The organism is Micromonospora saelicesensis (assembly GCF_900091575.1).
GTDB lineage: Bacteria > Actinomycetota > Actinomycetes > Mycobacteriales > Micromonosporaceae > Micromonospora > Micromonospora saelicesensis.
In genome coordinates, this window is the sequence record NZ_FMCR01000005.1 from 112683 (window position 1) to 170353 (window position 57671).

Here is a 57671-nt window from a genome sequence, read left to right on the forward strand (position 1 = left end):
GGTTCGCTCGACCTGGAGCGGGCGCTGACCAGCCGGGACGAGATCAACCGGCACCTCTCGGGTGTGCTGGACGAGACCACCGGCCGCTGGGGCATCAAGGTGACCCGGGTCGAGATCAAGGCGATCGAGCCGCCGGCCAGCATCCGCGACTCGATGGAGAAGCAGATGCGCGCCGAGCGGGACCGTCGTGCGGCGATCCTGACCGCCGAGGGGCACAAGCAGTCTGTGATCCTCACCGCCGAGGGTGACAAGCAGTCGGCGGTGCTGCGGGCCGACGGTGACCGGCAGGCCCGGATCCTGCAGGCCGAGGGTCAGGCGAAGGCGATCCGGACGGTCTTCGACGCGATCCACCAGGCCAACCCGAGCCAGAAGGTGCTCGCCTACCAGTACCTGCAGGCTCTGCCGCAGATCGCCCAGGGCAGCGCCAACAAGGTCTGGATCATCCCGGCCGAGTTGACCAAGGCCCTGGAGGGGATGGGTGGCGCGCTCGGTGGGCTGAGCCAGATGGTGGGGGATCTGCCCGCACCGGAGGCCGCGGACCAGGCGAGCCAGGTCGAGCGCGAGGCCGCGGAGGCGGCGCAGGCCGCGGCGGACGCCGCCCAGCAGATCCACGACGAGGTACGCGTCGCCGAGGCGCAGGCCACCGGCAGCAAGGGGCCGAAGGGGCTGCCCGCACCGGAGCCGGTGTCGCCGACCAGCCTCGTCGAGGACCCGGCCGACCAGCGCGAGCGCGGCTGATCCTGTACGCCGGCCGCCCGGTCGGCTAAATACGAGAAAGACTCATGGGGCGCTCCGACGCCTGCCACGATCGGTCCTAGGACGGGTGGTGACCAGGCAATCGGGGCGCCCCGGCGCGTCGGTGCACCGCTCGACGACGAGCGAGGTGACGCATGAAGGATCCGGCGAATCGGATGTGGTCCTCGGCCCCGGTGCCCGGCGCGCACGACCCGGTCGCCCCGCTGGGCTCCCGGCGCAGCGGTGGCGGGTTCGGCGTACTGCCCTTCGTCGGCGAGCCGACCCCGGGCGCCCCCGCCACGAACGCCAGTTGGGCCTGGTCGGTACGTCGGTTCGCGCGCGCGGCGGTCTGGCTGCTGCCCGCGTACGCCATCCTCTACGGCGCGGTGGCGATGGCCAGCGACGGAGGGGTGGGCAACGACCCCTACCCGGCCGATGGTCAGGCGGTGTACCTGGTCGGTTGGGTGGCCGCGGTCTGGCTCGGCCTGCTCGCGTTGCTGGCCCTCACCGGGCTGCTGGCCGCGACCCGCAGCCGCCGGGTGGCCGCCGCCGGGCTGCTGGTCAGCATCGCCGGCACCGTGCTGATGCTGCCGTTCGCCGGGTTCGAGGAGCAGACGCCGGTCTTCGGCACCACCGCGCGGTCGCTGGTCCTGCTCGGCGCGACGTTCTACAGCGCGGGCTGGTTCCTCACCGGGTGGGCGGTGGCCCGCTCGGGCACCTTCAGCCTCGGCGACGGCGTCATGCTGATCATCGCCGCGCCGCTGCTCGGCCTCGGCGGTGCCCTGATCGGCTCGTTGCAGACCTTCGGCGCGATCTTCGTCCTGATCGCCGGCATCGGCATCGGCTACCGCTCCGGCCGCCTGATGCCCCGCGAAACCGCCAGAGACGCCGCCACCGCCAGCCTAAGCACCCCAAACCCCTAACCCACCCACCCACCCACCCATCCCACCGGTCAAGCCCTCGCCTATCGGCCGGTGATCAAGAGGTTTGCGTCAGCCGAAGGCCCTTTCCTGACGCAAACCTCTTGATCACCGGGGGCAGAGGGTGCAGGGGGCGGGGGCGGGGGCGGGGGCGGTGGGTGGGTGGGAGTTGGCTGGTGGGTGGGCGTGAAGTTGCTGACAATCGCGGCGTGGGGGTGGTCGGTTGGCGGCTTTCATGGCAATCCTGGGGAGCATGGCCGCCCCCCGCTCGCCGCTGTCGCGGCTGTTCACCGTGCTGCTCGCCGGCGTGTTGGCCGGGCTTGTCCTGGCCGTCGCCGCGCTGCCGGGCAACCTGCTGCTCGGGCTCACCGCCCGCTCCGCGCTCGGGTCGTACGCCGCGTTGCCGGCCTCGCTGAAGACCCCGGCCACGCCGCAGCGTTCGTACCTCTACGCCAACGACGGCAAGACGCTGATCACCACGTTCTACGACGTGAACCGCACCGACGTCCCCCTGTCGGAGATCGCCCCGGTCATGCGGCAGGCGATCGTGGCGGCCGAGGACCGGCGCTTCTACGACCACGGTGGCGCGGACCTGCGCGGCCTGGCCCGGGCCCTGGTGGCCAACGTCAAGGGTGGCGGCACAGAGCAGGGCGGCTCGACGCTGACCATGCAGTACGTCCGTAACGTGCTCAAGACCGACCCCACCCGCACCGCCGAGGAGCGCGCCGCCGCCACCGATCCCACCGTGGGCCGCAAGATCCAGGAGATCCGGTACGCGAGCGCGCTGGACAAGAGCCTCGGCAAGGACGAGATCCTCGACCGGTACCTGAACATCGCCTACTTCGGGTCCGGCGCGTACGGGATCGCGGCGGCCAGCCAGCGGTACTTCGGCAAGCCTCCGGCGCAGTTGACCCTCGCCGAGTCGGCCCTGCTGGCCGGTCTGGTGCAGTCCCCGGACGCGTACAGCCCGATCAGCGGCGACAAGGACGAGGCGCTGGCCCGCCGGTCGTACGTGTTGGACTCCATGGTCGCCACCAACGCGATCACCGCCGCGCAGGCCGCCCAGGCCAAGGCGGAACCGCTGGCCCTGCACCCCACCGCCCAGCCCAACGGCTGCACCGCCGTCTCCCAGGGCCACGACGACTGGGGTTTCTTCTGTGACTACCTGCGCCAGTGGTGGCTGACCCAGCCGGCCTTCGGGGCGACCGTGGCGGAGCGCGAGCAGGCACTGCGATCGGGCGGCTACACCGTGGTCACCTCGCTGGACCCGAAGATCCAGGCCACCGCGCAGCAGCAGGCCACCAAGGTCTACGGGTACGACAACAAGCGCGCCCTGCCGATCGCGGCGGTCCAGCCGGGCACCGGGCGGGTGCTGGCGATGGCGGTCAACCGGCACTACAGCCTCGCCGACAACCCGGGCGGGCAGGCGAACCATCCGAACACCGTCAACCCGCTGATCTCCGGCGGAGCCAGCGTCGACGGGTACCAGGCGGGTTCCACGTTCAAGCTGTTCACGATGCTCGCCGCGCTGGAGTCGGGCCGTACCCTGTCCACCGGTTTCGACGCGCCCGCCAAGCTACCCACCCGGTACGCCGCCGAGGGGCCGGGCAGCTGTGACGGCCACTGGTGCCCGGCGAACGCCAACCCGGACTGGATGGACGGGTACCGGATGATGTGGGACGGCTTCGGCCGCTCGGTGAACACCTACTTCGTCTGGCTGGCCGAGCAGGTCGGCCAGGACAAGGTGGTCCAGATGGCGCAGCGGCTCGGCATCACGTTCCGCGCCGACTCGGACGCCAACTTCGCCAAGAACAACGCCGCGAACTGGGGTTCGTTCACCCTCGGCGTGGCGGCCACCACTCCGCTGGACCTGGCCAACGCGTACGCGACGGTGGCCGCCGAGGGCACCTACTGCACGCCGGTGCCGGTGGTCTCGGTGACCGGCGTGGACGGCACGAAGGTGCCGGTGGGGCAGCCCTCCTGCAAGCGGGTGCTCGACGCCGACGTGGCCCGTGCCGCGACCGACGCGGCGCGCTGCCCGGTGGGTCAGCAGTCGGCGTTCGGGCAGTGCAACGGTGGCACCGCCACCGGTGTGAACGACATCCTCGACGGCCGACCGGTGGCTGGTAAGACGGGTAGCTCGGAGGAGAACTCCACCGAGACGTTCGTCGGCTTCACCCCGCAGGTCGCGGTGGCCGGTATCGCCGCCAACCCGGACGACCCGGCCGACTCGGTGGGGTCGGCGGTGCAGACCAAGGTGATCGACGCGGTGGCCCGGGTCATCGCCACCGCCGTGAAGGGCCAACCGGAGAAGGCTTTCGCCGCACCGAGCCGTGAGCTTGCCGGCGACGCGCGCCGCCCGGTGGAGCGCCCAACGGTCCCGGAACGCCGGCAGGACCCCACCACCGACGACCCCCGATCAGCCCTCCAACGCTGGCTAGACCGCCGAGGCTGACGGTCTCAGCGGTCTCGGCGGCGGGGGCGGTAGCTCGCGAGCGTCGACGGGAGGCCGCGGCGGATGATTCCGGCCCAGTCGGTGTCGCCGCGTAGCACCGCCGCGGCGGTCTTGCGGGCCTGCTCGACGGTGAAGTGCGGTGGCAGCATCAGCTCCGCCGGGTCGACCAGGGCGTTGATCACCACCGGCCGGTCGGCGGTGAGCGCCCGGTCCCAGACGTCGCGCACCTGATCTGGTGAGTCGATCAACTCGCCCTGCAGGCCGAGCACCTCCGCCCACTGGTGGTAGGCGATGTCCGGCAACTGCTGGCTGTCCGGGAACATCGGCGTCCCCTCGGTGGAGCGCTGTTCCCAGCTGACGAACGCCAGATCCCGGTTGTTGAGCACCAGCACCACGAAGCGCGGGTCGGCCCAGCTGCGCCAGTACTTCGCCACGGTGATCAGCTCGTTGACGCCGTTCATCTGCATGGCGCCGTCGCCGATCAGTGCGACCAGCGGCCGGTCCGGGTGGGCGAACTTGGCGCTCAACGCGTACGGCATGGCGCCGCCCATGGACAGCAGCGTGCCGGAGAGGCTGGCCAGCATGCTGGGGCGTACCTGGATGTGTCGGGCGTACCAGGCGGTGGTGGTGCCGCAGTCGACAGCGAGCAGCACGTCGTCGGGCAGGCGTTCGTTCAGCGTGTGGAAGAGCAACTGCGGGTTGACCGGGTCGGCGGCCTGCTCGGCCAGGTCGTGCTGCACCCGACGCCACGCCGAGGTGGCCTCGGCGACCTCTGCCCGCCAGGCGGTCGGCCCGGGGCCGGGGCCCAGCTCGTTCAGCAACGCCCGCAGCGTGGGGCGGGCGTCGCCGGTCAGGTTCACCTCGGTCGGGTACCGCAGCCCGAGCTGGGTGCCGTCCAGGTCGATCTGCACCGCGCGGGCCTGCCCGGGCTGCGGGTAGAACTCCGAGTACGGCATGTTGCTGCCCACGATCAGCAGCCGGTCGCAGCCGCTCATCAGCTGCCAGCTCGGTCGGGTGCCGAGCAGCCCGATCGCGCCGGTCACCCACGGTTCGCGGTGGTCGACGGCGGTGAAGCCGAGCAGCGCGGTGGCCACGCCGGCCCCGAGCCGATCAGCGATCTCGCGGACCTCGTCGCGCGCGCCGAGGGCACCCTGGCCGACCAGCATGGCCACCCGTTGCCCGCCGCGCAGCACCTCGGCCGCCCGGCGTACGTCCGCCTCCGGCGGCACCGTCGGTGTGCTGCTCGGCGCGTTGCTGGTCTGGTAGTAGCCGTGCGCGTGCGGCGGGTTCGGTACGGCCGGCTCGTCCTGCAGGTCCAGGGGCAGAATCAGGGCGGTGACGGTACGCCGGGCCAGCGCCGTCCGGCACGCCCGGTCGACCAGGTGGCGTACCTGCGCCGGGTGGTCGAGCTGAGCCAGGAACGCCGCTGCCACGTCCTTGTAGAGGGCGAGCAGGTCGACCTCCTGGTAGTAACCGCCGCCCTCGGCGGTGGTCGCTGTGTGACCGACCAGGGCGACCACCGGTTGGTGGTCGAGCTTCGCGTCGTACAGGCCGTTGAGCAGGTGAATGGCGCCCGGCCCGCTGGTGACCAGCGCGCAGCCCAGCGGCCCGCCGCCGTACTTGACGTGCGCGGAGGCGGCGAAGCCGGCGGTCTCCTCGTGGCGGACCTGGATGAACTGGGCGCGGCCGTTGGTGCGTTGCAGCGCGGAGGTGAGGCCGTTGATGCCGTCCCCGGGATAGCCGAAGTAGCGGTGTACACCCCAGCTGAACAGTCGCGACACGATGTGGTCGGCGACGGTCGGACGCCGGGGCAGGGTGCCCGCTTCGCCCGCCGTGGTGTCGTCTGCGCTCACCTGGCTGGTCCTTCCCGTCGCGTCCCGATGTCCGCCGGTCATTCCCCTTCTTCTTCGGACAAAACACCCCGCCGGACGGGCGTCGAGGCGCACTGCTCCGCGTCCGGCAGAATCGTCGGGTGCCCGTCCACGAGATCACCGACCCTGACGACGACCGGATCGCCGACTACCGGGCGCTCACCGACGTCGAGCTGCGCACCCGCTGGGAACCACCGCACGGCCTGTTCATCGCCGAGGGGGAGCTGGTGCTGCGCCGGGCGCTGCGCGCGGGCTACCCGGCCCGGTCGTACCTGGTCGACGCCAAGCGGGTCGACCAGCTCGCCGACCTGGACACCGGCGACGCGCCGGTCTACGCAGCGACCCAGGACGTGCTGCAGCGGGCCACCGGCTTCCACGTACACCGGGGGGTGCTGGCGTCGTTCCACCGCCGGCCGCTGCCGACGGCGGCCGAGGTGCTCGCCGCCGCGCGCCGGGTCGTGCTCCTGGAGGACGTGAACAACCACACCAACCTCGGAGCGGTCTTCCGGGGTGCCGCCGCGCTGGGCATCGACGCGGTGCTGCTGTCGCCGTCCTGCGCCGACCCGCTGTACCGGCGCAGTGTCCGGGTCAGCATGGGTGAGGTCTTCGCGATGCCGTACGCGAAGCTCGACCGCTGGCCCGAGGGCCTGGACCAGGTACGGGAGGCCGGCTTCACAGTGCTCGCCATGACGCCCGCGCCGGACGCCGTACCGATCCAGCGGTTGACCCCGGCGCAGCGCGAGCGGGCGGCGCTGCTGCTCGGCGCCGAGGGGCCCGGCCTCACCGCGGCGGCCCAGGCCGCCAGCGACGTGCGGGTGGTCCTTCCGATGCGCCGCGGCGTGGATTCGTTGAACGTGGCCGCCGCGGCGGCGGTGGCGTTCTGGGAGCTGGGCCGCGACGATCCGCCGTTCGGCGGCGAGTAGACCGCATCGGCTTGCATGGCCATGCGTTCTATTGCATAATTTTCCCCGTGTCCAAGGTTCTCACCTCCCTGCCCACCGGCGAACGTGTCGGCATCGCCTTCTCCGGCGGCCTCGACACCTCGGTCGCGGTCGCGTGGATGCGCGACAAGGGCGCCATTCCCTGCGCCTACACCGCCGACATCGGCCAGTACGACGAGCCCGACATCGCCTCGGTGCCCGGCCGCGCGCTCAGCTACGGCGCCGAGGTCGCCCGCCTGGTCGACTGCCGCGCCGCCCTGGTCGAGGAGGGCCTGGCCGCGTTGACCTGCGGCGCCTTCCACATCCGTACCGGCGGGCGGGCGTACTTCAACACCACCCCGCTGGGCCGCGCCGTGACCGGCACCCTGCTGGTGCGGGCGATGGTCGCCGACGACGTCCAGATCTGGGGCGACGGCTCGACCTTCAAGGGCAACGACATCGAGCGGTTCTACCGGTACGGCCTGCTGGCCAACCCGATGCTGCGCATCTACAAGCCGTGGCTCGACACGGCCTTCGTCACCGAGCTGGGTGGGCGTAAGGAGATGTCCGAGTGGCTGCTCGAACGCGGCCTGCCCTACCGGGACAGCACCGAGAAGGCGTACTCGACCGACGCCAACATCTGGGGCGCCACGCACGAGGCGAAGACCCTGGAGCACCTCGACACCGGCATCGAGACGGTCAGCCCGATCATGGGCGTCCGCTTCTGGGACCCGTCGGTGGAGATCCCGACCGAGGACGTCACCGTCGGCTTCGACCAGGGCCGCCCGGTCACGATCAACGGCAAGGAGTTCGGCAGCGCCGTCGACCTGGTGCTGGAGGCCAACGCCATCGGCGGCCGGCACGGCCTGGGCATGTCGGACCAGATCGAGAACCGGATCATCGAGGCCAAGAGCCGGGGCATCTACGAGGCGCCCGGGATGGCGCTGCTGCACTACGCGTACGAGCGGCTGGTCAACGCCATCCACAACGAGGACACCCTGGCGAACTACCACAACGAGGGTCGCCGCCTCGGTCGGCTGATGTACGAGGGCCGCTGGCTGGACCCGCAGGCGCTGATGCTGCGCGAGTCGTTGCAGCGGTGGGTCGGCACGGCGGTCACCGGCGAGGTGACGTTGCGGCTGCGCCGGGGCGAGGACTACTCGATCCTGGACACCACCGGCCCGTCGTTCAGCTACCACCCCGACAAGCTGTCGATGGAGCGTACCGAGGACTCGGCGTTCGGCCCGTCGGACCGGATCGGCCAGCTCACCATGCGCAACCTGGACATCGCCGACTCGCGGTCGAAGCTGGAGCAGTACGCCTCCCTCGGCCTGGTCGGCGGCGGGAACCCGCAGCGGATGATCGGGGCCGCGCAGGCCGCCTCCACCGGGTTGATCGGCGCGATGCCCGAGGGCGGCGCGGAGGCCATCGCCTCCCGGGGTGTCGCCTCGCCGGAGGACGAGGCGCTCGACCGCGCCGCGATGGAGTTCGGCGTCGACTGAACCCCTCGCGCCGGTGGCAAGTCGAGTTCCGGCGTCACGGACGGTAGCGTGTCGGCCGTGTTCCCTACCGTCCGTGAGGTCCTCGCCCTGGACCCGGTCCGCCACGGCGCGCCACGCGTGGTCGCCGGCGACGAGGGGCTGGACCGACCCGTCCGGTGGGTGCACGTCGCCGAGGTGCCGGACATCGCCACGCTGCTCGGCGGTGGCGAACTGGTGCTCACCACCGGCATCGGTCTGCCCGGGGACGACGCCGGGTTGCGCGCGTTCATCGGTGACCTCGCCGACGTCGGAGTCTCCGGTCTCGTCGTCGAGCTGGGCCGCCGGTACGTCAGCGGTGTGCCCCGGGTGATGGCCGCCGCCGCCGAGCGGCGCGGGCTGCCCCTGGTGGAGCTGCGCCGGGCCACCCCGTTCGTCCGGATCACCGAGGCGGTGCACGCGCTGATCGTCGACGCGCAGCTCACCGAGCTGCGCGCCACCGAGGAGATCCACCAGCGGTTCAACGACCTGTCCGTGGAGGGCGCCGACGCCGCCGAGGTGATCCGCCAGGCCGCCGAGCTGTCCGGTTGCCCCGTGGTGCTGGAGAACCTGTCCCGGCAGGTGCTCGGGTACGACCCGGCGGGCGAGAGCGCCGAGCTGCTGCTCGACGGCTGGGAGCAGCACTCCCGGCGGATCCGCCCGGCCGGGCGGACCGCGTACGACCCGGACAGCGGCTGGCTGGTGACCACCGTCGGTGCCCGGGGGCAGGACTGGGGTCGGCTGCTGCTGCGCTGGCCGGCCAGCGGCGACGTGCCCAGCGTCCGGGCCGTCGAACCGACCGCGGGCTCGCCCACCCGGCTCACCATCCTGATCGAGCGGGCCGCGTCCACCCTCGCGTTGGGCCGGCTGATTCGCCGCGACGCCGAGGGCCTGGAGCGGCAGATCCATCGCACCCTGCTCACCGCGCTGCTCGACCACTCCCGCCCGGTGGACGAGGTGGGGCTGCGGGCCAAGGCGCTCGGCGTGGTGCTCGACCGGCGGCACCTGGTCGGCGTGATGGTCCGGCACCGCGCCGACGACCCCGCCGGGGAGATCGGCCCCGAGGCCGGCCAGGCCCGGCTACGCGATCTCTCCGAGGCGGTCGGCCAGGCCCTGCGGGAGGCGAAGCTGACCGCGCTGACCAGCGCCGTCGACGACAACTCGGTGGGCGCGCTGCTGGCCCTGCCGGACGCAGCCGCCGAGGACCGCGCGCTGTCCGCGTTCGCCAGCGCCCTTCGTCGGGTACGCCTCGACGCCGGCACCGGCCGACCGGCACCCGGTGTCGAACCGGCGCGGGCCGCCTCCGGCGTCGACGTGTCCCGTCCCGCATCCGACGCCTCCCGTGCGGCGGTCGGCGCCGATCCAGCCCGCACTGGCTTCGGCGTGGATCCGTCCCGCGCGGCGTTCGGTGTCGAGGCCGCTCGGTCGGGGGTCGGTGTCGACCCGTTCCGGGGCGCTGGCCCGGGTGCCGTGATCGTGGCCGCCGGCTCCGGGGTGGGCACCCTGCGGGAGGCCCGGCGGTCGCTGGTCGAGGCGCGGCAGATCGCCGAGGCGGCCCGGCGGGACCGGCGTGACCTGCCGATCTTCCGGCTGCCGCACGTCGGTCTGGCCGGGCTGCTGCACCTGCTGCGCGACGAGCCCCGCCTCCAGACCTTCGTGGAGCGTGAACTCGGCGCGCTGCTGGAGTACGACGCCCGGCACCCCCGGGAACGGCTGCTCGACACCCTGCGCGCCTACCTGGAGCAGGGGCGCAACAAGTCGGCCGGTGCCGCCGCCGCCCACCTGTCCCGGCCGGCCTTCTACGAACGCCTGGCCCGGATCGCCCGCATCCTCGACGTGGACCTGGATTCGGTAGAGGCCAGCCTCTCCCTACACGTGGCCCTACTAGCCCTGGAAGCAGTCCGCACCCCCTAACCCCCACCCCCGGCCCCACCCGCCCCGCCCTGCGGCGGTGATCAAGAAGTTTGCGTCAGGAATCTGGCGCGCGATGACGTAAACCTCTTGATCACCGGGGCAAGAGGCCGGTGGGACGCCGGGGAAGGGGAGGGGGGAGGCAGGGGAGGGGTGGGGGTTGGGTTAGGTGAGGGAATTCAGGGCTTTGGCGTAGGTGGGTGGGATGTGGTTGGGGCCGCCGGGGGTGAAGACGTCAGAGTTGGCCACCGCGGACCAGGCCGTTTCCGGGACGGCGTCGACCAGGGCCTGGATCACCGGGGCGTCGCGCCACTGGTCCTGCTCGGCGAGCAGGCCGAGCGCCACCACCGACTCCTCGACCTCGCCCACGCACTCGAACGGCTTGTGCCCGTCCACGCCCAGCAACTCGCGGTAGCCGGGGATCTGCGACTCGTCGGCCAGCAGGTCGCCGCCGAAGATGTGGGTGACCCGCTCCCGTGGCATGAACGGCGCCATGGCCAGGAAGACGAAGCGGCACTTCGGGCAGTCACGGCACCAGCGTTCACTCGCGTCGCGCAGCTTGAACGCCTGGTTGCAGCTGGTCACCACGTCGTCGTACCGGGTGAACTCGGCGAACAGCCGGGCGATGTGCAGCTCGGACAGCGAACGCAGCAGGGAGAAGTACGGGTCGGTCAGGCCGGCGTGCTCGGCCAGCGACGCCCGCAGCAGCCCCTCCGCCTCGACGCCCTTGGACCACTGGTGGTTGATCTCGTGGCCGTTCCACACCAGGTTCGGGTCGGACGCCGAACGCTCGTTGGACATCACCACCGGGCCCAGCCCGTGCAGGACGGCGGTGGCCACCGCGATCAGGGAGTTGATGGCGGTGACCGGGATGTGCCCGTTCAACGCGCCGGCCGCGTTCAGGTCGAACAGCACCGGGTCGATACGCCGCCGGGCGGCCAGCGGGACCAGCCCGGACGCCTCGTTGACGGCGACGATCACGTGGTTCGGGTTGACCGAGAACGGCACCGGGTCCAGCTCGGCGCGGCGCAGCGCCTCCAGGCTGACGATCGAGTCCTTACCACCGCCGACCGCCGAGAGCGGGCGACGGTCCGAGTCGTCGTACACCCGGGGTGACTCCGGCGTGCCGGCCGGCACCTCCGGACGCAGCTCGAGCACGTGCGGCAGTTGGTTGCGGTATGCGTACTCAGCGAGGCCCCTGGTGTAGACGGCCGTGACGTAGTCGACGGTGGCAGCGCCCAGCGGCGCCGGCAGCACGAGTCGGGGCGGCGCGGCGGCCTTGTAGTAGCTGACCCCGGCGACGAGGTGCAGCACCTCCAGCACCCGGTTGAGGGTCGCCACCGTCTCGTCGGAGGGCGGTTCCGCCGGCAGCGGAAGCGTGATCACCTCGGTGAACCGCTGCTCACCGGCCGGGCCGGTCAGGGCGTAGTCGAACAACACCTCGCCGGTGGCGAAGTCGATCGAGTAGGACGGGAAGGTGAAGGCGTCCATCCGCCGGAGCTGCTCGTTGGGCACACGCCATACTAGGCCCTGGTTCGTCCGGCCGTGTCCGGACCGGGCCCGCCCTGCCGCCGCCGTGACCCACGAGGAGAGCCCCGTGCGCCTTTCTGACCTGCGCGGACGTACCGTCGCCGTCTGGGGCACCGGTCGGGAGGGCCGGGCCGCTGTGACCGCCATCGCCGCGCACGGCCCGGCCGAGCTGGTCGCCGTGGACGACAGCGCGAACTTCCTGTCGCTGCCCTGGGACGGCCCCCTGGCCGAGGCGGCACCGCTGATCACCGGCGAGGCGGGCTTCGAACGGCTGGCCGCCGCGGACGTGGTGGTCCGCTCCCCGGGCGTGCCGCAGACCCACCCGTGGCTGATCGAGCTGCGCCGACGCGGGATCCTGGTGACCCAGGGCACCGCGTTGTGGATGGCCGACCATGCCGCCCTCACCGTCGGGGTCACCGGCAGCAAGGGCAAGAGCACCACCTCCAGCCTGATCAGTCACCTGCTCACAGCGATGGGCCGGCCGAACGTCTTCGGCGGCAACATCGGGGTGCCGACCCTGGACCTGCCGGACGCGGAGCTGTACGTGCTGGAGTTGTCCAGCTACCAGTGCAGCGACCTCACCGACTCGCCCCGGGTGGCGGTGGTCACCGCGCTCTTCCCCGAGCACCTGGACGCGCACGGTGGGGAACGGGAGTACTACCGGGACAAGCTCAACCTGCTCGCCCACCACCCGCAGACGATCGTGGTCAACGGCGGCGACCCCCGCCTCGCCGCGGAGCTGGGTGAGCTGCCGGCGGTCCGCGCCGGTCACCCCGACACCACCCACGTCGCCACCGGTGCCGACGGCACGCAGTGGTTCCACTTCGGTGACCAGCCGCTCTTCCCGCGTGCCGTGCTGCCGCTGGTCGGCCGGCACAACGAGGGCAACCTCTGTGTCGCGCTCGCCGTGCTCGACGCCCTCGGCGTGGACGTGGTGGCCGGTAAGGACCACCTCGCCGTCGCGGTCGCCGAGTTCCAGGGGCTGGCGCACCGGCTCACCGAGATCACCGACCCGTCCGGGCTGACGTTCGTCGACGACACGCTGGCCACCAGCCCGTACGCGGCCATGCACGCCATCGACGCGTACGACGGGCGGCCGTTGACGGTGATCGTCGGGGGTAACGACCGGGGTCTGGACTACACGCCGTTGGCCGAGCACCTGGCCGAGCGGGAGCTGACCGTGATCGGGATTCCGGACAGCGGCACCCGCATCGTCGAGGTGCTCGCCGGCCTGCCCAAGGTGCGTACCGAACTGGTCGACGACCTGGTGGACGCGGTCCGGCTGTCCCGCGAGGTGACCCCGGCCGGCGGGGTGGTGCTGCTGTCCCCGGCCGCGCCCAGCTACGGCCGGTTCCGCAACTTCGAGCACCGCTCCGAGGTCTTCGCCCAGGCCGTCGCCGACACCGCCCGCTGAGCCCGCTCAGCCGACACCGCCCGCTGAGCCCAGCTCAGCCGACACCGTCCGCTGAGCCCGCTCAGCGACGGGCCGGGCCTCCCACTCAGCGCGGGTGAAGCCCGGCGTGCAGGGCGCGCATCGAGCGGATCGCCGAGCGGATCTCCTGGAGGTAGCGCCCCGGCGTGAGCGTCTGCTCGGGTAGCACCGCCAGGTCGGCCAGCGTCGGGTCCACCCCGACCGTGTCGATGGCGCACCCGTACGGCACGGCCAGCGTGCGCAGCGCGTCGCAGTGCTGGAACGGCACGTAGATCGGCGCGGTGACCATCAGGACCTTGTCGCCTGGCGCGAGCCGGACGTGGGCGGCCCAGAACCGCTGGGTGTCGGCGGTGTGGGCCCGCCGCTGATCGGGTTCGCTGGACGGCGCGGCCAGCACCCGGATCGGCGGCAGCCCGTCCGCTCGATAGGTCCGCGACGACCAGGAGTGGTGCGGGTGGCCGGCGTCCACGCCGTCCTGCTCGGCCGGGGCGGCCACCTCGAACACTCGGCGGACGGCCGTGTCCAGCACGTCCACCTCGGTCTCGTCGGCCGGTAGGCCCGCCTCGGCGAGCGTGCGGCGTTCCCAGTCCGACAGTGGTCGGAAGCTGCCCAGGACGGCGACCTCGCCGGTCACCGGCAGGCCGGCGCGGAGCAGGTGCGCGGCGTAGCCGACGCGGCGTACGCAGGCGTGCGCCAGGCCGCCGAGCACCACCAGGTGGGCGTACGCCGACCGGGCCGGCGGCACGGGGTGGATCAGCCCGAGCGCGGCAGCCGCGTCGAGCACCAGTGTCGCGGTGGCCGGGTCGAGGTCGGGCTCCCGGGCGTCGGGTCGTTCCCGCCCGCCCCGGAAATCCCAGTGGCGGGCGGAGAAGTCGTCGAGGAAGCGGAGCACGTCGGTGAGGTCACCGTCGGGCCAGGTGCCGCCGAAGTGGGCGACGAGGCCGCGGAGCGGGGTGGAGCAGACCCAGGTCTGGATCTCCGCCGTGATCCGCTCGTCGTCCGTTCCGGTCGACGGCGCCGCGTCCGCTCTGTGCACAGCCGGATGCTACCGGCCTGCTGTGGCGGGGCCGGTGGTTGTGGTTGCTGTCTACGCTGGCGGGACCGGCGGATTGGGGGATCTCGATGACCCGTGACGTGGCCCGTCAGCGGTTACGGGAGGGCGGCGGTTCCACCGCCGGCTTCGTCCGGCTGGTGGCGCACACCGACCCGGTGGCGTTGGTCGGCATCACGCTGTCGATCACCCTCAGCATCGTGCTCGACCTCAGCAACGCCGCCTCCGGGGTGGAGTCGCTGTTGGCCGGCCTGATGGGCATCACCATCTCGCTGCTGGTCGACTCACTGGCCCGCGCGGAGCGCCGCTTCCACCTGCGCACCCTGTTGGACGGCCCACCCTGGCTGGTCCGCACCACCACGGAGCTGGCCGGGGCCATCCGGGAGGCGGCCGAGCAGCACGCGGGCACCCGGGTCGCGGTGGAGGCGCAGCGGCGCTACGAGCAGTTCCGGTTGGAGGCCGAGCAGCTCGCCGACGGTCGGATCATCCGGCGCGGTGACGAGGGCGAGGATCTGGTCGGCGCGACCCGCGCCTGCGTACGTCGGCTGGACGGGTTGACCAACGTGATGCCCCGGGTGAGCGGGGAGCTGAGCTGGTGGCGCAGTGAGATCGGCCGGCGCTACTGGGAGGCCAACGTGGAGGCCCTGCAACGAGGTGTCCAGATCACCCGGGTCTTCGTCTACGCGACGCTGACCGACGATCTGTCCGCCCTGGTGGAGAAGCAGCGCGCGGCCGGGGCGCGGGTGGGTCTGCTGCCTCTCGGGGTGGTGAGTCCGCACCTGCACGTGAATTTGACACTCTGGGACGGGTCGAGCTGTTGGGAGGCCCACATGACCGCGCACGGCGAGATCGGCGAGAATCAGTTCTCGGTCAACCGGACGGACGTCGCTCGGCTCACCCGCGTGTTCGACCTCTGCGCGAACGCCGCGACCTTCCACGACTGACGGCCCCCAACCGGGGCGGGAAACGGGTGAGCCATGACGTGGAGCGCGGTCCTGCTGGTGACGGCCGTGGTCTGGGCGGTCAGCGTGATCCGCTCCGTCCGGCTCCGCGCACTGGTCTACAGCCTGCCGCTGCCGATGACGCTCGCCCTGGTCACCACCGGGTACCGGGTGGACGGCGCGCAGGTGCTCGGCGTGCTCGGGCTCAACCTCTTCTTCGTCACCGTGGCGGTCACCCACCAGCGGTGGCGTTGGCCGATCCTGCTCGCCGACGTCGCGGGGATCGCCGTCTACGTGGCGCTGAGCGCCGGCCTGTTGGCCGTCGACATTCCGTTCGAGGTGGCCCTCGCCGGCACGCTCGTGCTCTGGCTGGCGGCCATCCTGTGGCTGCGCCGTCGCGCCCGCCAACGTGGGGCTTCCGTCGAGGAGGCGGCCGCCGTCGCGGAGACCCGCCCGGACGGGCTGCCGGCGTTGCTCAAGCTGATGGTGATCTTCGTTGGGGCGGTCCTCACCCAACTGCTCGGCGCCGTGCTGCGTGGCATGGTGGTGACGTTCCCGTACTCGGGGGTGCTGGTCGCCGTCGAGTCCCGCCGGCAGTTGGCCGAGTTCAGTCGGCACTTCGCCCGCAACAGCCTCGCGCTGGTCGGCTTCCTCACCGCGTACCACTACCTTCAGGACGTCTCGTCGGCTGCGGCGCTGGGCGCCGGCTGGGCGGCCTTCGCGGTGGTCGCCGCCGCCCTGCACCTGCCGTTGCGCCCCCGCCAGGTCGCGCACGCGCGAGCGGCGAGCCGCCCGCCGAGGGCCTTGCGGCCGGCGACCGAGCCACAGACGCCTACCGGCCTGCCCTGACCAGCTCGGCGATCCGGGTGAGCGGTTCGGCGTACCCGGGCCAGTCGAGGCCGTCGACGCTGAGCGTGGGGCGGCGGCCAGCAGCCCACCTGCCGCGGGCGCGGCCAGCGCCTCGCTGCCCCGGCCCACCTCGCGCGCGGCGACGCGCTCCAGCTCGACGATCGTCTCTTCGATGCGCACCGCGTGCCTCCCCGGCGACAGTGGACCGACCCAGGGTAGCGGTGGACGGCCAGGCTACGGATCGAGTGGTCGTTTCCCGTGAGCACTGCGGAAATCATGAGTCATGGCCAACCCTTGCCGTGGAAACCGTTGACGTGCTGTCAGGTCGGGGCGTCCATGCGCTACAGGCTGACAGTTGTTCGCGTCGGCCGGCGGTGGGAGCGTGCGGTATCCACGAACGCCGCTGAAGGGTTGCCACGATGACCGACGACCTGCTGGCCCGGCACCGGGCCGTGCTCCCGTCCTGGATGCCGTTGTACTACGCCGAGCCGCTCGAGTTGGTCTCCGGCTCGGGCCGCCGGGTCACCGACGCGCAGGGGCGCAGCTACCTGGACTTCTTCGGCGGCGTGCTGACCAACATGATCGGGTACGACATCCCGGAGATCCGGGAGGCCGTCGAGCGGCAGCTCGCCACCGGCATCGTGCACACCTCGACGCTCTACCTGATCCGTCAACAGGTGGAGCTGGCCGAGAAGATCGCCCAGCGCTCCGGCATCCCGGACGCCCGGGTGTTCTTCACCAACTCCGGCACCGAGGCGAACGAGGCGGCACTGCTGGTCGCCACCAACCACCGCCGCTCGCACCAGATCCTGGCCGTGCGCAACAGTTACCACGGCCGGTCGTACGCGGCGATGGGCGTCACCGGCAACCGCAACTGGTCGGCCAGCGGCCTCAACCCGCTCCAGGTGGCCTGGCTGCACTCCGGTGACCGGGTGCGTGGCCTGCTGGCCCGGCTCAGCGCCGACGAGCAGGTCGACGCGGCGGTGGAGGACCTGCGCGAGGTGCTGGCCACCCAGACCGCCGGTGACGTGGCCGCGCTCATCGCCGAGCCGATCCAGGGTGTGGGCGGTTTCGTGCACCCGCCGGACGGGCTCTTCGCCGGCTGGAAGAAGGTCCTCGACGAGCACGGCATCCTGTTCATCGCCGACGAGGTGCAGACCGGCTGGGGGCGTACCGGGGAGCACTTCTGGGGTTACCAGGCGCACGGCGTCACCCCCGACCTGCTCACCTTCGCCAAGGGCATCGGCAACGGGTTCGCCCTGGCCGGGGTGGTCGGCCGGGCCGAGGTGTTGGAGTCGGTGCCGGCCATCAGCTTCTCCACCTTCGGCGGCAACCCGATCTCCACCGCCGCCGGCAACGCGGTGCTCGACTACCTGATCGCGCACGACCTCCAGGCGAACGCGGCCCGCGTCGGCGCGATCCTCGCCGACGGCCTGCGGTCCGCCGTGGGCGGGCTCGACTGCGTCGCCGAGGTACGCGGAAAGGGGCTGATGCTCGGCGTCGAGTTCGTCCGACCGGGCGGCAGTGAGCCGGATCCGGCGCTGACCAACCGGGTCTTCGAAGCCGCCCGCGACGGTGGCCTGCTCACCGGCAAGGGCGGCCTCCACGGCAACGTGCTGCGGATGGGCCCACCGTTGACGCTGACCGAGGAGGAGGCCCGTGAGGGCCTGGCGATCCTCGTCGACGCGATCCGAACGGCTGCGGGGGTGGCGGCATGAGCATCGGTCACTTCATCGACGGCAAGCGGGTCGGCGGCACGTCCGAGCGGCGCGGTGACGTGTTCGACCCGGCGACCGGTCGGCGTACCGCCGAGGTCGAGCTGGCCTCGACCGCGGACGTCGACGTGGCGGTGCAGGCCGCGGCCCGCGCGGCGCGGGCCTGGCGGGACGCGTCGTTGGCCCGGCGGTCCGCGGTGCTGTTCGCCTTCCGGGAGTTGGTGCACGCCCGGCGGGACCGGCTCGCCGAGGTGATCACCGCCGAGCACGGCAAGGTGCTCGCCGACGCCGCCGGCGAGGTGCAGCGCGGTCTGGAGGTCATCGAGTACGCGTGCGGGCTGCCGTCGGCGTTGCGCGGCGCGTTCAGCGAGAACGTGTCCACCGAGGTCGACTCGTACACCATCCGGCAGCCGCTCGGAGTGGTCGCGGTGATCTCCCCGTTCAACTTCCCGGTGATGGTGCCGCTGTGGTTCGTGCCGGTGGCGGTGGCCTGCGGCAACGCGGTGGTGCTCAAGCCGAGCGAGAAGGACCCGAGTGCGGCACTGCTGCTGGCCGGGTGGTTCGCCGAGGCGGGTCTGCCCGACGGGGTGCTCAACGTGGTCAACGGCGACAAAGAGGCGGTCGACGCGTTGCTGGAGCACCCGGAGGTGCGGGCGGTGTCGTTCGTCGGCTCCACCCCGATCGCCCGGTACGTCTACCAACGCGCAATGACCGCCGGTAAGCGGGTGCAGGCGCTCGGTGGGGCGAAGAACCACATGGTGGTGCTCCCGGACGCCGATCTGGACCTGGCCGCCGACGCGGCGGTCAACGCCGGGTTCGGCTCGGCGGGGGAGCGGTGCATGGCCATCTCGGTGCTGGTGGCGGTGGAGCCGGTGGCGGACGCGCTGGTCGAGCGGATCGCCGCGCGGGTGACCGGTCTGCGCACCGGCGACGGCCGGCGGGGCTGCGACATGGGCCCGTTGGTCACCGCCGCGCACGAGGCGAAGGTGCGCTCCTACGTGGACGCCGGTGTGGCCGCCGGCGCGGTGGCGGTGGTGGACGGGCGGGACGTGACGCCGGACGGCGACCCGGACGGTTTCTGGCTCGGCCCGACGCTGTTCGACCGGGTGACCCCGGACATGTCGATCTACACCGACGAGATCTTCGGGCCGGTCCTGAGCGTGGTCCGGGTCGGCTCGTACGACGAGGCGGTGGACCTGGTCAACGCCAGCCCGTACGGCAACGGAACGGCGATCTTCACCAACGACGGCGGGGCGGCCCGGCGCTACCAGCACGAGGTGGAGGTGGGCATGGTCGGGATCAACGTGCCCATCCCGGTGCCGATGGCGTACCACTCGTTCGGTGGCTGGAAGTCGTCCCTCTTCGGTGACCTGCACGCCCACGGCGAGGACGGGGTGCGCTTCTTCACCCGGGGCAAGGTCGTCACCAGTCGCTGGTTGGATCCGCGCCACGGCGGGGTCAATCTCGGGTTCCCCACCCAGACCTGAGCAGTCGCAGCACGCCCGCCCCGGCCAGGTACGCCACCAGCGCCGGGACGGGCGTGCCGAGCGGCTCCGGGGCCTGCCGCGGTGTGGTGCTGTTGACCAGCAGCGCGGCCACCACGGCGGCGTAGCCGGCTACCGCCAACGCCGACCGGGCCGGGGTGCCCCGAGGGGTCCGCCGCCCGGTGCGGTGCCGCCCGCTACGCGCCTCCACCGGCCCGAAGATGGCGACCAGCACCGCCAGTACGGCGCTGAGCAGCAGCAACCAGGGCACCCGCCAGGCCCACCAGGCGGCCGTGTCGACTGCCGGGGTGGGCAGCGTCCCGACCGCGTCGAGGAACCCGATCAGCAGGATCGCGGCGGTCAGGTGCCAGAGGAACACGGTCAGCACCACCAGGTTGACCCCGATCACCAGCTGCCACGGCCCGGTGCGGCGCAGCAGTCGCTCCGCCGGGCCGCGCAGCAGCAGGATCAGGCCGAGCTGACCGGCGGCGACGGCCAGCAACGCGAGGCTGGGTGGCGCGGCGTTGTCGAGCCGCTCGTCGGGCACCTTGAGCATGGCCACCGGCCAGGGGCCGAGCACGGTGAGCAGCAGCACCGCGCCCAGCCCGCCCGCCAGGAAGACCAGACCGGCCCGGCGGGAGGTGGGCAGCCGCCGTCGGCGTACCCCCGGACGGTCGGGAGTCGACGGCCCGGCAGCGTCGGTCCCGGCCGGTGGCGGCGCGGTTGTGGCGCCGGCCTCTGCCGGTGGTGACTCGCCTGGGCCGGCAGGTGGCGGCGCGGCGCGGGCGTCGTGCCAGGCGAAGCCGAGCTGGTGGACGGCGAGCCAACCGAACAGGTAGTTGCCGTAGCTCAGCTCCTCCGGCCCGCTCAGCCGGCCGAGGTCGCCGAGGCCGACCAGGGCGACGAGCACCAGCGGTACGGCCAGGCCGAGGCGGCGATGCAGCGCGTACATCGGTGGGGTGAGCACGACCGCCGCCAGGTAGGCGACCAGGAACCAGAGCGGGATGGTGGCGAACCAGAACACCTGGCGGATCTGGGCCGGATCGATGTTGCGGAGCCAGGCCACCGCCGCGGCTGCGGTGAGCACCAGCAGCAGCGTGCTGGTGGGGCGGACCAGGCGGGCACTGCGGTCGATCAGCCAGCCGGCGGCGTCGCCGCCGCGGGCCCGCAGCCGGGTCAGCGAGGCCGCGTTGGCGTACCCTCCGACCAGGAAGAAGACCGGCATCACCTGGGCCAGCCAGGTCAGCGGGTACGCCCAGCGCAGGTCGCCGAGCGCGGAGTGCCCGGTGGCCTGCCCGGCGGCGTCGCGGCCGATCACCGTGACGCTCCAGTGTCCGAAAACGACCATGGTGATGGCGAGCGCGCGGAGCAGGTCGACGTACCGCTCCCGCCCAGCCGGGGTGCGCTCGGCCAACTGGCGCAGACGGCGCATCGCCCAAGGCTAGGCGACCCGGCGGCGGCTGGTGGTGATAACGGTTCGACAGTCAGGACTTGAAGTCCGAGCCCGGCTGTCGTAGAAATTCTTCAGCAACAGAGCATGAACTGAAGAGAACTACCGTCCCTCGCGCGGCGAACGCCTCCCCCCACAGACCGGCGATCCGCCCGACCCGACCCGAGGAGAACCCATGAACAGGCGTGACATCCTGCGGCGCAGCGCCGCCGCCGGCCTCCTGGCCACCCCCGCCGCCGGCCTGCTGTCCGGCTGCGCCACCAGCGGTGGCGGTGACAAGAAGGATGCCGAGACCTACCAGGGCACCAAGAGCGCCCAGAACCCGCTCGGCGTGAAGGAGGACGCCCCACTCGAGGTGGTGATCTTCGGGGGCGGGTTCGGTGAGGAGTACGCCAAGGCCCACGAGGCCATGTACACCGAGAAGTACCCGAAGGCGAAGATCAAGCACTCTTCCACCCAGGAGATCAGCAAGACCCTCCAGCCGCGCTTCGTCGACGGCACCCCGCCGGACGTGGTCAACAACTCCGGCTCCGGCCAGATCGACTTCAACGGCCTGGTCAGCCAGAACGCCCTCGCCGGCCTCGACGACCTGCTGGCCGCCCCGAGCCTCGACATCCCCGGCAAGACGGTCAAGGACACCCTGCTGCCCGGCGCGGTCGAGGTCGGCTCCTACGACGGCAAGTTCCTGGTGCTCAACTACACCTACACCGCCTACGGCATCTGGCACTCCGCCAAGCTCTTCGCCGACCGCGGCTGGTCGTACGCGAAGACCTGGGACGAGCACATCGCGCTCTGCAAGCAGATCAAGGCCGCCGGCATCGCCCCCTGGACGTACGCCGGCCTGCACCCGCGCTACATGAGCTGGCCGCTGATCTCCACGGCCATCAAGTTCGGCGGCCCGTCGGTGGCGACCGCCATCGACAACCTGGAGCCGAACGCCTGGAAGTCCGACTCGATGCGTGCCGCCGCCGACGCCTGGCACCAGATCGTCAAGGACAAGTACATCCTGGAGGGCTCGCCCGGCCTGGACCACAAGCAGTCGCAGACCGCCTGGTGCCAGGGCAAGGCCGCCTTCATCTCCTGCGGCTCCTGGCTGGAGAGCGAGCAGAAGGACGTCACCCCGGCCGGGTTCAACATGACCATCGTGCCGACGCCGAGCCTGGGCAGCGGCGACAAACTGCCGTTCGAGGCGATCCGGGGCACCGCCGGTGAACCGTTCATGGTGCCCGCCAAGGCCCGCAACGTCGCCGGTGGCCTGGAGTACTTCCGGACCATGCTCTCCAAGAAGGGCGCCCAGGACTTCACGAAAAAGGTCGCCAGCCTCACCGTGGTCGCCGGCGCCACCGAGGGCGTCGAGCTGCCGTACGGGCTGAGCACCGTGGTCAAGGCCCTCGACGCGTCCGGGGCCAACGGCTTCAACTGGGTCTACAACAACTTCTACCGCAAGTTGGAGCGCAACCTCGTCGACGCCGCATGCGGCGAGTTCTTCAGCGGCCGGATCGGCCCCGCCGAGTTCCTCGAACAGTGCCAGAAGGGCGCCGACTCGATCGCCCAGGACAGCTCGATCAAGAAGTACAAGCGAACGGCCTGACCTGCCCGGCCGGTGGGGGAGAAGCCCGCCCCCACCGGCCGTACCCCAACGGAGAGGTCCCTCTCGTGAAACATGGCAAGTGGCCGTTGATCGTCACGTTCCTGGTGCCACCGGTGCTGCTGTACGTGTTCTTCGTCGTCTCGCCGTACCTCCAGGCGTTCCAGATCTCCACCACCGACTGGCTCGGCTACTCGGCCGACGCCAACCCGGTCGGCCTGGCCAACTTCAAGACCCTCTGGCACGACGACTACGTGTGGAACGCGCTGAAGAACAACGCGATCCTGCTGGGTCTGGTGCCGGTGCTCACCATCGTGCTCGGGCTCTTCTTCGCCACCATGCTCGCCATGGGCGGGCGCAAGGGCAGTGCCGGCGTCACCGGCGTACGCGGCGGCGCGCTCTACCGCACCGTCTACTTCTTCCCGCAGGTGCTCTCCGTGGTGATCATCGCGTTGCTGTGGAAGGAGGTGTACCACCCCAACAAGGGGCTGCTCACCACCGCTCTGCACGGCCTCGGCCTGCCCGCCCCGACCTGGCTCGGCGATCCGGCGACCGCCTTCTGGTGCGTGCTCGCGGTGATGGTGTGGAGCAACGTCGGCTTCTACGTGGTGCTGTTCGGCGCCGCGATGTCGGCCGTACCGAAGGAGATCTACGAGGCCGTCCTGCTCGACGGCGCGTCCCGGTTCACCACCCTGCGCCGGGTCACCCTGCCGCTGCTCTGGGACACCGTCCAGGTCGCCTGGGTCTATCTGGCCATCTTCGCCCTGGACGGGTTCATCCTCGTGCAGCTGATGACCAACGGCGGGCCGAACTTCTCCACCGACGTGATCGGCGTACGCATGTACGACACCGCCTTCGGCAGCGAGACCAAGTTCGGCTACGCCTCGGCGATCGGCGTGGTGATGTTCTTCCTGACCCTCTCGGTGGCGGTGCTGTCGCTGCGGGTCGGCCGGCGCGAACGGATCGAGTACTCGTGACCACTCTGGATCAGCCCACCGCGACCGCCCCGACCCCGGTCACCAGCGGGGACCGCCCGGTACGCCGGGAACTCGGCGTGGCCAACGCCCTCTCGCACGGCTTCCTGCTGATCTGGGGCCTGCTCACCGTACTGCCACTGCTGTGGATGTTCATCAGCTCGTTCAAGACCAACGGTGAGATCCTCGCCGACCCGTGGGGGCTCCCCGGCGCGCTGCACCTGGACAACTGGGCGCGGGCCTGGACCGGCGCGCACATCGGCCGGTACTTCCTCAACAGCCTGGTGGTGGTGACCGGCTCGGTCAGCCTCACCATGCTGATGGGCGCCACCGCCGCGTACGTCTTCGCCCGCTACGAGTTCCGTGGCCGCCAGATCGTCTACTACCTGTTCGTCGGCGGCCTGATGTTCCCGGTGTTCCTCGCCCTGGTGCCGCTCTTCTTCGTGGTCCGCAACGCCGGCCTCTTCAACACCTGGCTCGGGCTGACCCTCGTGTACGCGGCCTACTCACTGCCGTTCACGGTGTTCTTCCTGACCGCGTTCTTCCGGACCCTGCCGACCTCGGTGGCGGAGGCGGCGTTGGTCGACGGCTGCGGTCACTTCCGGCTCTTCTTCCGGGTGATGCTGCCCATGGCACGTCCGGGACTGATCAGCGTGGCGATCTTCAACTTCCTCAGCCACTGGAACCAGTTCCTGTTGCCGCAGGTGCTGTTGCAGGGCGACGAGTCCAAGTGGATGCTGGCGCAGGGGCTGTTCGCGCTCTCGGTCAGCCAGGGCTACGCCGGCGACTACGCCCGGCTGTTCGCCGGGCTGAGCATCGCGGTGCTCCCGGTGCTCGCCATCTACGTGGCCTTCCAGCGCCAGGTGCAGTCGGGGCTCACCGCGGGGCAGCTCAAGTAGGGCCCGTTCCTGCCTCCTCGCGAGAGTCCTCCAGGCAGCCCAGGTCTGACCGATCCTGATCGGTCGCCGGTGAAGCCGGCTCGGCGCCGACGCGCCGAGCCGGCCTGTCCTCAGATCGCGAGGGCCCCGCCGTCCACGGGGAGGAGTACACCGTGGATGTGTGACGCTTCCTCACTGGCGAGGAAGATCACTGCCGCGGCGGTGTCCTGCACGGTGCCCGTACGCCTGTCCGGGTTGCTCTCGGCGAGCTTCTCCAGGAGCGGGCGGAGGTCTTCGTTCCCCTGCGTGATGGTGGGTCCTGGGGCGACGGTGTTCACCCGCACACCGGCAGCGGCCAGCTCCGCGGCCCACGACCTGGTCAGCGAGTGCAGGCCTGCCTTGCTGGCGCCGTACAGCGAGGTGAACTTGATTCCATCCACGCCGCCGATCGAGCCTATGTTGATCACTGAGCCGCCGCCATGCTCCACCATGCCGGGCACCAGGGCCGCCGTCAGAAGGTACGGGGCCTTGATGTTGACCTCCAGCACCTTGTCGATCTGTTCCTCGGTCGACTCGGTCATGGGGTGAGGCGGCACGAGAAAGGCCGCATTGTTGACCAGGATGTCGATCGGCCGACCCGCCAGGGTCGTCGCCTCCTGCGCAAGGCGGCGGATCTCGGAGCCGCCCGCAGAGAGGTCCGACTCGACGAAGTGGGCGATGCCGCCCTCCGCGACGATTCCGTCGACGACCTGAGCACCCTGCTCCGCGCCAAGTCCGGTCACGACGACGATGGCGCCCTCGCGGGCCATCGCCTCCGCCACACCGCGCCCAATTCCGCTCGTCGAGCCTGTGACCAGTGCAGCGCGCCCTTTGAGCCGATTCATGTCAGTGCCTCCGGTTCCTACGGTGATCTCATGACGCGGAACGGCTGAACCTCTCGTCGAACCCGTCAGTGATTGCTTGAACAAGCAAATAGAGCCGCTGATTCCTGGGAGGTAGCGGGCTCTGGTGCAATGCCGCCACCGGAGGCGGGTGCCGAGACCGCGTCCCCCTGTACGGCCGTCCCTGCGGGGGTGCGGCGTCGACAAGCGCTGTCACCTGCTCGGGGACGGGGGCAGCCCGTGCGGTCTTGTGGCCCACCGTGATCGTGCTCGTCTCGGGCGCCCGCGCACCGGTGATCGCGCTAAATCCTGGAAAGAGTCCCCTCGTCGCGGCCGGAGGGCACTACATCCTGGATCGAGTGCGATCATGCGCGCGCATGGCGCGGTGCGGCGCGCGGCGCGGTGTGCGGGGCGCGTGGGGCGCGGGGCGCGTAGGGCGCGGGGCGCGTGGGGCGCTTGGGGCCAGTGGGGCGCTTGGGGCCCCTGGGGCCCGCGGGGCGCTGGTGCAGGGCGGTGGCTGGGCGCCCCGCGCCGAGGGCTTCAGGGGGTGGGGAAGAGGCGGGCGTGCAGGGCCGCTGGGTCGGTCACCTCGGGTAGGCCACGGGCGGCGAGCCAGGCTGCGGCGGCGGCACCGTCTCCGGCGGTACGCAGTGGCGCGTCCGGCCAGTGTCGCGCGATCTTGGCCCGGACGGCGGCGGCGAGCGGGGTGTCCGCGGTGAGCAGGCCGCCGCCGAGCACGATCGGTGTCACCGCCCCGGCGGGGCGGATGCGGCTCACGCTCTCGGTGAGGTGCCCGGCGGCGTCGGTGATCAGTTCGGTGGCGACCGGGTCGCCGTGGGTGGCGGCGTCGACGACCAGCGGCGCGAGCCGGGCCAGTTCGATGGGGGGTCGACGGGTCACCGCCTGGATGGTGGCGTCGACGGTGTCCCGGGGGCGGGCGGCGATGTCGGCGCTGCCCAGGATCTCGGTGAGCACCGTCGTGGTCAGCGCGCCGAGCCCGCGGCCGGCGTCGAGGTCGGCGAGCAGTCGACGCACGGCTTCCCGACCGAGCCAGAAGCCCGAGCCGGCATCGCCGAGGAGCCAGCCGTGGCCGTCGGCGATCCGGTCGAGCCGCAGCTCGTGGACCTGGGCGGTGATCGCCCCGGTGCCGGCGATGAGGATGGTTCCGTCCGGGGCGGCGGTGCCGGAGGCGTACGCGACCAGGGCGTCGCCGTGCACCTCGTACGGGCAGCGCAGGCCGGCGTCGTGCCAGGCCTGGTCGAAGGCGGCCCGCCCGGCCGGGTCGGCGAGCAGCCGGCCGGCTCCGGCGAGCCCGATGGTGCCGGCGGCCGCCCGCGTCGGGTCGACGTCGGCGAGCGCCTCGCGGAGCGCGGTCAGCAGTTCGGCGGCGGCGCGCTCGGCGCCGTGACTGGTGGGGTTGCCGCCGCCGGCGCGGCCGGTGCCGACGCGTTGCCCGGTGAGGGTGAGGACGGTCGCCCGGGTGGACGTACCGCCGATATCGAGACCCACCACGACGCTGTCGGACATCGGCACGAGTCTCCTTGCGCGGAACGGCGATCTGGCTTGTTCATGCTGGTCGGCGGGGTCGTGCGGGGCAAGTTGTGGCAGGCGTGGAGGCCTGTGCGCCAGGTAACAGTTTGAAAACTTCGCCCACAGTCTTGACACAGAGGGTCGGTTAGTAAGAACTTTTACCACTAACAGTTAACAGTCTTTTCGGAAAGCTGAGGCGTCTCATGGTTGATCACGAGGTGGACACCGCCGCGGGGACCGCGGTGGTCGACGCCAACGTGATCGAGCGACGGAGTTCCGCCTCCGACGGTGTGCTGGCCCGCGTCCGCAACGGGCTCGGCGAGTTGACCGGAGCCCTGCGCCGGGTTGCCGAGCACGTGCTCAGTGACCCCGAGGCCGCCGCCCGCGCGACAATCGTCGAGTTGGCCGAGCGGAGCGGCACCTCACCGGCGACCATCACCCGCTTCTGCCGGGCGATGGGCTTCGAGGGGTACGCCGACCTGCGACTGGGCATCGCCTCCGAGACCGGCCGGGCCCGCTCGGCGGGTTGGACCGTCGACATCGGACGGGAGATCCAACCGAGCGACCCGCTCGCCCGGGTGCTCGACCAGATCATGGCCGCCGACACCCGGGCCATGCACGACACCGCCACCCTGCTCGACCTCACCGAGGTGGAGCGGGCCGCGGTGGCGATCGCCGGCGCCAGCAGGGTGAACATCTTCGGTGCCAGCGGCAGCGCCCTGGTCGGTGAGGAGATGCAGTTCAGCCTGCACCGCATCGGTGTGGCGGCGTGGGCGTGGAACGACGTGCACGAGGGGCTGGCCAGCGCCGCCTTGCTGCGGTCGGGGGACGTGGCGCTCGGCATCTCGCACACCGGGCAGACCCGGGAAACGATCGAGATGCTCGCCGAGGCGGGCAGCCGGGGCGCCACCACACTCGCGCTCACCGGCTTCCCCCGCTCCCCGTTGGCCGAACTGGCCGACATCGTGCTGCTCACGGCCAGCCAGGCGACCACCTTCCGGCCGGACGCGCTCTCCGCCCGGCACCCCCAACTGGTGGTGCTCGACCTGCTCTACATCGCCGTCGCCCAACGCACGCACGACCGCGCGCACGCGGCCTTCCGGCGCACAGCGCAGGCCGTCGACGGGCACAAGGCAGCGAAGGGAGCCGTCTCATGATCAGCGCCCAGGGGTACGCGGACGCCGTCCGCCCGGTGCTCGACCGGCTGCTCGACTCGGAGGCCGACGGGATCACCCGGGCCGCCGACCTGATCGCCGACAGCCTGCGCGACGGCGGCGTGCTCCAGGCGTTCGGCGCCGGCCACTCGGAGGCGTTCGCCGCCGAGTTGGTCGCCCGGGCCGGCGGGCTGGTCCCCACCAACCGGCTCTCGGTACGGGACCTGGTGATGCACGGTGACGCCCCGCGTGACGTGCTCGCCGACCCCAAGCTGGAACGTGATCCCTCCATCGCCCACCAGATCTACGCGCTCGCGGCGCCCCAGCCGCGCGACGTGTTCGTGGTGGCGTCCCAATCCGGCATCAACGGCTCGGTGGTCGAGCTGGCGGCGCTGGTCACCGAGCGCGGTCACCCGTTGATCGCGGTCACCTCGGTCGAGCACACCGCGCGGGTCGCCCCACGGCACCCGTCCGGGCACCGGCTCGCCGACCTCGCCGACGTCGTGCTGGACAACGGCGCGCCGTACGGCGATGCACTGCTGCCGCTCGAGGGCGGCGGCGCGGTCTGTGCGGTCTCCTCGGTCACCACGGCGCTGCTGGCGCAGTTGCTGACCGCGGAGGTCGTACGACGGTTCCACCAGGCCGGGGAGGTACCCCCTATCTACCTCTCCGCCAACGTCCCCGGCGGGGACGAGCACAACCTCGCCCTCGAGTCGCGGTACGCCGGACGTCTCCGGCGTACCGCATGACCCGAATTCCACAAGGAGACACGACGATGTCGATTACCCCCGAACACCCGGCCGCACTCGACCGTCGCGCGGTGCTGCGTCGCGCCGCCGCCGTGGGCGTGCTCGCCACTCCGGCCATCGGCCTGCTCGGCGCCTGCGCCACCAGCGGCAGCGACGGTGACAACGAGCAGGTCGCCGGCGGCACCAAGAGCGAGAAGAACCCGCTGGGCGTCAAGGAGGACGCCGCGATCGAGGTGGTCATCTTCAACGGTGGCTACGGCGAGAAGTACGCCACCGACGTGCACGAGCCGCTGTACAAGAAGGCGTTCCCCAAGGCGGAGGTCAAGCACCAGGCCACCCAGGCCGTCTCCACGGTGCTCCAGCCGCGGTTCGCCTCCGGTAACCCGCCGGAGTTCGTGAACAACTCGGGCGAGAAGCTGATGGACTTCGGCGCGCTCGTGGCCGACGGTCAGCTCCAGGACCTCACCGAGCTGTGGGACGCGCCGTCGGTCGACGACCCGACCAAGAAGGTCCGCGACACGGTGGTGCCGGGCACCATCGAGGCGGGCTCGTTCAACGGCAAGCCGTTCGTCCTGTACTACGTCTCCACGGTCTTCGGCATCTGGTACTCCGGGAAGCTGTTCAAGGACAACGGCTGGGCGCCGGCGAAGAACTGGGACGAGTTCATCGCCCTGCTCACGAAGATCAAGGCCAAGGGCATCACCCCGTACGGCTACGCCGGTGCGAACGCGGCCTACTACCAGTGGAACGTGATCCTCACCCACGCCGCCAAGATCGGCGGCACGGACGTGCTGAAGAACATCGACAACCTGGAGGACGGCGCCTGGCAGCAGGACGCCGTGAAGCAGGCGGCCACCGCATGGGCCGAGGTTGGGGCGAAGTTCAGCGACAAGAGCTTCGAGGGCCTCAAGCACACCGACGTGCAGCTGCGGCAGAACCAGTACAAGGTGGCCCTGTACCCCAGCGGTGACTGGCTGGAGGGCGAGCAGAAGAAGGACACCCCGGCCGGCTTCGACTACCAGCTCATGCCGGTGCCGAGCATGTCCGCCTCGGACAAGCTGCCGGCCACCGCGCTGCGCGCCACCGCCGGTGAGGGCTACTTTGTCTCGGCGAAGAGCAAGAACCCCAAGGGCGGGCTGGAGTACATGCGTCAGATGCTCTCGACGGCGGGCGCGAAGGGCTTCACCGAGGTGGTCAAGGCCCCGACCGTGGTCACCGCCGGCTCGGAGGGCTTCGCCTTCCCGCCCGGTGTGGCCAGCTCGCAGGCCGCGCTCAAGGCGGCCGGTCAGGACGTGTTCAACCTGTACTTCGACGGTTGGTACAAGGAGCTCGACACGGAGGCGCGTACCGCCACCAACGAGCTGATGTTCGGCCGGATCAACGCGGACGCCTTCGTGGAGCGGATCCAGAAGCGCGCCGACGCCATCAAGAAGGACAGCTCCGTCACCAAGTTCAAGCGCTGATCGATCGGAGCTAGGGTCATGCGGCACGGCAAGTATCCATTCGTGATCGGGTTCCTGTTCGCCCCGGTCGCGCTGTACGTGACATTCGTGATCTGGCCGTACGCGCAAGCGTTCCAGATCTCGATGACCAACTGGCGGGGGCTGTCGGCCCCACAGTGGGTGGGCTTCGACAACTACCGGAGGTTGCTCGACGACGGGGCCTTCTGGAAAGCGGTCCAGCACCACGGCGTACTGCTGCTTGCCCTGCCGCTGATCACCATTGCCATCGCCCTGTTCTTCGCCTTCCTGCTCAACGTGGGCGGCAAGAGCAGCGGCGGGCAACGCCAGGGGGTCTGGGGGGCGAAGTTCTACCGGGTGGTGTTCTTCTTCCCCCAGGTCCTGGCGGTGGCCATCATCGCGGTGTTGTTCCAGATGGTGTACCGGCCGAACGAGTCCGGCCTGATCAACGGCGTGTTGATGAAGTTCGGCATCGAGCCGATCCTCTTCCTCGTCAAGCCGAACCTGGCCCTCTGGTCGATCATCGCGGTGCTGGTCTGGCAGGCGGTCGGCTTCTACGTGGTGCTCTTCTCGGCCGGGATGGCCTCCATCCCCGGTGAGATCTACGAGGCCGCCGAGATGGACGGGGCGACGAAGGTGACCTTGTTCTTCCGGGTCACCCTGCCGCTGCTGTGGGACACCCTCCAGGTTGCCTGGGTGTACCTGGGGATCGCGGCGTTCGACGCGTTCGCCATCGTGGCGGTGCTCTCGGTGGACGGTGGCGGCCCGGACGGCGCCACCACGGTGCTCGCCATGGAGATCTACCGCAACGCGTTCGTCTACTCGAAGTACGGCTACGCCTCGGCGATGGGCGTGGCGCTGTTCTTCCTCACCCTCACGTTCGCGGCGCTGACGCTGCGGCTCACCAAGCGGGAAAGCGTGGAGTACTGATGAATCCGCAGTCGACGCTGCCGCCGACGCCGGCGGCCCTGCCGCCGAAGACCGGTGACCCGTCCGCCCCCGCCGGGTCGGGGCACAAGGGCCCCCGCTCGGAGGTACGGTTCTTCGCCGGCCTGGGGCATGTCGCGCTCGCCGTGTGGGCGGTGATCGTGATCGTGCCGATCCTCTGGACCTTCCTCGCCGCGTTCAAGAACACCAGCGAGATCTTCAGCAGCCCGTGGACGCTGCCGGCCGAGCTGCGCTGGGAGAACTTCGGGCGGGCCTGGACCAAGGCCCACGTCGGGCGGTACTTCCTCAACAGCGTGATCGTGGTGTCGTGCAGCACGTTCCTCACCATGCTGCTCGGCTCGATGGCCGCGTACGTGCTGGCCCGCTACAAGTTCTGGGGCAACCGGGCGGTCTACTTCCTCTTCGTCTCGGGGTTGGCCTTCCCGGTCTTCCTGGCACTGGTGCCGCTCTTCTTCGTGGTGAAGAACCTGGGTCTGCTGGACACCCACACCGGGGTGGTGCTGGTCTACAGCGCGTACTCGTTGCCGTTCACGGTGTTCTTCCTGGCCGCGTTCTTCAAGACGCTGCCGTCGTCGGTGGCCGAGGCGGGGATGATCGACGGCTGCGGGCACACTCGACTGTTCTTCCAGGTCATGATGCCGATGGCGAAGCCGGGCCTGATCAGTGTGACGATCTTCAACATCATCGGTCAGTGGGCGCAGTACCAGCTCCCGTTGGTGCTGCTCTCCAACGCCAAGGACAAATGGGTGCTCACCCAGGGCATCGCCGACATCTCCGTCAACGCCGGCTACGAGGCGGACTGGTCCGGGCTGTTCGCCGCGCTGACCATCGCCATCCTCCCGATGATCATCGTGTACGCGGTGTTCCAGCGTCAGATCCAGGCCGGCCTCACCTCCGGTGCGGTGAAGTAGGACGTCTCAGCGCTCGTCGACGCGGGTATGCCAGGAGTGCCACAGGGCTGCGTACGCCCCGCCGGCCGCGACCAGCTCGTCATGGCTGCCGATCTCGGTGATCCGTCCGTCGGCGAGCACGGCGACCCGGTCGGCGTCGTGCGCGGTGTTGAGCCGGTGCGCGATCGCGATGACGGTCCGCCCGACCAGTACGGCGGCCAGCGCGCGTTCGGTCCGGCGGGCGGTGGACGGGTCGAGCGCGGCGGTCGCCTCGTCCAGGATCAGCGTGTGCGGGTCGGCGAGCACCAACCGGGCCAGCGCGAGCTGTTGGGCCTCGGCCGCACCGAGTTGACGGGCCCCGTCGCCGAGCTGGGTGTCCAGGTCGTCGGGCAGCTCGGCAAACCACTCGGCGCCCACGGTGAGCAGCGCGGCGCGCATCTGTTCGTCGGAGGCGTCGGGCGCGGCGAAGGAGAGGTTGTCGCGAACCGAGCCGATGAAGACGTGGTGTTCCTGGGTGACCAGGGCGATCCGGCGGCGTCGCTCGGCGGGGTCGAGGTCGGTGACCGGGCAGCCGCCGATGCTCACGACGCCGTGCCGCGGCGCGTCGATCCCGGCCAGCAGCCGGGCCAGGGTGGACTTGCCGGCGCCGGACGGGCCGACGACGGCCAGCCGCTCACCGGGCTGCACCTCCAGGTCGATGCCGTGCAGCACGTCCGGCCCGTCGGAGTAGGAGAACCGGGCCCCACGGACGACGAGCCGCTCACCCCGTGACGAGGCGGTCGTGCCGGGTGGTTCCGGCGGGACCATGCCGACGCCGAGCAGCCGCGCGTACGACGCGAAGCCGCGTTGCGCCTGCTCGGTCCACTGCAACAGCCGGTCCATCGGGTCGATCGCCTGTTGCAGGTAGAGCGCGGCGGCGACCACCGCGCCGAGCGACACCATGTCCCGGGAGAACAGGTAGCCCCCGACGAGCAGGACCATGGCGACCGGCAGCGGATAGCTGGCCTCGACGACCGAGAAGAACACGGTACGCAGCGCGAGGGTCGCCCGACGGGCCCGCCACACCGTTGTGACGCGGGTGGTGCCGTGCTTGATCCGGTCCTCGGCCAACCGCAGCGCCTCCACAGTGCGTGCGCCCTCGGCGGTGGTGGTCAGCGTCTCGGTCAGCTCGGCCGCCGCCGCGCCCTCGGTGAGGTACGCGGAGCTGGCCCGGCGCAGGTACCAGCGGGTCACCGCCACGATCGACGGGAGCCCGGCCAGCGCGGCCAACCCGAGCAGCGGGTGCAGCAGGAAGACCGCCCCGAACAGCAACGTCAACTGCACCGTGGCGATGACGATGGTGGGCACCACGTCCCGGACGGTGGTGCCGACCGTCGACACGTCGACCGAGCTGCGGGTGGCCAGGTCCCCGGAGCCGGCACGCTCGACGACCGAGACGGGCAGCCCGAGGGTCCGGGAGACGAACTCCTCGCGCAGCTCGGCGACGGCCCGTTCGCCGAAGCGGTGGCCGGCGTACTGGGCGTAGCGGGAGAGCAGGGCGCTGACCAGGACGCAGCCGGCGATGGCCAGTGCCAGCCGGTCCACAGTGGCCACGCCCGCGCCCGCTGTGACCCGGTCGACGATGGTGCCCAACAGCCAGGGCGGGGCGAGCCCGGTGACCGCGGCGGCGCTGTGCAGCGCCAGCACGACCCCGACGGCGCGCCGGTGCCGGCTGATCATGTCCCGCAGGGCCCGGCGTACGGTGCGGCGGTCGGCCACCGGCAGTCGGCTCACCGGTACGCCTCCTCGCTGCCGCGGGCCACCAGGTACCGGTAGGCCGGGTCGTCGTCGAGCAGGTCGGCGTGGCTGCCGGTGGCGGTTATCCGGCCGGCGCTCAGAAGCGCGACCAGATCGGCCCGGCCGAGCAGCAGCGGCGACGTGGCGATCACCACGGTGGTCCGCCCGGCCCGCGCGGCCCGCAGCCGCTCGGCGATCCGCGCCTCGGTGTGCGCGTCCACCGCCGACGTTGGGTCGACGAGGATCAGCACCTCCGGTTCGCTGCTCAGCGCCCGGGCCAGGCGGAGCCGTTGGCGTTGACCGCCGGAGAGCGTCCGGGCCCGGGCGTCGATCGGGGTGTCCAGCCCGGCGGGCAGGGCGTCGACGACGTCCTGCGCCGAGGCGGTCCGCAGGGCCGCGCTGATCCGTTCGTCGTCGTCGGCCCCGGCGCCCAGGATGTCGCGCAGCGTGCCGGCGAAGAGGTAGGAGTCGTGGTCGGCGACGAGGATTCGCGCGCGGACCTCGTCCAGGGCGACCTCGCGCAGCGGCACGCCGGCCCAGGTGACCTCGCTGGCGACGTACCGGCCGAGCCGGTCGGCCAACGCCACGGCCGCCGCCGGGTCGTCTGCCGCCACCCCGGTCAGCTGGCCGGCCCGCACGGTCAGGCCGGTCACCGGGTCGTGCAGGTCGGCCGGGCCGACCGGTGCGGCCAGGGCATCCGGCCGGCGTGCCTCGGGCACGGCGCCCGGCCACCGGCGACCCGGGCCACCGACGTCGTCCGGTGTCACGTTGAGCAGGTCGGCGATCCGCCGGGCGGCGACCCGACCGCGGATGAGCTGGTGACTGCCCTCCAGCAGGAACCAGACCGGCACGATCAGGGTCGCCACGTAGCCGTAGACGGCGACCAACTCGCCGATCGTGACGTCACCGGTCACCGCCATCCGGGCCGTCAGCCACACCACCGCCGCCAGGAACAACCCGGGGATGGCGACAGTCGCCGCGTCGATCCAGCTGTTGACCGCGCCGACCCGGTAGCCCTCGGCGCGCAGCTCCTGGGACCGGGACGCGTACCGCCGGGCGAACAGGTCCCGGCCGCCCACCCCGGCGAGCACCCGCAGCCCGGCCACGATGTCACCGGATCGGGCGGTGAGCGCGCCCTGCTGCTTGCGATAGACCGATTCGACCTGCTCCAGGCGGCGCAGCAGCGGCCCCACGATCAGACCGACGACCGGCACCCCCACCAGCACGCAGAGCGCGAGCATCGGGGAGATCGACCAGAGCACCACGGCGATCACCCCGTACGCGACGACCGCGCCGACGCCCGGCCCGGTCAGCGTCAGCACCTGCGCCGTCCAGTCGATGTCGGAACCGCCGATGGTGGACACCTCGCCCGCCCCGACCCGGCGGGGCAGCACCGCGCCGATGCGGGACAGGTGGCGCAGCAGAACCTCCGCCGAGCGGGCCTTGGCATCCTCCCGGATGAAGGTCATCGTGCGGTGCCGCATGATGCCCAGGTAGGACAGGGCCACGCCCGCGACGACGATCGCCGCGACCCAGAGCGCCAGGGCCTGGGTGTCGCGTTCGCGCAGCCCGTCGTCGACGGCGCGGGCGATCAGGTAGGGCCGGGCCGAGAGCCCGATCATCCAGGCCGTGCCGATCAGGCTGCCGCGCAGCACCCGCCAGGGTTGGCAGCGGACCAGCCACCAGAGGTAGCGCATCGGGCCGCGGGCGTCGGGGGTGCCAGGATCGGGATGCGGGATCTGGGGAGGCACCCGATCACGCTACCGAGCGGCCCTGACACCCCACCGACCCGATCATGGTGAGGTGCGCCTCCGTTTCTGTCGGACGGGAGAGGCAGAATCACGTTCGTGCTGGTGGCGGTGGTGTCCGACGAGCGGGGTGGGGGAGTGCTGTGCCCGCTGGACGCCACCGGCCGGCCGACCGGCCCGCCCGAGGTCGTCACCGATCTGGTCGCCGCGGTCGCCGCCCGCGAGGCCGCCGAGCACCCGCGCTGGGTCTGGTCGACCGCCACGGCGGTCTACCCACCGCTGCTGCGCGCCGGCGTCCGGGTCGATCGGTGTCACGACGTGGAGTTGACCGAGGCGTTGCTGCTCGGGCACGCGGGCCGCTGGGGCGAGCCCCGCTCGCTGGCCGCCGCCTGGGCCCGGCTGACCGGCGCGGCCGTGCCGCCCGACCCGCCGCCGCGCGCCGCCGCGCCGCCCGGGCACGGGCAGGGCGCGCTCTTCGACACAGTGCCCGGTCCGCCAGGCCCGGGCATCGAGGCACTGACCCAGGTGTACGCCGACCAGCTCACCCGCGTCGCCGCGACCGAGCACCCCGGCCGGTTCCGGTTGCTGGTGGCCGCCGAGTCGGCCGGCGCGCTGATCGCGGCGGAGATGGGCGTCGCCGGGCTGCCCTGGCGCGCCGACGTGCACAACGAGATCCTGCACGAGCTGCTCGGCGAGGCGTCCCCGGTCGGTGGTCCGCCACGCCGACTCGCCGAGCTGGCCGCCCGGATCGCCGACGCTCTCGGCGTACGCGGCCTGCACACCGATTCCCCGGCGGAGCTGCTGAAGGCGTTCGCCCGGGTCGGGGTGGAGCTGCCCAACACCCGGGCCTGGGTGCTGCGCGGGGTGGACCATCCTGCGGTGCCGCTGGTGCTGGAATACAAGGAGCTCTACCGGATCTGGACGGCGCACGGCTGGGCCTGGCTCGATCAGTGGGTGCGGGGCGGCCGGTTCCAACCGGAGTACGTGCCGGCTGGCGTCGTCTCCGGCCGGTGGGCCACCCGGGGTGGTGGCGCGTTGCAGATCCCCAAGGTGATCCGGCGGGCGGTGGTGGCCGATCCGGGTTGGCGGTTGGTGGTCGCCGACGCCGGCCAGTTGGAGCCCCGGGTGTTGGCCGCGGTCTCCGGCGACGCGCGGTTGGCGACGGCTGGCGCTGCCGGCGACCTCTACGCGGCCCTTGCCCGGGACTCGTTCGGCGGTGACCGGGCCAAGGCCAAGGTGGCCCTGCTCGGGGCGATGTACGGGCAGACCGGCGGGGCCGCGGTCCCCGCGTTGGCGGTGCTGAAGCGCAGTTACCCGACGGCGTTCGGTTACGTCGAGGCGGCGGCGCGTACCGGTGAGAACGGTGGGCTGGTGCGGTCGTGGCTGGGGCGGACGTGTCCGCCCGGCTCTGCCGGGTTCGGTGATCTCGACGACGAGCCCTCCGATCCGGAGGGGGCGGGTGACCCGCACAGTCCGCGGGCGCGGGCCGCCCGGTCCCGGGGGCGCTTCACCCGCAACTTCGTCATCCAGGCCACGGCGGCGGAGTGGGCCTCCACGTTGCTGGCCACGCTACGGACGGAGTTGTCCGGCACCGACGCCGAGCTGGTCTTCTTCCAGCACGACGAGGTGGTCGTGCACGCGCCGGCCGATCAGGCGGACGCGGTCGCCGAGGCTGTCAACCGTTGCGGCGAGCGCGCCTCCGCGCTGCTCTTCGGTGCGACGCCGGTCCGGTTCCCACTGGACCTGTCCATCGTCGACTGTTACGCCGACGCGGCCTGACCGGCGGAGTGCTCGTGCCGGGAGATGCCGGTCGTGTAACGGTTGTGCTATTTCTCCTTTTCGCCCCGCCACCCACGGCTGGCCGTCCTCGTTGCAGTGTCCGTAGGAGGGGACGGATCGGTCACGGTCCGTCCCGTGCTGGAGGGGGCGCAGCTGAACCGGATCGCAGGAATGATCATCGCCGCAGGCGGGGGACGACGGATCGGTGGTCCCGAGGCGCTGCTGCACCAGGGTGACAAGCCCCTGGTGAATCAGATGATCGACACGATGACCGAGGCGGGCTGCGAGCAGATCGTGGTCGTCCTGGGCGCTGCCGCCGAGCAGGTCCAGGAAGCCGCCGACCTGGGCAAGGCGACCGTTGTGATCAACAAGGCGTGGGGCACCGGAGTCGGCTCGTCCATCCGGGCCGGCCTGGCCGCCATGGACGACGAGGGGATCGAGGCGGTGGTGGTGGTCCCGGTCGACATGCCGGGTCTGACCGCCAAGGCGGTCAGCCGGGTGACCGCGCTGCCGTACCCGGACGTGCTGGTCTGCGCCACCTACGACGGTCTGCGCGGCTACCCGATGCTGTTCGGCCGCCGGCACTGGCCCGGCATCGCCACGCTGGCCAGCGCCGACGTGGGCGCCCGGCCGTACCTGTTGGCGCACAAGGACCAGATCGTCGACATCGCCTGCGACTCGGTGGCCGACGGCAGCCGGATCGACACCCCGGAGTTGATGGAGCTCTACGGGCTCACGGTCCCGCCGCAGCGCGTCGGCGTCTAGACGAGTAGGTCCTGGCCTGGCTGGGGCTGTGGGCGCAGCCCGGCGGTCGGCGGTGACCGTCGGTCGCCTCCGTCGGAGCGGACGCGGTAGTGAGCGATATACCTCAGAGGTATGAATATGACTCTGAGGTATATCGCTCACCAGCACATCGACATGCCGGGCCGGCGCCGGCACCACCGGATTCCAGGAGGCGCGCTGCCGGTGTCAGCGGCGGGTGGTGGCGCGAGCGACGATGTGCCACCGATGCTGCGGCGAGGCCTGGGTGGGGCGCCCGAGCGCCACGCGTGCGCAGTGGGCCCCCTGGTCGCGCAGGGACTGGGCCAGGGTGGTCAGTCCGGCGTCCGCAGCCGCGTCCGAATCGTCCCAGCCGGTCAGGGTCAGGTCGTCAGGTAGGTGCAGGCCGGCTCGTGCGGCGGCGCGCAGGGCCCCGAGGGCCAGCTCGTCACTCATCGCGGCGATGGCGTCCGGTGGCTCGGCACCCTGTAGCAGCTCAAGAGCGAAGGTCTCCCCTTCGGTGCTGTGGTTGACCGGGCAGCTGGCCAACCTCAATTGCGTGGCAAGGCGTCCCGCCTGCGTCCAGGCGTCGAGGAAGCCCTCCCATCGGTGGCGGGTGACCGGGTACTTCATGTCGACCACGTCGCCGCCGGTGAGGAGGTGGCGGGAGCGCCTCCGGTCCAGCGGGAAGCCGAGCACCAGCGGGCGGCGGGCTTCGGCGAACGCGGTCTGGCCGATCGCGGCTGCGGCGGCTCGGTCATCGATTCCGATCACCGGCATTCCCCGCCCGTGCGGACCGGCGTGCACCACCGCGGGCAGGCCGGTGTCGGCGACGGCGTCCAGGACCGGATCATCGTCGCTGGTGGTCCAGACGACGAAGCCGTCCACGGCTGCCTGCGCGACGCGCTCGGCGTCGGTGGGTGCGCCAGTGATCGGGACCAGGGTGAGTCCGACGCCTTCGGCGGCGCACACGTCGGAGACCCCGGCGAGGAAGCGCGCCGCCTGCGGATCGTCGAAGGCGTAGCTCAACCGCTCGCCGAGCACGACGCCGAGCGTGCCGACCCGCCCACGGCGCAACCCGCGGGCGGCCGGGTGCGGCCCGGGGTAGCCCAGCTTCTGTGCCGCCGCGCGTACCTTCGCCGCAGCCTCGGCGGAAACCCTTCCAGGCTGGGAGTAGGCGTAGGAGACCGTCATCGGCGAGACGCCGGCAGCGCTCGCCACCTGCCGCAGCGTCGGCCGCTTGGGGTTGTCCGCAGGACGGTTCATGGCACAGACTCTATCTGTGTATCGATACACAATGCGGCAGCAGACCGAAACCGAGACGTTCGTACGGGATTCGCCGACAGTGCTCTCGTACGCCGCCCTGGGCTGCTGGACGTTCTGGCTGTACGCCTTCGGGCCGGCGCTGACCTTCCTGCGCGAAGAGTGGGGGTTCTCCTACACCCTGCTCGGCGTCTATCAAGTGCTCTTGGCGGCGGGCGCGGCCCTCGCCGCAGTGGGGTTCGTGTGGGCGGCTCGCCGTCTGGCGAGGGGTGTGCTGTTGTGGTGCTCGGCCCTCGCCACGGTCATCGGCGCGGGCCTGTTCACCCTCGGCGGTGGCGTACCGGCCACCCTGCTCGGCGCCGTGGTGCTCGGTCTGGCCGGGACCACGATGCTCACAGTGGTCCAGGCGGTACTGTCCGACCGACACGGTGATCGGCGGGACCGGGCATTGACCGAGGCCAACGTCGGCGCTGGCGCCTCCGCGGTGTTCGCTCCGCTGATCCTCGGCGTGCTGGCGGCCAGCGCGGTGGGTTGGCGCGCCACGTTCGCGTTGCCCGCCGCCGTCCTCCTGGTGCTGTACCTGCGCTACCGCCGCCAACCGCTACCGGCGGTGCCGCAGCCCGCCACCCCGGCGGGAGTCGGAGGCCTGCCGCTGGCCTGCTGGCTGTTCGCCGTGCTGACCGCTGTCAGTTCGGCGATCGAGTTCTGTCTGGTGTACTTCGGCCCCCAGATGCTCATCCACGCCGGCATGTCCGCCACCGCCGCCAGCACCGCGCTGAGCAGCAATTACCTCGGCATCCTGATCGGTCGTCTGCTCGGCGCGCGGCTCACCCGTCGCCCCGGCCGCGGCGTCGCGCTGTTGTACGCCTCGTTGGCGGTCACCGGCCCCAGTTTCGTCCTGTTCTGGCTGACCGACCAACCGGTTCTCGCCGTCCTCGGGCTGTTCCTGTGCGGGGTGGGCATCGCGAACCTCTATCCGCTCTCGCTCGCGCTCACCCTCGGCGCGGCCGGCGGGCACGAAGACCGAGCCAACGCCCGCTCGCAACTGATCCTCGGCGTGGTCGCCGGCGTCTCCCCCTTCCTGCTCGGCAGCCTGGCGGACCGGTACGGGCTGGTCACCGCCTTCGCCCTGGAGCCGGTCCTGATCGGCGTCTGCGTTCTGATGCTGTGGGGTGGGCTTCGTGCCCGCCGCACCAACGCCTGAGCCGGACGCCGTTCCCGGTGGCAGGGCGGGCGGCGAGGTTGCGGTCGGGGTGCCGAAACGGCGTCGCCGCCACCAGCCCTCGGCGGGCGGGTGACGGCGACGCCGTGTGGGTCGGTGTCAGTCCTGTGCCTGGTCCAGCTCGCCGGTGGCGGCGAGGCGCTGGTACCAGTGGGCGCTGTCCTTCCAGGTGCGTACCTGGGTGTCGTAGTCGACCCGGATGATGCCGAAGCGACGGTCGTAGCCGTAGCCCCACTCGAAGTTGTCCAGCAATGACCAGACGAAGTAGCCGCGCACATCCGCGCCCTGCGCGCGGGCGTCGGCCATCGCGCCGATGTGCCGACGCAGGTAGTCGATCCGCCGGTCGTCGTGGATCCGGCCGTCGGCCGACACCACATCGTCGAACGCCGCGCCGTTCTCGGTGATCATCATGGGCTGGCTGGGGTATTCGCGCTGGAGGCGCAGCAGCAGCTCAGTCAGCGCCGGCGGGTCGATGTTCCAACCCATCGCCGTGTACGGGCCGGGCTGCGGCAGGAAGTCGACGTTCTCCGCGGCGACCCACGGCGTCGAGGTCGACGCGCCGTGCCCGTCGGCGTCGGAGCGGGCCGACACCCCGTCCCAGGCCCGGACCAGGGTGCTGGAGTAGTAGTTGACCCCGAGCACGTCCAGCGGCACCGCGATCAGCTTCTCGTCGCCCTCGCGGACGAACGACCAGTCGGTGACCGAGGCGGTGTCGGCCAGCAGGTCGGCCGGGTACTCCCCGTCCAGCATCGGACCGAGGAACGCCCGGTTCGCCAGCGCGTCGATCCGCCGGACCGCGTCCTGGTCGGCGGCCGAGTCGGACGCGCCCCGGACGACGTGCAGGTTCAGCGTCACCGACAGCTCGGCGGACGGGGCCAGCTCCCGGACCACCCGACCAGCCAGACCGTGCGCGAGGTTGAGGTGGTGCACAGCGGCCAGCGCCGCCGCCGGCTCGGTCCGACCCGGCGCGTGCACGCCGGAGGCGTAGCCCAGGTACGCGGAGCACCACGGCTCGTTGAGCGTCGTCCAGGTGTGCACCCGGTCGCCCAGCGCACCGACGATGCCCGCCGCGTACTCCTGGAAGCGCAACGCGGTCTCCCGCGCCGCCCACCCTCCGGCGTCCTCCAACTCCTGCGGCAGGTCCCAGTGGTACATGGTGGCCACCGGGCGGACGCCCCGCTCCAGCAGCCCGTCCACCAGCCGCGAGTAGAAGTCGATGCCGGCCTGGTTGAACCGGCCCGAGCCGCCCGGCTGCACCCGGGGCCAGGAGATGGAGAACCGGTACGCGCCGAGCCCCAGGTCGGCGATGTGCCCGAGGTCGTCGGCCCACCGGTGGTAGTGGTCGGCAGCCACGTCACCGGTGTCACCGTTGAGGGTCCGGCCCGGTGTGTGGCTGTAGGTGTCCCAGATGGACGGTCCGCGCCCGTCCTCGGTCGCCGCGCCCTCGATCTGGTACGCGGCCGTAGCCGAGCCCCAGACGAAGCTCTCCGGGAAGTGGTGTTGCGTCATCGTTCCGTCCCCTGGATCTCGCAGATGTAGCCCGTCGAGGTGCCGGCGACCAGTTCGGCGCTGGCCGTCCCACCCTCGTAGCGCACGTCGAACTCGGCGCCCGGTCCGTTGCCGGGTGACGGTACCCGTACCCGGGTCCGCTGCCCCTCGGTCGGTGCGTACACCCGCAGCCGCACATCGTCGGCCCACTCGTAGTCCGGTCGGTCGGTGCGCGAGCCGAACGGGATGACCGCGCCCGGTCGGGCCAGCACCGGCAGACTGTCGAAGTCGTGCTTCTCGGTCAACCAGGCCGGGCCGGTGACCTGCGCGCCGGTGAGCAGGTGCGTCCAGGTGCCGGCGGGTACGTAGTACGTGACGTCGCCGTCGGCGCTGAGCACCGGGGCGACCAGCACGTCCGGGCCGAGCATGTACTGCCGGTCCAGGTGTGCCGTCGCCGGGTCGTCCGGGAACTCCAGGAACATCGGCCGCATAACCGGCGTCCCGTCGTGGTGCGCCTCCTGGGCGGCGGCCGCCAGGTACGGCATCAGGCCGAGCTTGAGGTGGGTGAAGTGCCGCAGCACGTCCACGGCCTCCTCGTCGTACGCCCACGGCACCCGGTACGAGCCGGACCCGTGCAGCCGGGAGTGCGAGGAGAGCAGCCCGAAGGCGACCCACCGCTTGAACACCGCCGGGTCGGGAGTGCCCTCGAAGCCGCCGATGTCGTGGCTCCAGTAGCCGAAGCCGGACGCGGCCAGGGACAACCCGCCGCGCAGCGACTCGGCCATCGCGACGAAGGTCGACTCGCAGTCGCCGCCCCAGTGCACCGGGAACTGCTGCCCGCCGGCGGTGGCCGAGCGGGCGAACAGCACCGCCTCGCCCTCGCCGCGCTCGGTCTCCAGCAGCTCGAAGACCGCCTTGTTGTAGAGGTACGAGTAGTAGTTGTGCATCCGCTGCGGGTCCGAGCCGTCGTGCCACACCACGTCGGTCGGGATGCGCTCACCGAAGTCGGTCTTGAAGCAGTCGACGCCCATGTCCAGCAGGGCCTTGAGCTTGCCGGTGAACCAGCGGACCGCGTCCGGGTTGGTGAAGTCGACAAGCGCCATGCCGGCCTGCCACTTGTCCCACTGCCAGACCGAACCGTCCGGGTTGCGCACCAGGTAACCGGCCTCGCGGCCCTCCTCGAAGAGGTACGAGCGCTGCGCAATGTACGGGTTGATCCAGACGCACACCTTCAGGTCGCGCTCGTGCAGCCGGCGCAGCATTCCCTCCGGGTCGGGGAAGGTCGCCGGGTCCCAGACGAAGTCGACCCAGTGGAACTGACGCATCCAGAAGCAGTCGAAGTGGAACACCGACAGCGGCAGCCCGCGCTCGGCCATCCCGTCGACGAACTCGGTCACCGTCTTCTCGTCGTACGAGGTGGTGAACGAGGTGGACAACCAGAGGCCGTACGACCACGCGGGGATCCGGGCCGGACGGCCGGTGAGGGCGGTGTACCGGCGCAGCACGTCCTTGGGGTTGGGCCCGTCGATGACGTAGTAGGTGAGTGACTGGCCCTCGACGCTGAACTGGGTCTGGGTGACGACCTCGGAGCCGACCTCGAACGACACGTGCTCCGGGTGGTCCACGAAGACCCCGTAGCCGGCGCTGCTCAGGTAGAACGGCACGTTCTTGTACGCCTGCTCGCTGGCGGTGCCCCCGTCGGCGTTCCAGATGTCGACGGTCTGCCCGTTCTTGACGAACGGGCCGAAGCGCTCGCCCAGCCCGTACACCGTCTCGCCGACACCGAGGGCGAGCCGTTCGTGTACGTGCCGGCGGCCCTCGGCGTCGGTGACGACACCGATGCTGCGTGCGGTGGACGCGGTGACCAGCCGGTCGCCGTGCAGGAAGTCGACCCGCCACCCGTCGATGAGCGCGACCCGCGCGGTCAGCTCGCCGGTGGTCAGCGTCGCGCTGAGCCCGGTGACGTCGACGGTGACCGGGTGCGTCTCGTCGGTGCTCAGCCCGAAGTGCGGCTCGCGGGGCAGCCCTCCGGTGTGGTGGGCGATGGTCACCCCGATGACGCCGGGGGCGGGGGAGAAGAACCGGACGGTGACCAGGGGACGGTTGAGGGTGTCGCCGCGGCCGGTGATCTGACCGGTCGGTGCGAAGACGGTGAAGCCGCGCGCGTCCGGCTCGACCGACTCCACGGTGCCGGGGCGCAGGACGCTGACGCCGGGGCGCAGCTGCCAGTACCCGTCGGTGAACTTCACTTCTCGGCTCCTGCCGTGATGCCGCGCGCCAGAGTGCGCTGGAAGATGAGGAAGAAGAGGATGGCCGGCACCAGGCTGATCAGCGCGCCGGCGTTGGTGGTCGGAGCGTCCATCAGCCGGTCGCCCTGCAACGACGCGAGCGCGACCGGAATGGTCTGCGTCTGGTTGTCGATCAGCATGACCAGCGGGATGAGGAACTCGTTCCACGTCCAGATGAAGAAGAAGATGAGCAGCACCGCGAGGGTGGGCCGCAGGTTGGGGAAGACCACCCGCCACAGCACTGTCCACTTGCCGGCGCCGTCCAGCGCGGCGGCCTCCAGCAGTGAGCGCGGGAACGTGCCCATCACCGAGGCGAGCAGGTACGTGCCGAACGCGCTCTGGATCACGGTGAAGATGATGATCACCGAGAGCTGGGTGTTGTAGAGGCCGACCTGCTTCGCCACGTAGTACAGCGGGTAGATCAGCGCCTCCTGCGGCAGCATGTTGGCCAGCAGGAAGAGACCGACGATCCACAGCCGGCCCCGGACCCGGCCGATGCCCAGCGCGTACGCGTTGAGCAGTGACACGGCGACGCCGAGCACGGCCACCGAGCCGGCGATGACCGCCGAGTTCCAGAACTTCAGCGGGAAGTTCACTTCGGTCCAGTACGTGCGCAGACCCTTGGTGTAGAACTCCGTCGGCCAGCTCAGCGGGCCGCCCGAGGAATAGTCGCCGGGCGACTTGAACGCGTTGAGCAGCATGAACGCGAACGGCACCAGCATGACGAGCGCGCCGAGGGTGACCAGAGCGAGCACCACCCAGCGGCTGACGCCACGGTGGTGTCGATCGCGTACGGGCCGGGCCGGCGTCACCGGCGCGGTGCTCGGTGTGAGCGTGACGGCCATGTCAGATCCCCCGGTCCCGGCGCTCGCTGCGGGCCTGCATCCAGATGAAGATCCCGGCCACCACCACGATGATCAGTGTCAGCACCATGGAGATCGCGGAGCCGTAGCCGACCTGCAGCTTCTTGAAGAACGTGTAGTAGGCGAAGTACGACGGCACGTTCGTGGCGTTGTCCGGGCCGCCCCGGGTCAGGGCGAAGATCGGCCCGAACACCTTCAACGCGGCGATGGTGCAGGTCAGGGCCACCACGAAGGTCTCTGGCCTGATCTGCGGAAGGGTGATCGCCCGGAACCGGTGCAGCCAGTTCGCACCGTCGACCTCGGCCGCCTCGTACAGCTCGGGGTCGACCCGCTGCAACGCCGCCATGAAGACGACCACCGGGTAGCCGATCTGCACCCAGATCATCACGGCCATCACGGCCGGCAGGGCGGTGCCCGGGTCGCCGAGCCAGTCGTGGCGTAACGCCCCGAGACCGACCGCGTCGAGGAGGCTGTTGAACGCGCCGTCGGGGCGCAGGATCCAACCCCAGACGATGCCGGCCACCACGACGGGCAGCACCTGCGGGAGGTAGAACGCGGCCCGCAGCGCGGCGGCGGTGCGGGGCTTGAACCGGCGGCCGATGACGTCGAAGAGCACCGCGGCGAGCAGCAGCCCGAGCACTGTGGGCACCACCACCATCGCGACGAGCATCCAGACGGTGTTGCGGAACGACGCCCAGAACACGTCGTCCTGCAGCAACTGCTGGTAGTTGTCCAGGCCGACCCACCGGGGGTCACCGATGCCGGACCACTTGGTCAGCGACAGGTAGAGGGTGCCGATCAGCGGCGCGCCGATGACCAGGAGGAAGAGCACCGCTCCGGGGAGCAGGTAGAGCCAGTACGCCGCGTTGCGGCCGCGGCGTCTGCGGCTGGGCGCGGGCGGGGTGGGGGTCGCGGCCGGCGGTGTGGCGGCGACCGTCTCGGAGACAGCCATGGAAGATCCTTCCCGGCGGGGGCTGGCGGGCGCGCCGGTCGTGCCGGTCGCGCCCGCCGCTCGCCGTGTCACTTGCCGGTGATCTCCTTGACGCCATCGGCGTACGGCTTGGCGATCGTGTCGAGAACCTGGTCGGGCGACTTCGAGCCGTTGATCAGACCCTGGAAGCCGGAGACCAGCACGTCGTAGTAGCCGGGGACCGGCCAGTCCGGGTAGAAGGCGAGTCCGTCGGACTTGCTGACCGTGTTGAAGTCCTCGATCAGCTTGCGGTCCTTCGGGTCGCTGATCTTCGACGCGTCAGCGGCGACCGGAACACCGCCGTTGTTGCCGATCAGGTCCTGGATCTCCGGACGCAGGGTGATGTCGATGAAGTCGTACGCCAGGCTCTTGGCCTTGCTGTTCTCCGGGACCACCCAGAGGTTGCCGGAGGAGCCGGCCTGCAGGGTGTTGCCGGGGAAGAGGAAGGTGTCCCAGTTGGCCTTCATCTCGGTCTTGAACCGGCCGTACCACCAGCTACCCGAGACGATCATCGGAACCTTGCCGCCGATGAAGGCGGTGCCCATGTCCTCGGCCTTGAGGCTGGCCGAGTTCTTCGCGACGTAGCCCTTCTGCACCCACTGGGCGAAGGTGTCCGCGCCGTACTTGAGCGGGTCGGCCTTGAAGTCGACAGGGTTCTTGTAGAGCTGGTAGTTGTCGACGAACTGCCGGTCGCCCTTGGAGAGGGCGAGCTGGTAGAAGAGCTGCCCGGCCGGGTACTCGGCGCCGGCCATGCCCAGCGGGGTGATGCCCTTGCCGACGAAGGTGTCCATCGCGGCGGTCATCTCGGCCATCGTGGTCGGGACCTTGACGCCGTTGCTCTGGAACAGGTCCTTGTTGTAGTAGACCGTGACGTACTCGCCGTAGTTCGGCACACCGAACCACTTGCCCGAGCCCATCACGCCCTTGTCGCTGTACCGGGCGGTGGTCTGCAGGCTGGGGCTGAGCTTGTCGGCCCAGCCGCGCTTGTCGGCCTCGCTGCTCAGGTCGGCCAGCAGGCCCTGGGAGGAGAGCAGCCCGGCGGTCGCGTTGCCCTTGTTGTACTCCATGATGTCCGGGCCCTCGGACGAGTTGATGATCATGCCCGCGTTCTGCTGGATCTGCTCGAACGCCTTGCGCTCGAAGCGCACCTCGACGCCCGGGTGCTCGGACTTGAAGAGCTCGATCGCCCGGTTCCAGCCGACCCCCATGGCGCTGTTCTCGCTCTCGTAGTGCCAGAGCTTGAGAACCTTGGCGTCGCTGCTGTCCCCGTTGTCACCACCGCCGCAGGCGGCCACGGTGGTCGTCGCTGTCGCCGCCAGGGCGATCGCGGCGACGAGCCGGCGGAATCGCTGCATTAGCATCCTCCTCGTTGAGTATCTAGCCGGTACTTCACGGGGCCCGTCGTCGCGTTGCAGCGCGACGGCGGGCCATTTACTGATCGGCCCCCATTGGCTGGCGGCTTCGGGGCGGTGCGGTCGACCCCCGGATCTCCAACGCGCACGGCAGCAGTTGCTGGTGACGAAGGTCAGCGGGGCCGTCCAGGTGGCGCGTCAGCGCCTCGATCGCGATCCGGCCGAGCGCCGAACCGGGTGACGTCATCGCGGTCAGCGCCGGGGTGGCCAGTTCGGCGACCTGCGGCGAGGTGACCATCGAGACGACGGAGACGTCGTCGGGCACTGACAACCCGCGGCCGGTCAACTCGCCGAGGATGCCGAAGATCGCCGTCTCGTTCATGGCCAGCACCGCGGTCAGCTCCGGGGCCTGCGCGAACGCGGCGGCCAGGGCGGCCCGCCCGCCGGCGGCGCTGTCCTCGGCCGCGATCATCACCGGCTCCAGGCCGTGCCCGGTCATCGCCGCGGTGAAGGCGTCACGGGTACGCAGCGCGGGCCCGTAACCGCTGGCCAACGTGGCGGCCGAGTGGTTGACGTAGACGATCCGCCGGTGCCCGAGGCCGACCAGGTGCGCGACGGCCTCCCGGACGGTCTGGTCGAAGTCGATGTCGACGTAGGAGAGCGTGCTGGTGTCGCCGGTGCGGCCGATCAGCACCAGCGGCACCCCCGCCTCCTGGAGCACTGTGACCCGCTCGTCGGCCAGCTGGACCTCCATCAGCACGACCCCGTCGAGCATCCGCTGACTGGCCAGCCGGCGCAGGTCGTCGAGGTCGCCTCCACCGACCGGCGAGAGCACCAGGTGGTAGCCGGCGACGCTGGCCGCGGCGGCGGCACCGGTGACGAAGGCGGTCTCGGTGGCGCCGAGGCCGCGTTCGTCCATCGGCATCAGCAGGCCGAGGATCCGGCTGCGACGACTGGCCAGCCCGCGGGCCATCGCGTTGGGCTGGTAGTCGAGCTGTGCCATCGCGGCGAGCACCTTGTTGCGGGTGGCCTGCGAGATCGGCCGGGTGCCGGTGAGCACGTACGAGACGGTGCTGACCGAGACCTGTGCGAGGCGGGCGACGTCGTGCATGGTGGCCACCGCGCACCTCCTCCGGCCTGGGGTGGGACCGCTCCCGAACTTCGTCGAAGCGTTTCGACGAAGCGGTTCGACAGGACGCTAGGCCACCTGTTACGGCGACGTCAATAGCCGATGTCGAAAAGAATTCAGCGGGGGTGTGCGGCCCCCCGCGCGTCCCTCCCGAGCGCCCTGCGCGTGCGCGCGGCGGCCGGCCGGAGGCCAGGGGTGGGGTCAGGGCAGGTTGAAGAGGGTGGCGGCGCTGTTCCAGCAGACCGCGCGTAGCCAGTCGTCGCCCAGGTCCAGTCGGGCCAGCCCGGTCACCTGGTCGGCGTACGGGTACGGGATGTTCGGGAAGTCGCTTCCCAGCAGCACCTTGCCGGCCAGCCCCAACTCGCGCAACCGGGGCAACTCCTCGGCGGGGAAGGGGACGAACTGGTCGAAGAAGGGCGTGAAGGCCATGGTGGTGTCCAGCCGGACCCGCTCGTACATCTCGGCGAGGTCCAGGAAGGCCCGGTAGTCCGGGGCGCCCAGGTGCGCTACCACGGCGGTCAGCCGAGGGTGACGGGCGAGCAGGGCGGCGAACGGGTCGGGACCGGTGTTGGTGGTCCCCACCGGTGCGTGCCCGGCGTGCACCACCACCGGCACACCCGCGTCGGACAGCATTCCCCACACCGGGTCCAGCGCCGGATCGGTCGGCGCGAAGCCGCCGACCTGCAGGTGCAGCTTGAACACCTGGGCGCCTTCGGCGAGGGCCGCCTCGACGTACCCGGGGGCCTCCGGTTCGGGGTAGAACGTGGCCGAGGCCAGGCACCCGGGGGTGTCGCGGGCGAAGTCCAGCGTCCAGCGGTTGAGTTCCGCCGCCATGCCCGGTCGGTGCGCGTACGCCAGGGCACTGAACGCCCGCACCCCGAGCCGGCGCAGGTGCGCGACCCGGTCGGCGTCGCTCCACCGGTAGCGGATCGGCCACTCGGTGCCGACCAGCGGCCCGGCGGCGTCGAAGTAGGCCCACACCCGACGCAGCAGGCGCGGCGGGAGGAAGTGCACGTGCACGTCGGCGAGGCCGGGCAACCCCAGGGCGCGGCAGAACTCCGGTACGCGTTCGTCCTCGGCCGGCGGGATCGCCGGCGCCGGATCGGTCATATGTCGATGTCGAAACGGCTCAGCACCGAGGGCGCGATCAGGCCGACGGTGGCCAGAGCCGAGACGACGGTCAGCGCGATGCGCATCCCGACCACCTCGGCCTTGCTGCCGACGCGCAGGGCGATGCTGTTCGGCAGGCCGATCATCATCCACATGCGCCGCTTGATCGGGATCGGCCAGAGGATGGGCACGCCCGCTCTGGTGATCATGTCGCCGAGGATGTGCACGAAGCAGCCCACGCCCAGCGCGGTGCCGATCAGCGGATAGCCGCGTCCGCCCGGCAGGTTGGCGAAGGTGAACCAGGCCGCCCCGGCCGACGCGAGAGTGATGATCACCCACCCGGCCCGCTCGGCCCACTCGTCGAACAGCCCGCGCAGTGCCAGGCCGAACATGAAGAACAGGATGGTGATGACCGCCCACTTGCCGTACGCGGCGCAGAGAGCGGTGGTGCCCCAGCCGACCAACAGGGTGAACGGCAGCGTGTGGGTCAGCGTCCGGTGCCCGTTGTTACGGCGGGGGTCCCTGCTGAGCTTGGTGGCGTAGTAGACCCCGAGGGAGATCTTCTCCATCACCTCGGCGGCGAAGAGCGAGAAGACCCCGAAGGTACGGGCCACGGTGGCCCCACCCTGGTTCTTGGTCACCTTGCCCGACATGTCGAGATCGGGAAAGAGCGCGCCGCCGGCGCACACGGCGGTGCCCACCGCCAACGCGAGCGGCGACTGGTGGTAGTCGGCGAACTGCTCCAGTGCCCAGGAGCCAGCCAGCCACACCGCCGCGCCGGACAGCGCGTGTTGCGGTCCCATCATCTCGGCTCACCCTCCCCAGGGATCTTGAGCGCCCAAAACTACGCCACTGTAGTCAGCGTCGGCGCCGCAGGGGCATCACCCGGCAAGTCCACATCGGACCGTGTCACAGGGTGGGGGTGAAGCTCTGCCGGATCATCGGCAAGTATGCCGCGTTGACCTGCCAGTCGAACTCTTCTGTCAACCACGAGACGGTGTATGAACGGTCGGCCGAGGTGTTGGCCAACAGCCGGAAGCTGTGCACCGGAACGCCGACAGCGTTCTGCCAGCCGCACTCCCACACCGCGCCACCCTCGAAGATGTCCATCGCGGAGATGTCCACCTTGCGATAGTCGGGCAGCGCGGCACTCGCGGTCAGCCGAGCCTCCTCGGTCTTCCAGTACGCCACCGGATCCGCGCGGGCCGGCCCCGCCTCGACGCTGAGCACCCGGGACCCGCCGGATTTCCGGAAACAGGTCACCGAGCCCTCGGTCCAGCGCGCCCACCCCACCGGCGCGGCGATCCGGAACCCGGTCGGGTCGTCGTACCAGGTCCAGCCCTCGCGCAGCCCGTACTTCACGTCGGGTGGCGGTGACACCGCCACCACCGGGGTCGCCGACGGTGGCGGGGACGACGTGCAGGCGAACGCCGCCGGCCGGGAGGTCGGCGCGCCACCACCCGAGCCGGACGGTGGGGTCCGGTCATCGTGTCGGTTGACAAACGCCAGCGTGACGCCACCCGCGACGAGCAGAGCGGTGGCCGCACCACCCAGGGCGATCAGGCGCCATCGCCGGCCGGGTGGGCGCCGCGGGCGCGGGCTCGGGGCTGGCGTGGCCGGCTCGTCCGGCGGGGCCACCGGTTCGACCGGGTGCGGCGCGATGGCCCGCCCGGCGCTGAGGACCGCCGCGACGGCCGATGAGCGGACCGACCCGGCGGGCTCGTCATGACTCGCCGCGGCGCTGCGCAACAGCGGCTCCGCCTCGGCGGCGGTCAACCGTCGCCAGGGGTCGCGCTGCAACAGGCCGATGAGGGCGGGACGCAACGGGCCGGCCCGACGCATCGGATCCGGTGGTTCGGTGGCCAGCGCGCTGAGCGTCGCCATCGCGCTCGACCGTGCGTACGGTGACTGCCCCTCGACCGTCGCGTAGAGCGTCGCGCCCAACGACCACATGTCGGTGCGGGCGTCGGACACCCCTTCGCGGGCCCGCTCGGGGGCGACGAACTGCGGCGAGCCGAGCACCGTGCCGGGCCCGGTCATCACACCGTCACCGCCGTCGAAGGTGGCCAGCCCGAAGTCGGTGAGCACCACCCGCCCGTCGTCGGCCACCAGCACGTTGTGCGGCTTCACGTCGCGGTGCAGCACCCCGGCGGTGTGCGCGGCCCGCAACGCGGCGAGCACCGCCAGCCCGATCCGGGCGGTGCGCTGCGGGCTCAGCGGCCCCTCGGCGCCGATGATCTGCTGCACCGATCGCGACGGCACGTACTCCATCACGATCCAGGGGCTCTCTCGGTCGTGCACCACGTCGTAGATGCGGACCACGTTGGGATGGTTGAGCCGGGCGGCGGTGCGCGCCTCCCGCAGGGTTCGGAGCCGCAACTCCTCGCGCTCGGTCTCGGCCAGCCAGGACGGCGGCACGACCTCCTTCACCGCCACGTCGCGATGCAACATCTCGTCGCGAGCAAGCCACACCCGGCCCATTCCGCCGGTGCCGACCAGGTCGAGCAGCCGGTACCGACCCGCGATCAGCAACTGATGCACGGTCGCTCCCCCTCGGTCACCCCGGGATCCACGATAGCCACCAGTGCCGGCTTTCTCATCCACTGAGCGGCCTCGATCCACGACGGACGGTGGTCCGGATCATGGCCATACGGCGCAGGTCAGCGGGGTGGTCGGAAACTCTTTCGCACCAGCTCCCAGTCGGCTGCGGCCCCGGCCCAGTCCTCGTCCCGGGTGATCCAACCCAGCGTCCAGCCCTCGGCACCGAGGACCTCCTGCCGGGCGTGCAGCCATGGGCCGTGCGGCGTCTGCCAACGCAGCTCCCACTCGGCTCCGCCGTCGCCAGTGGCGAGCCGGATCTCGTCGTACCCCGGCAGGGCGCCCGCCCCGGCCGCCGTCTCGCGGGCGGTCCGTAGAAGCTCCAGGGGATCGGCGGCGCCGCCCTCTGCGACGCTGAAGGCCCGGCCGGTCGCCGGGTCCTGGAAGCACGCCACCGTGCCGTCGCGGGAGGTCAGCCACGTCGCCGGTACGGAGACCCGGAAGCCGGCCGTGTCGGCGTGCCAGACCCATCCGGGCGGCGGCCGGAGTTCCTCGCCAGAGGTCGGCGCGCCGGCCTGCACAGGCGATCCGACGACGTCCGGGCGGACACAGGCGAACGGGGGCGGGGGGACGTTCCGCCCCCTCGGGGGCGGGCCGGGGCCGATCGGCCCGCCGCCGGGCGGGCGGTTCGGCGGCGGGGAGGACCAGCCGGTGGGGTCGCGAGGCTTGTCGTCGGCGACGGTCAGCGCGGTGGCGACGCCGGCCACGACGGCGACCAGCAGCGCGACGGCGACCACTGCGACCCGACGCGCGGTACGCCCGGCGGCCGCCGGATCCGGGGCCGGCGTGGGGGAGGCGCCACCGGCTGTGGCCGGGTCGGCCGGGTCGGGCAGCGGGACGGTGGGGTCCTGGTCGTCAGGGTCGTCCGCCGTGGCGGGCTGGCCAACCAGCCCTGGCACCGGCCCGTCGGCCGAGGGTCGGTCGGTCGCCGACGGCCTGTCGGCGCGGCCGGTCGCGGCCGTCCTGAGCAACCGGCGGGCCGTCTCGTGGTCGAGGCGCTCGCGGGGGTCGCGGCGCAGCAACCCGTCAAGTAGCGGCGCGAGCGCCCCGGCGTGCGGGGCAGGGTCCGGCGGGCCGGCGGCCAGCGCGCTCAGGGTGGCCATCGCGGTGCTGCGGGCGTACGGGGACTTCCCCTCCACGGCGGCGTGCAGGGTCGCCCCGAGCGACCACAGATCGGCGGCGACCGTGGACACGCCCTCGGCGGCCCGCTCGGGAGCCACGTACTGCGGGGAGCCGAAGACCATGCCGGGGCGGGTCATCGCGCCGTCGCCGCCGTCGAAGGTGGCCAGCCCGAAGTCGGTGAGCATCACCCGCCCGTCGTGCGCCACGAGCACGTTCTGCGGTTTGATGTCGCGGTGCAGCACCCCGGCGGTGTGCGCGGCCTGCAACGCGTCGAGCACGGCCAGCCCGATCCGGGCCGCGCGGGCCGGCTCCAGCGGCCCTTCGGCGTCCACGACGTCCTGCAGGGTGCGGGACGGGACGTACTCCATGACGATCCATGGGCTGCCGTCGACCGCGACGACGTCGTAGAGCCGGACCACGGCGGGGTGGTTGAGTCGGGCCGCGGCGCGTGCCTCCCGCATGGTGCGTGAGCGCACCTCGGCCCGTTCGTGATCGGCCAACCAACTCGGTGGAACGATCTCCTTGACCGCTACCTCGCGGTGCAGCATCTCGTCGTGGGCGCGCCAGACCCGACCCATGCCCCCGCGACCGACCAGGTCGAGCAGCCGGTACCGACCGGCGATCAGCACGTGTGCACGCTCCTCCTCAGCCGCTGTCCGGGCTACACCCTAACCAGCGCATCGGAAGTCACCTATCGGTCGTCCGACTCGGCTCAGCAGGCGGCGTGGTCGGCGGCGGCGGCGAGCAGGTTCCCTTCCGGGATGGCGATCCGGGTCCGCCCGCCGCTCAGTCGGGCGGCGGCGCGTCGGGCCTGCACGGGGCCGTGTTCGCGACGAGCGGTGGCGTAGCTGGCGGCGGTGCGGGCCGCGATGGTGGCCCAGCCGTACCGCTCGCCGACCATCGTGCGGGCCCGGCGGGCCAGCCGTCGGGCGAAGACCTCGTCGCCGAGCAGTTGGCCGACCGCGCCGGCGAGCGCGTCCGGGTCGCTGTGCGGGAAGGTCACCCCGGTCACGCCGGATTCGACGATCTCGGCGAGGCCGCCGGTACGGGCCACGGCGAGGGGCGCCCCGGCGGCCGCCGCCTCCAGCGCCACCATGCCGAACGGCTCGTAGAGGCTGGGCACCACTGTCGCGTCGGTGGCGCCGAGCATCGCCGGTAGTTGGTTGGAGTCGAGGAACCCGGTGAACCGGACGGTCGAGCTGAGGGCCAGTCGTCGCGCCTCCGCCTCCAACTCGGTGCGGTAGGGGCCGTCGCCGGCGATCACGACGCGCAGCCCCGGGTGTCGTTCGCGCAGCCGGGGTACGGCGTGCACCAGGTGCTGGACGCCCTTCTCGTAGACCAGCCGCCCGGCGTACCCGACCAACGGGCCGTCCCCGGCGAACCGTGCCCGGGCCGACGCGACCGCTCGGGGGCGGGCCCGCCAGGCCCGGTCGTCGACCCCGTTGGGCACCACGTCGACCTGGGCGGTCGGTACGTCGAACAGTGTGGTCACCTGATCGCGCATGTACCCGGAGCAGGTGATCACCCGGATGGATGAGCTGCTGAGCCAGTGCTCGACGCCGTGGATGGTGCGGTTCATCTCCTCCGGCAGCCAGCCCTGGTGCCGGCCGGCCTCGGTGGCGTGCATGGTGGTGACCAGGGGGAGGTCCAGGTGCTCGGCGAGGGTGACGGCCGTGTGGGCGACGAGCCAGTCGTGGGCGTGGATGACGTCGTAGGAGCCGGCCTCGGTGGCGCGCAGGGCGGTGCGGGTGAGGGTGTGGTTGAAGGCCATCGTCCAGGCCAGCAGCGAGTTGGTGGCGAGGGGGAAGGTGACCGGGTCCTCGGGGGCGCGCAGGATGCGTACGCCGTCGGCGTACTCCTCCAGGGGTGCGCCGTCGCTGTGGCGGGTGACGACGGTGACCTCGTGGCCGGCGGCGGCGAGGGCGACGGAGAGGGCGTGCACGTGTCGACCGAGACCGCCGACGAGCACCGGCGGGTACTCCCAGGAGAGCATCAGCACCCGCAGCTGTCGGGCGGGGTTGATGTCGATCACGTGGGCATCGAGTGACATGCGGCCCCCTTTGAGTTGTCCCCGGGCGCGCGCCGACCGACACCGAATCGATGTCGCCGTCGCGTCTGGATCGAGGCCAATCCTGCCGGGATCGCGATAACCAGCGGCGACACCACCGTTGCGGTCGTGTAAAGCGCTACTGGCTCTTTCGCCGCACCCGCAGCAGCTCGGCCACCGACCATGCCTGGAACGGGCACCCGGTAGCGGTGTGCGGCGCGAGGCCATCGGCCGTCTCGCTCACCGAGCCTAACCCAAATTCCATCAAATGGGACTCAATGCCAACGAATACGTCATCGACGGACATCTTCCCCCGCCGGGCGGCGTCCACGTACGGGCCGAGCAACCACGGCCAGACCGTGCCCTGGTGGTAGCCCCCGTCCCGGTCGGCCGGGCCGCCCCGGTGCCGGCCCACGAACTCCGTGGAATCCGGGGCCAGACTGCGCGGCCCGAGCGGGGTGAGCAGCCCGCCCCCGACCCGTCGCAGCGTCGCCTCGTCCGGCTCCATCGGCGCGTACGGCAGCGACCAGGCCAGCAGCTGGTTGGGGCGCAACGCGTCGTCGTCGTGCAGGGCGGCACCACCCAACGGGTACGCCGGCGCGGGCGCGTCCAGCACGTCGTGCAGCCAGCCGGTCGGGGCCGGGAACCGCTCCCGGAACGAGGCGGTGGCCTGCCGGTGGCGTCGCCACAGCTCGTCGGCGTCCTGCCCGGCCAGCTCGGTCAGCTCCGCGAGCCCGGCCAGCCCGTTGATCCACAACGCGTTGACCTCGACCGGCTTGCCGGTCCGCGGGGTGACGGGCACCCCGTACACCCGGGCGTCCATCCAGGTCAGCGCGGTGCCGGCCGCGCCCTGGGTGAGCAGCCCGTCGGCCGGGTCGACCCGGATCCCGTACCGGGTGCCGGCGGTGTGGGCGTCGATCACGGCGCGCAACGCGGGCAGCAGCTCGTCGCCGAGGTCGGTGTCGCCGGTGACGGTGACGTGCCGGCTCACCGCGTGCAGGAACCACAGCGTGCCGTCGACGGTGTTGTACTCCACCCGACCGGTGTCGGCCGTGTTGGCGAGCATCCCCTCCGACAGCGTCGCCGCGTACGCCCGCAGCAGTTCCCGGCCCTCGTCGGCGCGAGCCGTGCAGAGGAACAACCCCTCGTACGAGATCATCGTGTCCCGCGACCACGCCCCGAACCACGGGTAGCCGGCCACCACGTCCACCGCCGCCTGGTTGGTGCGCACCACGAACGCGTCGGCGGCCAGCGCCAGGGTGGCGTCCACGTCGTCGGCTGGCTTCGCCGTCGCGACCACCCGCCGGTTGCGTCGCCTCGCGGTGGCCACGATCTCCGTGGCCGGCGGCGGCTCCTCGTCGAGTCGACCGGCCCAGGCCCGCACCGACACCGTGTCGCCGGGGCGTTCCAGCTCACCGGAGAAGCGGCCCGCGTACCAGAGGTCCTCGTCCGGGTGCAGCCCCCGGTTGGCCTCCTCGCGGTGGTGCACGCCCAGCCACCACTGCCCCTCGGGCGCCCAGCCCGGGCCGGCGAGCCGGTACGCGCCCTCGACCACCGCGCCGTCGGCCACTGCCTCGACCTGCGGGATCGGGCCGTCGGCCCGCCGTTCGCCGTGCGCGTCGCGCCAGGTGCAGGCGGCCGACAGCTCCAGCCGGACCGGACCACCGGCGACCAGCCGGTGCACCACCGCGACGCAGGAACGGCCGGGCAGCATGGCCAGCTCCCGTTCGATCACCACCGCGCCGATCCGCCACCGCCACCGGGGTAGCCCGTCGACCAGGTCGAAGCGCTCCAACAGCTCGAAGCCGCGCGGGTCCACGTCGCCGGAGGCCCACTCGTGCGCGCCGAGGCGCACCCGCGCGCCGGACGGCAGGGTGACCGCCGGATCGAGGCTGACCAGTCCCACCTGGCGGGACGCCGGCGTTTCGCCGGGAACCACCAACAAACCGTGGTAGCGACGTGTCCGCAGCCCGCCGACGGTGCCCATCGCATAGCCGCCGAGGCCGTCGGGGACCAGCCACTCCCGGCTGGCAGCGCTGGTCAGGTCGCCGCAGATCTGCGGGCCGAAGTGAATGTCGATCAACTTTCCTCCACCGGCGGCGGGGTGTAACACGCCACGACGAGAATGGCCGCTGTGGTCAAGTACCGCGGCGACGTCAAAGATGTGCACGTGATCACTGACCGATCGTCCTCCGACGCCTCGCCACCCGACGCTGAGCGGCTCCGGCTCGCCCAGGCCGACTCGGGGGAGCAGGACTGGCGTGCATGGGGTCCCTATCTGTCCGAACGGGCGTGGGGGACGGTACGGGAGGACTACAGCGAGC

General features: G+C 71.4%; 44 protein-coding genes (2 of these 44 cut by a window edge). 23 read left to right on the forward strand and 21 right to left on the reverse strand.

The features are described 5' to 3' along the window. The 3 genes from GA0070561_RS21785 to GA0070561_RS21795 form a co-directional block, all read left to right on the forward strand. A protein-coding gene (locus GA0070561_RS21785) for an SPFH domain-containing protein (RefSeq protein ID WP_091403883.1) crosses the window boundary here: on the forward strand, window positions 1-738 show its 3' portion. 369 nt of this gene lie to the left of the window's left edge; only the last 738 of its 1107 coding nucleotides appear in the window; its start codon lies off the left edge, out of view; it ends in the stop codon at window positions 736-738. Between the two features lie 152 nt (window positions 739-890). Beyond that, on the forward strand, window positions 891-1658 hold the full coding sequence (locus tag GA0070561_RS21790) for a hypothetical protein (protein WP_091403886.1): 768 nt from the start codon (window positions 891-893) through the stop codon (window positions 1656-1658). Window positions 1659-1908: 250 nt separating this feature from the next. Continuing rightward, entirely contained in the window at window positions 1909-4110 is a 2202-nt protein-coding gene (locus GA0070561_RS21795; protein WP_244166370.1) for a transglycosylase domain-containing protein, read from the forward strand. A gap of 5 nt (window positions 4111-4115) precedes the next feature. On the opposite strand, the gene GA0070561_RS21800 is transcribed toward GA0070561_RS21795, so the two are convergent. Continuing rightward, on the reverse strand, window positions 4116-6005 hold the full coding sequence (locus tag GA0070561_RS21800; RefSeq protein WP_373861479.1) for a thiamine pyrophosphate-requiring protein: 1890 nt from the start codon (window positions 6003-6005) through the stop codon (window positions 4116-4118). Between the two features lie 50 nt (window positions 6006-6055). Here GA0070561_RS21800 and GA0070561_RS21805 point away from each other — a divergent pair, with 50 nt between their 5' ends. The 3 genes from GA0070561_RS21805 to GA0070561_RS21815 are packed head-to-tail and all read left to right on the forward strand — an operon-like array spanning window position 6056 to window position 10332. Next, a complete protein-coding gene (locus GA0070561_RS21805; protein WP_244166408.1) occupies window positions 6056-6904 on the forward strand; it encodes a TrmH family RNA methyltransferase in 849 nt (282 codons plus the stop codon). A 47-nt stretch (window positions 6905-6951) separates the two neighbouring features. Then, the gene (gene argG / locus GA0070561_RS21810; RefSeq protein WP_091403905.1) at window positions 6952-8403 is read left to right on the forward strand and encodes an argininosuccinate synthase; all 1452 of its coding nucleotides are present in this window, start codon (window positions 6952-6954) and stop codon (window positions 8401-8403) included. A 57-nt stretch (window positions 8404-8460) separates the two neighbouring features. Continuing rightward, a complete protein-coding gene (locus tag GA0070561_RS21815) occupies window positions 8461-10332 on the forward strand; it encodes a PucR family transcriptional regulator (RefSeq protein WP_167362456.1) in 1872 nt (623 codons plus the stop codon). A gap of 162 nt (window positions 10333-10494) precedes the next feature. On the opposite strand, the gene GA0070561_RS21820 is transcribed toward GA0070561_RS21815, so the two are convergent. Continuing rightward, complete coding sequence (locus GA0070561_RS21820; protein WP_091403911.1) at window positions 10495-11844, reverse strand: MurL-like N-terminal domain-containing; 1350 nt, start codon at window positions 11842-11844, stop codon at window positions 10495-10497. Between the two features lie 82 nt (window positions 11845-11926). Here GA0070561_RS21820 and murD point away from each other — a divergent pair, with 82 nt between their 5' ends. Further along, entirely contained in the window at window positions 11927-13273 is a 1347-nt protein-coding gene (murD, locus tag GA0070561_RS21825) for a UDP-N-acetylmuramoyl-L-alanine--D-glutamate ligase (RefSeq protein WP_091403915.1), read from the forward strand. Window positions 13274-13358: 85 nt separating this feature from the next. Here the strand turns inward: murD and GA0070561_RS21830 are convergent, their stop codons facing one another. Then, a complete protein-coding gene (locus GA0070561_RS21830; protein WP_091403920.1) occupies window positions 13359-14327 on the reverse strand; it encodes a hypothetical protein in 969 nt (322 codons plus the stop codon). A gap of 86 nt (window positions 14328-14413) precedes the next feature. On the opposite strand from GA0070561_RS21830, the gene GA0070561_RS21835 reads away from it, so the two are divergent. From GA0070561_RS21835 to GA0070561_RS21850, 4 genes are all read left to right on the forward strand, one after another. Beyond that, window positions 14414-15286, forward strand: a complete 873-nt coding sequence (locus GA0070561_RS21835; protein ID WP_091403926.1) for a hypothetical protein — start codon at window positions 14414-14416, stop codon at window positions 15284-15286. A 33-nt stretch (window positions 15287-15319) separates the two neighbouring features. After that, window positions 15320-16132 (forward strand): hypothetical protein, encoded by an 813-nt coding sequence (locus tag GA0070561_RS21840; protein ID WP_091403930.1) that lies wholly within the window; start codon window positions 15320-15322, stop codon window positions 16130-16132. Window positions 16133-16551: 419 nt separating this feature from the next. Continuing rightward, entirely contained in the window at window positions 16552-17850 is a 1299-nt protein-coding gene (locus GA0070561_RS21845; protein WP_091403933.1) for an aspartate aminotransferase family protein, read from the forward strand. Then, window positions 17847-19334: a CoA-acylating methylmalonate-semialdehyde dehydrogenase gene (locus GA0070561_RS21850; protein WP_091403936.1), complete on the forward strand. Its 1488-nt coding sequence runs from the start codon at window positions 17847-17849 to the stop codon at window positions 19332-19334. The genes GA0070561_RS21845 and GA0070561_RS21850 overlap by 4 nt, the downstream gene beginning before the upstream one ends. On the opposite strand, the gene GA0070561_RS21855 is transcribed toward GA0070561_RS21850, so the two are convergent. Further along, entirely contained in the window at window positions 19306-20763 is a 1458-nt protein-coding gene (locus GA0070561_RS21855; RefSeq protein WP_091403939.1) for an acyltransferase family protein, read from the reverse strand. The two genes, GA0070561_RS21850 and GA0070561_RS21855, sit on opposite strands and share 29 nt — an antisense overlap. Window positions 20764-20956: 193 nt before the next feature. Between GA0070561_RS21855 and ngcE (GA0070561_RS21860) the strand changes: the two genes are divergently transcribed. The 3 genes from ngcE (GA0070561_RS21860) (at window position 20957) to GA0070561_RS21870 (ending at window position 24242) form a co-directional block, all read left to right on the forward strand. Then, window positions 20957-22372 (forward strand): N-acetylglucosamine/diacetylchitobiose ABC transporter substrate-binding protein, encoded by a 1416-nt coding sequence (gene ngcE, locus GA0070561_RS21860; RefSeq protein WP_091403943.1) that lies wholly within the window; start codon window positions 20957-20959, stop codon window positions 22370-22372. A gap of 65 nt (window positions 22373-22437) precedes the next feature. Further along, on the forward strand, window positions 22438-23346 hold the full coding sequence (locus GA0070561_RS21865; RefSeq protein WP_091403945.1) for a carbohydrate ABC transporter permease: 909 nt from the start codon (window positions 22438-22440) through the stop codon (window positions 23344-23346). Continuing rightward, complete coding sequence (locus GA0070561_RS21870; protein WP_091403948.1) at window positions 23343-24242, forward strand: carbohydrate ABC transporter permease; 900 nt, start codon at window positions 23343-23345, stop codon at window positions 24240-24242. Before GA0070561_RS21865 ends, GA0070561_RS21870 begins: the two co-directional genes overlap by 4 nt. Before the next feature lie 110 nt (window positions 24243-24352). On the opposite strand, the gene GA0070561_RS21875 is transcribed toward GA0070561_RS21870, so the two are convergent. Both GA0070561_RS21875 and GA0070561_RS21880 read right to left on the reverse strand, forming a co-directional pair. Further along, a complete protein-coding gene (locus tag GA0070561_RS21875) occupies window positions 24353-25105 on the reverse strand; it encodes an SDR family NAD(P)-dependent oxidoreductase (protein ID WP_091403952.1) in 753 nt (250 codons plus the stop codon). Between the two features lie 537 nt (window positions 25106-25642). Then, window positions 25643-26629, reverse strand: coding sequence for an N-acetylglucosamine kinase (locus GA0070561_RS21880; RefSeq protein ID WP_091403959.1), 987 nt, complete (start codon window positions 26627-26629; stop codon window positions 25643-25645). A 206-nt stretch (window positions 26630-26835) separates the two neighbouring features. Between GA0070561_RS21880 and GA0070561_RS21885 the strand changes: the two genes are divergently transcribed. Genes GA0070561_RS21885 through GA0070561_RS21905 form a run of 5 tightly spaced genes read left to right on the forward strand, consistent with a single transcriptional unit; the run spans window position 26836 to window position 31854 of the window. After that, window positions 26836-27789 (forward strand): MurR/RpiR family transcriptional regulator, encoded by a 954-nt coding sequence (locus GA0070561_RS21885; RefSeq protein WP_091403966.1) that lies wholly within the window; start codon window positions 26836-26838, stop codon window positions 27787-27789. After that, the gene (locus GA0070561_RS21890; protein ID WP_091403970.1) at window positions 27786-28535 is read left to right on the forward strand and encodes a sugar isomerase domain-containing protein; all 750 of its coding nucleotides are present in this window, start codon (window positions 27786-27788) and stop codon (window positions 28533-28535) included. The genes GA0070561_RS21885 and GA0070561_RS21890 overlap by 4 nt, the downstream gene beginning before the upstream one ends. 26 nt (window positions 28536-28561) lie before the next feature. Beyond that, window positions 28562-29998, forward strand: a complete 1437-nt coding sequence (gene ngcE, locus GA0070561_RS21895) for an N-acetylglucosamine/diacetylchitobiose ABC transporter substrate-binding protein (protein ID WP_091403973.1) — start codon at window positions 28562-28564, stop codon at window positions 29996-29998. A gap of 18 nt (window positions 29999-30016) precedes the next feature. Further along, entirely contained in the window at window positions 30017-30925 is a 909-nt protein-coding gene (locus tag GA0070561_RS21900; RefSeq protein WP_091403976.1) for a carbohydrate ABC transporter permease, read from the forward strand. After that, complete coding sequence (locus GA0070561_RS21905) at window positions 30925-31854, forward strand: carbohydrate ABC transporter permease (protein WP_091403979.1); 930 nt, start codon at window positions 30925-30927, stop codon at window positions 31852-31854. The genes GA0070561_RS21900 and GA0070561_RS21905 overlap by 1 nt, the downstream gene beginning before the upstream one ends. Before the next feature lie 6 nt (window positions 31855-31860). On the opposite strand, the gene GA0070561_RS21910 is transcribed toward GA0070561_RS21905, so the two are convergent. Beyond that, window positions 31861-33552 (reverse strand): ABC transporter ATP-binding protein, encoded by a 1692-nt coding sequence (locus tag GA0070561_RS21910; RefSeq protein WP_244166409.1) that lies wholly within the window; start codon window positions 33550-33552, stop codon window positions 31861-31863. Between the two features lie 50 nt (window positions 33553-33602). Next, on the reverse strand, window positions 33603-35306 hold the full coding sequence (locus GA0070561_RS21915) for an ABC transporter ATP-binding protein (RefSeq protein WP_244166410.1): 1704 nt from the start codon (window positions 35304-35306) through the stop codon (window positions 33603-33605). 150 nt (window positions 35307-35456) lie between these two features. Here GA0070561_RS21915 and GA0070561_RS21920 point away from each other — a divergent pair, with 150 nt between their 5' ends. Both GA0070561_RS21920 and GA0070561_RS21925 read left to right on the forward strand, forming a co-directional pair. After that, window positions 35457-37136 (forward strand): bifunctional 3'-5' exonuclease/DNA polymerase, encoded by a 1680-nt coding sequence (locus GA0070561_RS21920; protein WP_373861619.1) that lies wholly within the window; start codon window positions 35457-35459, stop codon window positions 37134-37136. Window positions 37137-37307: 171 nt separating this feature from the next. Then, window positions 37308-37901, forward strand: coding sequence for a nucleotidyltransferase family protein (locus tag GA0070561_RS21925; RefSeq protein ID WP_091405247.1), 594 nt, complete (start codon window positions 37308-37310; stop codon window positions 37899-37901). A gap of 204 nt (window positions 37902-38105) precedes the next feature. Here the strand turns inward: GA0070561_RS21925 and GA0070561_RS21930 are convergent, their stop codons facing one another. Further along, window positions 38106-39161 (reverse strand): LacI family DNA-binding transcriptional regulator, encoded by a 1056-nt coding sequence (locus tag GA0070561_RS21930; RefSeq protein WP_091403995.1) that lies wholly within the window; start codon window positions 39159-39161, stop codon window positions 38106-38108. Between the two features lie 31 nt (window positions 39162-39192). Here GA0070561_RS21930 and GA0070561_RS21935 point away from each other — a divergent pair, with 31 nt between their 5' ends. Then, on the forward strand, window positions 39193-40362 hold the full coding sequence (locus tag GA0070561_RS21935; protein WP_167362457.1) for an MFS transporter: 1170 nt from the start codon (window positions 39193-39195) through the stop codon (window positions 40360-40362). Between the two features lie 117 nt (window positions 40363-40479). Here the strand turns inward: GA0070561_RS21935 and GA0070561_RS21940 are convergent, their stop codons facing one another. The 12 genes from GA0070561_RS21940 to GA0070561_RS21995 form a co-directional block, all read right to left on the reverse strand. Then, window positions 40480-41889 carry a GH1 family beta-glucosidase gene (locus GA0070561_RS21940; protein WP_091404001.1) on the reverse strand — a complete coding sequence of 470 codons (1410 nt, stop codon included), beginning with the start codon at window positions 41887-41889 and terminating at the stop codon, window positions 40480-40482. After that, window positions 41886-44117, reverse strand: coding sequence for an alpha-xylosidase (gene yicI / locus GA0070561_RS21945; protein WP_091404004.1), 2232 nt, complete (start codon window positions 44115-44117; stop codon window positions 41886-41888). Before yicI ends, GA0070561_RS21940 begins: the two co-directional genes overlap by 4 nt. Then, window positions 44114-45001 (reverse strand): carbohydrate ABC transporter permease, encoded by an 888-nt coding sequence (locus GA0070561_RS21950; protein WP_091404006.1) that lies wholly within the window; start codon window positions 44999-45001, stop codon window positions 44114-44116. The genes yicI and GA0070561_RS21950 overlap by 4 nt, the downstream gene beginning before the upstream one ends. A gap of 1 nt (window position 45002) precedes the next feature. Further along, entirely contained in the window at window positions 45003-45971 is a 969-nt protein-coding gene (locus GA0070561_RS21955) for a carbohydrate ABC transporter permease (RefSeq protein ID WP_091404009.1), read from the reverse strand. A 68-nt stretch (window positions 45972-46039) separates the two neighbouring features. Continuing rightward, window positions 46040-47344 (reverse strand): ABC transporter substrate-binding protein, encoded by a 1305-nt coding sequence (locus GA0070561_RS21960; RefSeq protein WP_091404012.1) that lies wholly within the window; start codon window positions 47342-47344, stop codon window positions 46040-46042. 76 nt (window positions 47345-47420) lie between these two features. Beyond that, complete coding sequence (locus GA0070561_RS21965; protein WP_244166411.1) at window positions 47421-48452, reverse strand: LacI family DNA-binding transcriptional regulator; 1032 nt, start codon at window positions 48450-48452, stop codon at window positions 47421-47423. Between the two features lie 219 nt (window positions 48453-48671). Then, entirely contained in the window at window positions 48672-49580 is a 909-nt protein-coding gene (locus GA0070561_RS21970) for an amidohydrolase family protein (RefSeq protein WP_091404020.1), read from the reverse strand. Then, complete coding sequence (locus tag GA0070561_RS21975) at window positions 49577-50386, reverse strand: metal-dependent hydrolase (protein WP_091404025.1); 810 nt, start codon at window positions 50384-50386, stop codon at window positions 49577-49579. Before GA0070561_RS21975 ends, GA0070561_RS21970 begins: the two co-directional genes overlap by 4 nt. Before the next feature lie 103 nt (window positions 50387-50489). After that, on the reverse strand, window positions 50490-52121 hold the full coding sequence (locus GA0070561_RS21980) for a serine/threonine-protein kinase (RefSeq protein WP_244166371.1): 1632 nt from the start codon (window positions 52119-52121) through the stop codon (window positions 50490-50492). 119 nt (window positions 52122-52240) lie between these two features. Further along, complete coding sequence (locus tag GA0070561_RS21985; RefSeq protein WP_244166372.1) at window positions 52241-53929, reverse strand: serine/threonine-protein kinase; 1689 nt, start codon at window positions 53927-53929, stop codon at window positions 52241-52243. Window positions 53930-54012: 83 nt separating this feature from the next. Further along, window positions 54013-55350 (reverse strand): glycosyltransferase family 4 protein, encoded by a 1338-nt coding sequence (locus GA0070561_RS21990; RefSeq protein ID WP_208603823.1) that lies wholly within the window; start codon window positions 55348-55350, stop codon window positions 54013-54015. Between the two features lie 136 nt (window positions 55351-55486). Continuing rightward, window positions 55487-57430 carry an amylo-alpha-1,6-glucosidase gene (locus GA0070561_RS21995; protein WP_091404028.1) on the reverse strand — a complete coding sequence of 648 codons (1944 nt, stop codon included), beginning with the start codon at window positions 57428-57430 and terminating at the stop codon, window positions 55487-55489. A gap of 42 nt (window positions 57431-57472) precedes the next feature. On the opposite strand from GA0070561_RS21995, the gene GA0070561_RS22000 reads away from it, so the two are divergent. Then, window positions 57473-57671: the beginning of an MGH1-like glycoside hydrolase domain-containing protein gene (locus GA0070561_RS22000; RefSeq protein WP_091404031.1), read on the forward strand. 2510 nt of this gene lie beyond the right edge of the window; 199 of the gene's 2709 nt are visible here — the first part of the coding sequence; its start codon is at window positions 57473-57475; its stop codon lies off the right edge, out of view.

What these genes read in the sequence shown, in the direction of transcription:
- GA0070561_RS21790 (WP_091403886.1), top strand. Translation starts at nt 891, where the DNA reads ATGAAGGATCCGGCGAATCGGATGTGGTCCTCGGCCCCGGTGCCCGGC.
- GA0070561_RS21795 (WP_244166370.1), top strand. Translation starts at nt 1,909, where the DNA reads ATGGCCGCCCCCCGCTCGCCGCTGTCGCGGCTGTTCACCGTGCTGCTC.
- GA0070561_RS21800 (WP_373861479.1), bottom strand. Translation starts at nt 6,005, where the DNA reads ATGACCGGCGGACATCGGGACGCGACGGGAAGGACCAGCCAGGTGAGC.
- GA0070561_RS21835 (WP_091403926.1), top strand. Translation starts at nt 14,414, where the DNA reads ATGACCCGTGACGTGGCCCGTCAGCGGTTACGGGAGGGCGGCGGTTCC.
- GA0070561_RS21840 (WP_091403930.1), top strand. Translation starts at nt 15,320, where the DNA reads ATGACGTGGAGCGCGGTCCTGCTGGTGACGGCCGTGGTCTGGGCGGTC.
- GA0070561_RS21845 (WP_091403933.1), top strand. Translation starts at nt 16,552, where the DNA reads ATGACCGACGACCTGCTGGCCCGGCACCGGGCCGTGCTCCCGTCCTGG.
- GA0070561_RS21850 (WP_091403936.1), top strand. Translation starts at nt 17,847, where the DNA reads ATGAGCATCGGTCACTTCATCGACGGCAAGCGGGTCGGCGGCACGTCC.
- GA0070561_RS21855 (WP_091403939.1), bottom strand. Translation starts at nt 20,763, where the DNA reads ATGCGCCGTCTGCGCCAGTTGGCCGAGCGCACCCCGGCTGGGCGGGAG.
- ngcE (WP_091403943.1), top strand. Translation starts at nt 20,957, where the DNA reads ATGAACAGGCGTGACATCCTGCGGCGCAGCGCCGCCGCCGGCCTCCTG.
- GA0070561_RS21875 (WP_091403952.1), bottom strand. Translation starts at nt 25,105, where the DNA reads ATGAATCGGCTCAAAGGGCGCGCTGCACTGGTCACAGGCTCGACGAGC.
- GA0070561_RS21880 (WP_091403959.1), bottom strand. Translation starts at nt 26,629, where the DNA reads ATGTCCGACAGCGTCGTGGTGGGTCTCGATATCGGCGGTACGTCCACC.
- GA0070561_RS21885 (WP_091403966.1), top strand. Translation starts at nt 26,836, where the DNA reads ATGGTTGATCACGAGGTGGACACCGCCGCGGGGACCGCGGTGGTCGAC.
- GA0070561_RS21890 (WP_091403970.1), top strand. Translation starts at nt 27,786, where the DNA reads ATGATCAGCGCCCAGGGGTACGCGGACGCCGTCCGCCCGGTGCTCGAC.
- ngcE (WP_091403973.1), top strand. Translation starts at nt 28,562, where the DNA reads ATGTCGATTACCCCCGAACACCCGGCCGCACTCGACCGTCGCGCGGTG.
- GA0070561_RS21900 (WP_091403976.1), top strand. Translation starts at nt 30,017, where the DNA reads ATGCGGCACGGCAAGTATCCATTCGTGATCGGGTTCCTGTTCGCCCCG.
- GA0070561_RS21905 (WP_091403979.1), top strand. Translation starts at nt 30,925, where the DNA reads ATGAATCCGCAGTCGACGCTGCCGCCGACGCCGGCGGCCCTGCCGCCG.
- GA0070561_RS21910 (WP_244166409.1), bottom strand. Translation starts at nt 33,552, where the DNA reads ATGATCAGCCGGCACCGGCGCGCCGTCGGGGTCGTGCTGGCGCTGCAC.
- GA0070561_RS21915 (WP_244166410.1), bottom strand. Translation starts at nt 35,306, where the DNA reads ATGCGCTACCTCTGGTGGCTGGTCCGCTGCCAACCCTGGCGGGTGCTG.
- GA0070561_RS21925 (WP_091405247.1), top strand. Translation starts at nt 37,308, where the DNA reads ATGATCATCGCCGCAGGCGGGGGACGACGGATCGGTGGTCCCGAGGCG.
- GA0070561_RS21930 (WP_091403995.1), bottom strand. Translation starts at nt 39,161, where the DNA reads ATGAACCGTCCTGCGGACAACCCCAAGCGGCCGACGCTGCGGCAGGTG.
- GA0070561_RS21935 (WP_167362457.1), top strand. Translation starts at nt 39,193, where the DNA reads ATGCGGCAGCAGACCGAAACCGAGACGTTCGTACGGGATTCGCCGACA.
- GA0070561_RS21940 (WP_091404001.1), bottom strand. Translation starts at nt 41,889, where the DNA reads ATGACGCAACACCACTTCCCGGAGAGCTTCGTCTGGGGCTCGGCTACG.
- GA0070561_RS21950 (WP_091404006.1), bottom strand. Translation starts at nt 45,001, where the DNA reads ATGGCCGTCACGCTCACACCGAGCACCGCGCCGGTGACGCCGGCCCGG.
- GA0070561_RS21955 (WP_091404009.1), bottom strand. Translation starts at nt 45,971, where the DNA reads ATGGCTGTCTCCGAGACGGTCGCCGCCACACCGCCGGCCGCGACCCCC.
- GA0070561_RS21960 (WP_091404012.1), bottom strand. Translation starts at nt 47,344, where the DNA reads ATGCAGCGATTCCGCCGGCTCGTCGCCGCGATCGCCCTGGCGGCGACA.
- GA0070561_RS21965 (WP_244166411.1), bottom strand. Translation starts at nt 48,452, where the DNA reads ATGCACGACGTCGCCCGCCTCGCACAGGTCTCGGTCAGCACCGTCTCG.
- GA0070561_RS21970 (WP_091404020.1), bottom strand. Translation starts at nt 49,580, where the DNA reads ATGACCGATCCGGCGCCGGCGATCCCGCCGGCCGAGGACGAACGCGTA.
- GA0070561_RS21975 (WP_091404025.1), bottom strand. Translation starts at nt 50,386, where the DNA reads ATGATGGGACCGCAACACGCGCTGTCCGGCGCGGCGGTGTGGCTGGCT.
- GA0070561_RS21990 (WP_208603823.1), bottom strand. Translation starts at nt 55,350, where the DNA reads ATGTCACTCGATGCCCACGTGATCGACATCAACCCCGCCCGACAGCTG.